General features: G+C 45.5%; 36 protein-coding genes and 1 pseudogene. 22 read left to right on the top strand and 15 right to left on the bottom strand.

The window, feature by feature from the left end; all coding sequences use genetic code 11:
- Positions 1 to 78: 78 nt before the first annotated feature.
- Entirely contained in the window at positions 79 to 966 is an 888-nt protein-coding gene (gene sucD, locus K9J17_10005) for a succinate--CoA ligase subunit alpha (protein MCF8277058.1), read from the bottom strand.
- A 133-nt stretch (positions 967 to 1,099) separates the two neighbouring features.
- On the opposite strand from sucD, the gene mnmE reads away from it, so the two are divergent.
- A complete protein-coding gene (gene mnmE / locus K9J17_10000) occupies positions 1,100 to 2,497 on the top strand; it encodes a tRNA uridine-5-carboxymethylaminomethyl(34) synthesis GTPase MnmE (GenBank protein MCF8277057.1) in 1,398 nt (465 codons plus the stop codon).
- A gap of 121 nt (positions 2,498 to 2,618) precedes the next feature.
- Here mnmE and K9J17_09995 read toward each other — a convergent pair.
- Positions 2,619 to 3,281: pseudogene (locus K9J17_09995) on the bottom strand (IS6 family transposase).
- Between the two features lie 100 nt (positions 3,282 to 3,381).
- Positions 3,382 to 4,086, bottom strand: coding sequence for a Crp/Fnr family transcriptional regulator (locus tag K9J17_09990; GenBank protein MCF8277056.1), 705 nt, complete (start codon positions 4,084 to 4,086; stop codon positions 3,382 to 3,384).
- A gap of 272 nt (positions 4,087 to 4,358) precedes the next feature.
- On the opposite strand from K9J17_09990, the gene K9J17_09985 reads away from it, so the two are divergent.
- From K9J17_09985 to K9J17_09950, 8 genes are all read left to right on the top strand, one after another.
- Positions 4,359 to 4,937, top strand: a complete 579-nt coding sequence (locus tag K9J17_09985) for a fasciclin domain-containing protein (protein ID MCF8277055.1) — start codon at positions 4,359 to 4,361, stop codon at positions 4,935 to 4,937.
- Between the two features lie 31 nt (positions 4,938 to 4,968).
- A complete protein-coding gene (locus K9J17_09980; GenBank protein ID MCF8277054.1) occupies positions 4,969 to 5,430 on the top strand; it encodes a c-type cytochrome in 462 nt (153 codons plus the stop codon).
- A gap of 28 nt (positions 5,431 to 5,458) precedes the next feature.
- Positions 5,459 to 7,414, top strand: a complete 1,956-nt coding sequence (gene nosZ / locus K9J17_09975; protein MCF8277053.1) for a Sec-dependent nitrous-oxide reductase — start codon at positions 5,459 to 5,461, stop codon at positions 7,412 to 7,414.
- Positions 7,415 to 7,500: 86 nt separating this feature from the next.
- The gene (locus K9J17_09970; protein MCF8277052.1) at positions 7,501 to 8,103 is read left to right on the top strand and encodes a hypothetical protein; all 603 of its coding nucleotides are present in this window, start codon (positions 7,501 to 7,503) and stop codon (positions 8,101 to 8,103) included.
- A 59-nt stretch (positions 8,104 to 8,162) separates the two neighbouring features.
- A complete protein-coding gene (locus K9J17_09965; protein MCF8277051.1) occupies positions 8,163 to 8,597 on the top strand; it encodes a nitrous oxide reductase accessory protein NosL in 435 nt (144 codons plus the stop codon).
- A 10-nt stretch (positions 8,598 to 8,607) separates the two neighbouring features.
- Positions 8,608 to 9,831, top strand: coding sequence for a nitrous oxide reductase family maturation protein NosD (locus tag K9J17_09960; GenBank protein MCF8277050.1), 1,224 nt, complete (start codon positions 8,608 to 8,610; stop codon positions 9,829 to 9,831).
- On the top strand, positions 9,828 to 10,535 hold the full coding sequence (locus K9J17_09955; GenBank protein ID MCF8277049.1) for an ABC transporter ATP-binding protein: 708 nt from the start codon (positions 9,828 to 9,830) through the stop codon (positions 10,533 to 10,535). Before K9J17_09960 ends, K9J17_09955 begins: the two co-directional genes overlap by 4 nt.
- Entirely contained in the window at positions 10,528 to 11,310 is a 783-nt protein-coding gene (locus K9J17_09950) for an ABC transporter permease (protein ID MCF8277048.1), read from the top strand. Before K9J17_09955 ends, K9J17_09950 begins: the two co-directional genes overlap by 8 nt.
- Here the strand turns inward: K9J17_09950 and K9J17_09945 are convergent.
- Positions 11,307 to 12,761 (bottom strand): aminotransferase class V-fold PLP-dependent enzyme, encoded by a 1,455-nt coding sequence (locus K9J17_09945; GenBank protein MCF8277047.1) that lies wholly within the window; start codon positions 12,759 to 12,761, stop codon positions 11,307 to 11,309. The genes K9J17_09950 and K9J17_09945 overlap by 4 nt on opposite strands.
- Positions 12,762 to 12,966: 205 nt before the next feature.
- On the opposite strand from K9J17_09945, the gene ric reads away from it, so the two are divergent.
- Positions 12,967 to 13,707 (top strand): iron-sulfur cluster repair di-iron protein, encoded by a 741-nt coding sequence (gene ric / locus K9J17_09940; protein ID MCF8277046.1) that lies wholly within the window; start codon positions 12,967 to 12,969, stop codon positions 13,705 to 13,707.
- A 253-nt stretch (positions 13,708 to 13,960) separates the two neighbouring features.
- The gene (locus K9J17_09935; protein ID MCF8277045.1) at positions 13,961 to 16,543 is read left to right on the top strand and encodes an adenosylcobalamin-dependent ribonucleoside-diphosphate reductase; all 2,583 of its coding nucleotides are present in this window, start codon (positions 13,961 to 13,963) and stop codon (positions 16,541 to 16,543) included.
- A 203-nt stretch (positions 16,544 to 16,746) separates the two neighbouring features.
- Here K9J17_09935 and K9J17_09930 read toward each other — a convergent pair whose 3' ends face one another.
- Both K9J17_09930 and K9J17_09925 read right to left on the bottom strand, forming a co-directional pair.
- Positions 16,747 to 17,622, bottom strand: coding sequence for an endonuclease/exonuclease/phosphatase family protein (locus K9J17_09930; GenBank protein MCF8277044.1), 876 nt, complete (start codon positions 17,620 to 17,622; stop codon positions 16,747 to 16,749).
- A gap of 31 nt (positions 17,623 to 17,653) precedes the next feature.
- Positions 17,654 to 17,869, bottom strand: coding sequence for a hypothetical protein (locus K9J17_09925; GenBank protein MCF8277043.1), 216 nt, complete (start codon positions 17,867 to 17,869; stop codon positions 17,654 to 17,656).
- 148 nt (positions 17,870 to 18,017) lie between these two features.
- Between K9J17_09925 and K9J17_09920 the strand changes: the two genes are divergently transcribed.
- From K9J17_09920 to K9J17_09905, 4 genes are read left to right on the top strand one after another with little or no spacing between them, the layout of a single operon-like run.
- Complete coding sequence (locus K9J17_09920) at positions 18,018 to 20,438, top strand: TonB-dependent receptor (GenBank protein ID MCF8277042.1); 2,421 nt, start codon at positions 18,018 to 18,020, stop codon at positions 20,436 to 20,438.
- A gap of 9 nt (positions 20,439 to 20,447) precedes the next feature.
- On the top strand, positions 20,448 to 22,352 hold the full coding sequence (locus K9J17_09915; protein MCF8277041.1) for a metallophosphoesterase: 1,905 nt from the start codon (positions 20,448 to 20,450) through the stop codon (positions 22,350 to 22,352).
- A complete protein-coding gene (locus K9J17_09910) occupies positions 22,352 to 23,116 on the top strand; it encodes a glycerophosphodiester phosphodiesterase family protein (GenBank protein ID MCF8277040.1) in 765 nt (254 codons plus the stop codon). Before K9J17_09915 ends, K9J17_09910 begins: the two co-directional genes overlap by 1 nt.
- Before the next feature lie 11 nt (positions 23,117 to 23,127).
- A complete protein-coding gene (locus K9J17_09905) occupies positions 23,128 to 23,706 on the top strand; it encodes an NAD(P)H-dependent oxidoreductase (protein MCF8277039.1) in 579 nt (192 codons plus the stop codon).
- A gap of 80 nt (positions 23,707 to 23,786) precedes the next feature.
- On the opposite strand, the gene K9J17_09900 is transcribed toward K9J17_09905, so the two are convergent.
- The 4 genes from K9J17_09900 to K9J17_09885 form a co-directional block, all read right to left on the bottom strand.
- Positions 23,787 to 25,403: a T9SS type A sorting domain-containing protein gene (locus tag K9J17_09900; GenBank protein MCF8277038.1), complete on the bottom strand. Its 1,617-nt coding sequence runs from the start codon at positions 25,401 to 25,403 to the stop codon at positions 23,787 to 23,789.
- 118 nt (positions 25,404 to 25,521) lie between these two features.
- Positions 25,522 to 26,766, bottom strand: a complete 1,245-nt coding sequence (locus tag K9J17_09895; protein ID MCF8277037.1) for an alkaline phosphatase family protein — start codon at positions 26,764 to 26,766, stop codon at positions 25,522 to 25,524.
- Between the two features lie 103 nt (positions 26,767 to 26,869).
- On the bottom strand, positions 26,870 to 29,878 hold the full coding sequence (locus tag K9J17_09890) for a TonB-dependent receptor (protein MCF8277036.1): 3,009 nt from the start codon (positions 29,876 to 29,878) through the stop codon (positions 26,870 to 26,872).
- Positions 29,878 to 30,339 (bottom strand): hypothetical protein, encoded by a 462-nt coding sequence (locus K9J17_09885; protein ID MCF8277035.1) that lies wholly within the window; start codon positions 30,337 to 30,339, stop codon positions 29,878 to 29,880. Before K9J17_09885 ends, K9J17_09890 begins: the two co-directional genes overlap by 1 nt.
- A gap of 271 nt (positions 30,340 to 30,610) precedes the next feature.
- Here K9J17_09885 and K9J17_09880 point away from each other — a divergent pair, with 271 nt between their 5' ends.
- Both K9J17_09880 and K9J17_09875 read left to right on the top strand, forming a co-directional pair.
- The gene (locus K9J17_09880; protein ID MCF8277034.1) at positions 30,611 to 32,251 is read left to right on the top strand and encodes a lysophospholipid acyltransferase family protein; all 1,641 of its coding nucleotides are present in this window, start codon (positions 30,611 to 30,613) and stop codon (positions 32,249 to 32,251) included.
- A gap of 1 nt (position 32,252) precedes the next feature.
- The gene (locus tag K9J17_09875) at positions 32,253 to 33,011 is read left to right on the top strand and encodes a 1-acyl-sn-glycerol-3-phosphate acyltransferase (GenBank protein MCF8277033.1); all 759 of its coding nucleotides are present in this window, start codon (positions 32,253 to 32,255) and stop codon (positions 33,009 to 33,011) included.
- On the opposite strand, the gene K9J17_09870 is transcribed toward K9J17_09875, so the two are convergent.
- Together K9J17_09870 and K9J17_09865 are read right to left on the bottom strand one after the other, a co-directional pair.
- The gene (locus K9J17_09870) at positions 32,995 to 34,284 is read right to left on the bottom strand and encodes a metallophosphoesterase family protein (GenBank protein ID MCF8277032.1); all 1,290 of its coding nucleotides are present in this window, start codon (positions 34,282 to 34,284) and stop codon (positions 32,995 to 32,997) included. The genes K9J17_09875 and K9J17_09870 overlap by 17 nt on opposite strands.
- The gene (locus K9J17_09865; protein ID MCF8277031.1) at positions 34,281 to 35,078 is read right to left on the bottom strand and encodes a hypothetical protein; all 798 of its coding nucleotides are present in this window, start codon (positions 35,076 to 35,078) and stop codon (positions 34,281 to 34,283) included. The genes K9J17_09870 and K9J17_09865 overlap by 4 nt, the downstream gene beginning before the upstream one ends.
- A 116-nt stretch (positions 35,079 to 35,194) precedes the next feature.
- On the opposite strand from K9J17_09865, the gene K9J17_09860 reads away from it, so the two are divergent.
- From K9J17_09860 to K9J17_09840, 5 genes are all read left to right on the top strand, one after another.
- A complete protein-coding gene (locus K9J17_09860) occupies positions 35,195 to 36,793 on the top strand; it encodes a metallophosphoesterase (protein ID MCF8277030.1) in 1,599 nt (532 codons plus the stop codon).
- Between the two features lie 128 nt (positions 36,794 to 36,921).
- Positions 36,922 to 39,252 carry a choice-of-anchor I family protein gene (locus tag K9J17_09855; GenBank protein MCF8277029.1) on the top strand — a complete coding sequence of 777 codons (2,331 nt, stop codon included), beginning with the start codon at positions 36,922 to 36,924 and terminating at the stop codon, positions 39,250 to 39,252.
- Positions 39,253 to 39,560: 308 nt separating this feature from the next.
- On the top strand, positions 39,561 to 44,393 hold the full coding sequence (locus K9J17_09850; protein MCF8277028.1) for a fibronectin type III domain-containing protein: 4,833 nt from the start codon (positions 39,561 to 39,563) through the stop codon (positions 44,391 to 44,393).
- A gap of 467 nt (positions 44,394 to 44,860) precedes the next feature.
- The gene (locus K9J17_09845; GenBank protein ID MCF8277027.1) at positions 44,861 to 46,342 is read left to right on the top strand and encodes a PhoX family protein; all 1,482 of its coding nucleotides are present in this window, start codon (positions 44,861 to 44,863) and stop codon (positions 46,340 to 46,342) included.
- Positions 46,343 to 46,581: 239 nt separating this feature from the next.
- Complete coding sequence (locus tag K9J17_09840; GenBank protein ID MCF8277026.1) at positions 46,582 to 46,812, top strand: hypothetical protein; 231 nt, start codon at positions 46,582 to 46,584, stop codon at positions 46,810 to 46,812.
- A gap of 214 nt (positions 46,813 to 47,026) precedes the next feature.
- Here the strand turns inward: K9J17_09840 and K9J17_09835 are convergent, their stop codons facing one another.
- Genes K9J17_09835 through K9J17_09825 form a run of 3 tightly spaced genes read right to left on the bottom strand, consistent with a single transcriptional unit; the run spans position 47,027 to position 49,066 of the window.
- Positions 47,027 to 47,902 (bottom strand): alpha/beta fold hydrolase, encoded by an 876-nt coding sequence (locus K9J17_09835; GenBank protein ID MCF8277025.1) that lies wholly within the window; start codon positions 47,900 to 47,902, stop codon positions 47,027 to 47,029.
- Positions 47,899 to 48,069 (bottom strand): hypothetical protein, encoded by a 171-nt coding sequence (locus tag K9J17_09830; GenBank protein ID MCF8277024.1) that lies wholly within the window; start codon positions 48,067 to 48,069, stop codon positions 47,899 to 47,901. The genes K9J17_09835 and K9J17_09830 overlap by 4 nt, the downstream gene beginning before the upstream one ends.
- A gap of 19 nt (positions 48,070 to 48,088) precedes the next feature.
- Positions 48,089 to 49,066 carry an NAD(P)-dependent alcohol dehydrogenase gene (locus tag K9J17_09825; protein ID MCF8277023.1) on the bottom strand — a complete coding sequence of 326 codons (978 nt, stop codon included), beginning with the start codon at positions 49,064 to 49,066 and terminating at the stop codon, positions 48,089 to 48,091.
- Between the last annotated feature and the right edge of the window lie 53 nt (positions 49,067 to 49,119).

Genomic DNA, 49,119 nt, shown 5'->3' with positions numbered 1-49,119 from the left:
CTCCGACTTACTGCAATTGAAAAGGGCGTTCCGATAATCGGAACGCCCTTTTTTCAATCTTCTATTTTGACTGAATGCTTACATCCCTGCAGTCACGCCCATCGCCTTCGCCATGGTCTCGCCAATATCGCCAGGCGAAGCAACTACATGAATTCCGCACTCGGCCATGATCTTCATTTTAGCTTCTGCGGTGTCTTCCGCTCCACCAACAATGGCACCCGCGTGTCCCATTGTTCTTCCTTTCGGAGCTGTTTGACCAGCGATGAAACCAACAACCGGTTTCTTGTTTCCAGTAGATTTAATGTAAGCTGAAGCTTCAGCCTCTAGCGTACCACCGATCTCACCGATCATTACGATCGCATCTGTGTCTGGGTCGTTCATGAACAATTCAACTGCTTCTTTAGTGGTTGTACCAATGATCGGGTCACCACCGATTCCGATAGCTGTTGAGATTCCCATACCAGCTTTCACTACTTGATCAGCAGCTTCATAGGTCAACGTTCCAGACTTTGAAACGATACCGATACGTCCTTTCTTGAATACGAATCCTGGCATGATACCGACTTTCGCTCCTTCTGGCGTAATGATTCCTGGACAGTTTGGACCGATCAATCGTGTCTTGGTTCCTTTCAGGTAAGCCGCAGCTTTCGCCATATCGGCAACAGGAGTTCCTTCCGTGATGGCAACTACCAATGCAATTCCTGCTTCCGCAGCTTCCATGATCGCGTCAGCCGCAAATGCTGGCGGAACAAAAATGATGGAAACATTGGCTCCAGTTTCTTTCACAGCATCTGCAACCGTGTTGAATACTGGTCTATCTAGGTGAGTTTGACCACCTTTACCAGGAGTTACTCCACCTACTACATTGGTTCCGTATTCAATCATCTGCGAAGCGTGGAAAGTTCCTTCGCTACCGGTGAATCCTTGAACAATAACCTTCGAATTCTTATCTACTAATACACTCATGGTGTTTGTCTATGTGTTTTTTGAACGCGGCCAAAAGTAGCTTATTACGAACGGATACCCAACATTAAGGTCTACTTTTGCGCCCTCAACTTTTCCACAATCAAATTAGCTTGAAATGGCTGCTCTGAATGCAATGGATGATACAATTATGGCATTGGCCACTCCTTCGGGAGCAGGCGCCATCGCTATTATCCGAATGAGCGGAAAAGATGCCTTCGCCATTACCGACAATATCTTTCGGGCGAAAGGGAAAAAGACGATTGCCGAAGCAGCATCGCACACCATCATTTTCGGAGATATATTGGACCCTTCCGCAGGCTCAGGGCAAGTGCCCGAAATTGTGGATGAAGTGCTTGTGAGCGTTTTCCGCAATCCAAAATCGTTTACTGGAGAAGATTCTGTTGAAATCTCTTGCCATGGTTCAACCTTTATTCAGAAACGAATCCTGAATCTACTGAGCAAGAACGGCTGCCGAATGGCCAAACCAGGCGAGTATTCGATGCGGGCTTTTCTGAACCGCAAGATGGATCTATCGCAAGCTGAAGCTGTGGCAGATCTGATCGCTTCCTCTTCAGAAGCAGCACACCAAGTGGCTATGCATCAGATGCGTGGTGGATTTGGCAACGATCTCCGAGTGCTGCGCGAAGAACTCGTCCATTTCGCTTCGCTGATCGAGTTGGAACTCGACTTTTCCGAAGAAGACGTGGAATTTGCCGACCGTTCGCAATTGGCGCAACTGATCAATCGTATCATCATAAAAATTGAACAACTCATCGGTTCATTCGAATTAGGAAATGTGATCAAAGAAGGTGTTCAGGTAGCCATTATTGGCGAACCGAACGCAGGAAAATCGACCTTACTGAATGCCCTTTTGAATGAAGAGCGCGCCATCGTTTCCGACATTGCTGGAACTACTCGCGATACCGTGGAAGACGAACTGGTGATTGAAGGAATCCGCTACCGTTTTATTGATACAGCTGGCATCCGACAAACCTCTGATACCATTGAAAGTCTTGGGATTGAACGCACCATGCAAAAGGCCGAACAGGCCGATGTGGTCATGTTTCTTTTTGATGCCTCCACCTACACACCCGAAAGACTTCATTCCGAGATAAACGAACTGAAAACACGTAAATCCGACCTCGAAGAACGATTAATCCTTGTTGCCAACAAAACCGACAAGACTTCAGAATCCGTGGCCCAAAAGTTTGTTGATTTCAATACCGCTTCCATCTCAGCCAAAGAGAAAACGGGGATTGAAGAATTGAAACTGCGCTTGACCGAATTTGTCAATCTTTCAGCTCTAAAAGAAGACCAGACCATTGTGACCAACACGCGTCACATCGAAGCATTGAATGGTGCCAAAAATTCACTTCAAGACGTGTTAGCGGGATTCCAAAACCAAGTTCCTGGCGATCTGGTTGCCATCGATATCCGTAGGTCTCTCTTTTATCTCGGGGCAATAACAGGCGAGATCACAACAGATGACCTATTGGGCAACATCTTTTCAAAGTTCTGTATCGGTAAATAGTTAATAATCAGCTATTTAGTTATTTTTCAACTCATATCTGACCAATAAATCACAGAAACGATTAAGTGGGTTCTGTCGCATTAACTCCGTTGGCGTCTTAAAAATTAAGGATTTGAAGTGTCTATGCTGCCAATGATCTGAATGTTGCAAAACAAGAGGAGTTCGGGCCATCTATCTGCCCCTTCCGTATGATGTTCACCACCTCAATTCCCGCTAAGGTCCTTTGTGCAGACTCGAACTCTTTGAACCCCGCACTTATGCACATCCTTCGTTTGATATTCCTGTGGTCTTGCTCCACTATATTGTTCAAATACTTGCAGCCTCTGCGTCTATTCCGGCTAAAACTCCTCGCGTTTACAGTTCTGATTGCCGCTGAGTTGGCTCCACTTTTATCAATATTGATCTCTCGTGGTCTTCCGTTATTTCCGATGGCTTTGTTCATAAACTTCTGGGCAGAACCTTTCATTCTCCGTTTGGTCAGCAGAAAATCAACTGTGTAACCATATTTGTCCACTGCTCGATATAGTTACATGTCCTTCCCTCCTACCTTAATGTAGGTCTCTTCCATTCACCAACTATCGCAGACACTGCGCTTTCTCTTATGCATGTTCGCCTCAATCAGAGGTGAGAACTTGAACACCCAGCGTTGTAGAGTAGAATGATCAACCTTTACCCCTCTGATTCTGAGAAATTCTTCAACGTCTCCATAGCTCAAAGTGAACCTCAGTTTGAAATACACTGCCTGAAGAATGATGGCTTTTGGAAATCTGTGATCCTTGTACATTCTAGTGGACTTTGGTTTTAATCAAAACTAAACCAATACCTTTTCAACCTTGGTAATGCGACAGAACCCAATTCTAATCCAAGTCTGATTTTACTTGGCTCTATGACGTCAAATCTTTTGAACAATAAGTCATTTCACAAAGCTTCTTATTGTCCACAATTCTCAGTTTTTTCCCTTCTATCTTGATGATTTTTTCCGTTTGCAATTCTGCCAGACTTCTGATAACAGACTCATATGTGGTGCTGGCCATTGAAGCAAGGTCTTTTCGTGTGACGGTAAAAGCAAGAAGCGAACCGTCCTCAGAGTCGAAACCAAAGCTCTCCATATTCATTCTAATCGCTTGAGCGACACGCTGCTTCACAGTCATATTCAGTTGATTTTTGCCCATTCGTTCAGAACGTCTTAATTCTTCAGCAAAAAACATCATGAAGTAGTAACAGAACAGGTTATTCGCCTTCAATAAACTCTGAAAAACGGACATCGGCAGGCAATAAATAGTACTTGGAGACAGTGCTACAGCTGAAACGGCAAAGGTGAAGTCCTCCCCAAATCCTCTGTGCCCGATTATCTGACCATCGGTAGCAAATCGTGCAATGACCTCTATATTCTCTGTATAAGCAGAGTAAACCTTTACACGACCATGTTTGACCATGTAAATGTTGTCGGCCTTATCGCCTTCATTAATAATTACATCACCTGTTTTGAAATCAAGCGTTGTGGTGTTCGCCCACGCCAATTTCCTCCACTCTGGAGTGCAGTAATTCTCGATGAGCTTGTCAAGTTGTTTTAATTCTCCTGAATTCATGGCGTTTTCTCAGCCCTCAAAATAAACACGAAAAATATTCTCAAGTGCACTGCAATGTAGTAGCAAATCGAATAGCGGAATCCGTGAATATCTGTGTCGCACTTTTACTACGTTACTTGACCCAATAAAATGATATGTAACAGTTATTAATGATTTCAAATGGTGTTAATGTGCCATTAAACAGACAATTATATGATGTGCATCAGTTTTTAATGATGTATTCATTTAGTCCTTCGTGGTAAGAAAAAGAGTATCAACCAATCTCTCATATCATGAAAACAAAATTCAATTCAATTTTAGCAGCTATCGCCCTTTTGGGGCTGGTTTCTTGCGGTGGAACCGAAAATGACACTAAAACATCAGCAACAGGAGAAAGTGCAGCAGAGCAGAACACACCGCTAGGGCAGGCTTCCGTTGTTGATGCGGACTCTGACCCAAATATTCTTCAGGTTGCCATTGGCTCTGCAGACCATAGTACATTGGTTGCAGCGGTTCAAGCGGCCCAGATAGAGCATGTATTGGTAAATGCAGGGCCACTTACGGTTTTTGCGCCAGTAAATGACGCGTTTGCCGCGCTTCCTGAAGGAACGGTGGAGAACCTGCTGAAACCAGAAAACAAGGCAACGCTTGCTGGCATCCTTACAGGTCATGCTGCTCCGGGTTCTTACAATCTGGAGGCTCTAAAAAAAGAGGCTAGCAAAGGACGAAAGCTTTACATGGCAGACGGTTCTTACCTAGAAGTGACGGTAGAAGGTGAAGACGTGTTTGTTGGAGGAGCTAAGGTGATTGGCACCATTCAAACAGCAAACGGAATTATAAACGTGGTAGACAAAGTGATTCTACCAGGATAACCAATAGTAAAACCATCTAAAAGCAATCAAGATGAAAACAATCAATTCAATCGTAATGGCAGCCTTGGTAATGATGTTTACCAGCTGCGGTGGCGGTGAGCCAAAACAACAAGGACCAGCTGTTAAAGCTGAATCAATGGTGAAGAAAGAAGCGCCAGGACCAGATAAAGGCGTTGGACCTATTAAATCAGTAGATGTTTCTGCACCAGTAGACGCTGCATTAGCTGCAACGGGCATGGAAACCTTTGAGGCAAAATGCACGGCTTGTCATAAAATGGGAAAACGATTCGTTGGACCTGATTTGACAGAAGTAACGAGCCGAAGAGAGCCAGAATGGATCATGAATATGATTCTTAACCCTGAAGGAATGGTGGCTGAGAACGAAACTGCAAAAGCACTTTTGGCAGAGTATCTCTCTCCAATGGCTAACCAAAGTCTTACCGAAGATGAGGCTCGAAGCATTCTTGAATATTTCCGATCACTCAAAAAATAAATTGACCAACCAGTAAATCATAAATAAGATGAAAAAGACAATTTTCTCAATAGCGGCAATCGCAACATTTTCGATCGGAATGATCGGGTGCGGTGGCTCTAAAGACGGTGGCGGTGCCATGTCTGGTAGCAATGCCGAAAAAGTGTACGTGGCTCCAGGTGAGCACGATGAGTTCTACGCTTTCATTTCGGGCGGATTCAGTGGTCAGTTGGCCGTTTATGGTCTTCCATCCGGTCGCCTTTTCAAAGTGATACCAGTGTTCTCTCAAGATCCTGAGAAAGGATATGGCTACAGCGAAGAAACGAAACCAATGTTGGAGACCTCACATGGTTTCGTTCCATGGGATGATGCGCATCACCCTGATCTTTCGCAAACCAATGGCGTAATTGATGGAAGATGGTGTTTCATTAATGGAAACAACACGCCTCGAATTGCACGTATCGACCTGAAGACATTTGAAACAGTTGAGACGATTGAAATTCCAAACTCAGCGGGAAATCACAGTTCTTCCTACCTGACCGACAATACGGAATATGTGGTTGCAGGAACTCGTTTTTCAATTCCAGTTCCTCAACGGGATATGCCGATCAGCGAATACAAAGGCAACTTCAAAGGAGCGCTTTCATTCCTTTCGGTGGATAAAAGCTCAGGAGAAATGGATATCGCTTTCCAGATCCTCATGCCTGGCTTCGATTACGACAAGGCACATCCTGGTCGTGGAAAATCACACGGTTGGTTCTTCTTTACGACCTATAATACCGAAGAAGCGAACTCGCTCTTGGAAGTAAATGCTTCTCAGAACGACAAGGATTTCATCGCTGCTGTAAACTGGAAAAAAGCGGAAGAATACATGGCCGCAGGCAAGTTCAAGACGATGCCAGCTAATTATGCGCACAACGTTTATGACGAGAATTCGCATACAGCTTCAACAACATGGGGGAAAGAGGTAAAAGTTCTTGATCCTGCAGAATGTCCAGGATTGGTTTACTTTCTGCCGACACCAAAGTCTCCTCACGGTTGCGATGTGGATCCAACAGGAGAATATATCGTGGGTAGCGGAAAGCTTTCTGCAAACGTTACGGTTCACTCCTTCACCAAAATGTTGGCCGCCATTGAAGGCAAAAAATATGACGGTGAGGCCTACGGGATTCCGATCTTGAATTTCGAAGATGTGTTGGGTGGACAAGTGGTTCAGCCAGGTCTTGGACCGTTGCACACCGAGTTTGACGACAAAGGCAATGCTTACACCACTTTCTTCATCTCTTCTGAGGTTGTGAAATGGAAATTGGGAACTTGGGAAGTGTTGGATAGAAAGCCAACTTACTACTCTGTTGGTCACTTGATGATTCCTGGTGGAAACTCTCAGAAGCCTTGGGGCAAGTACTTGGTGGCCATGAACAAGATCACCAAGGACCGATACCTGCCAACAGGACCAGAACTGTGTCAGTCAGCTCAGCTATATGACATCTCAGGAGACAAAATGGAACTCTTGAGCGACTTCCCAACCATTGGCGAACCGCACTACGCAGCCGGTTGTCCAGCCGATCTGATCAAGCCCAACTCTACGAAGATCTACAAGCTTGAAGTGAATACGCATCCTTGGGTTGCCAAGAGCGAGAAAGAAGCAAAAGTGACACGAAAAGGAAACGAGGTTCACGTTCAAATGACAATGATCCGTAGCCACTTTGCACCAGACAATATCGAAGGAGTGAAAGTTGGCGATAAGGTTTTCTTCCACGTGACCAACTTGGAGCAGGATTTCGATGTGCCACACGGATTTGCGATGATCGGAGCCAATACTTCGGAGTTGTTGATCATGCCTGGTCAGACCGAAACCATCATTTGGGAACCTAAAAGAGTTGGTGTTTGGCCGATGTACTGTACTGACTTCTGTTCGGCATTACATCAGGAGATGCAAGGATATGTGCGCGTTTCGCCCGCAGGCGCAAATGTGCCGCTATCCTGGTCGCTTGATGGAGAATAGTCCGAATGGTTTATGAGAGGGAACGGGCAGCCTAACAACTGCCCGTTCTTATTCAAATTAATTGAAAAACAACAAAAAGTAAGACAATGAAAGCTTCTAAGATTCTGATGATCATTGCTGCGCTACTTCCAGCCTCCTTGTTCTTCGTGCCCATGTGGACGATTGAATTAGGCGCACCTCAGTATCCAGAGCCATTGGGAATGGAGATCTGGATAACCAAGATCGCTGACATCAAACCAGGTGATCTTCAGAACATCAACCTCATGAACCACTACGTAGGCATGAAACCCATTCCAGAACACATTCCTGAATTCGATGTGTTTCCGTGGGTGGTTGGCGGAATGGTCGTTCTTGGGGTCGTTCTCGGCTTTATCGGAAATCGTTTGTTATTTCTTGCTTGGTTCTGGCTGGCCGCCATTTTCGGCTCTATCGGCATGTACGATTTCTATCAGTGGGAATACGATTATGGACACAGCCTCGACCCAAAAGCAGCCATCAAATTCATGGACGAAACGGGGCATTTGCTAACGTATCAACCACCGTTAATTGGAACACAGACCATCCTAAACTTTGAGGCGACCTCCATGCCAGCCATTGGCGCCTATCTGCTTTTCGCTGGAATGGTTCTTAGCATAGTGGCCTATTGGGTTGGCCGATACGAAGCTGGACATAAATTCCCGCCACTTTAATGATTGAATCCACAAATCTTGCAGGTTAATTGAACCTGTGAGGTCTTAAAATAAACGTCATGAAAAACCACCATCCAATTTTCCTGATTCTCATTTTGTTCCTCAGTGCTTGTGCAGTAGAACCACAGCCGATAAACTACGGTCAGGACGCCTGTCACTTCTGCAAAATGAATATAGTTGACAGTCAGCACGCAGCTGAGTTCGTAACAACCAAAGGCAAGTGCTATAAGTTTGATGCCGTTGAGTGCATGCTCAATCAGATGAAAACATTTGACGAAGCACCGCTTGAACTCCACTTGGTTTGCGATTACGCCAAACCTGGAGAATTTACCGATGCCAACTTGGCCACATACCTCATTTCTGATGCTATTCCGAGTCCGATGGGTGCTTTTCTGAGCGCATTTAGTTCGGAAGATCAGGCCATATCAACCCAACAAGAAAGCGGTGGCGAAGTGCTCACTTGGGAGCAGATAAGACTGAAATACGGACTGTAATTTCAACTCCATGTTCAGGCTTACCATCCTTTTCTTGTTCATGCCCATTTTGGTATTCTCCAAGCAATTGGAAGTGTGCTCAAAATGCAGCTTCAAAACGGTACAGAGCGCCATTGCTGCTGCCGATAGCGGTGATGTGGTTTTGGTAAAGGCCGGAACCTACAAGGAGCACAACATTTCGGTAAACAAGCCGCTTTCTATCAAGGGCGAAAAAGGCAGCATAATTGATGGCGAAAAGAAAGCCTACATCATCAAAATTGAAGCGAACCACGTTTCCATTTCAGGATTACATCTCAAAAATGTCGGCATCAGTTTCACCAAAGATTATGCAGCCATTTATCTGCATAAGGTGAAACATTTTCTGATTGAAAACTGCGTGATGGAGGCGGTTTACTTTGGCGCTTTGATTGAGAAATCGAGCCACGGAACGGTGCGAAAAAACCAAGTGAGCAGCCAAGGGACCGAAGAAGTAACCGCTGGAAACGGAATTCATCTTTGGCACAGCGATCATGTTCTTGTGGAAGGCAATTACCTGCACAAGCTTCGCGATGGTATTTACTTCGAGTTTGCAACCGATTGCAAGGTTATGAACAACCTCAGCGAGCACAATTTCCGCTACGGATTGCATTTTATGTTTAGCAATCAGAATGAATACACCTACAACACTTTTCGTGAGAACGGAGCCGGAGTAGCCGTCATGTTCTCAAAATTCATTCGCATGGAACGCAATGTGTTTCAAAAAAACTGGGGAACGGCTTCGTACGGACTCCTTCTGAAAGAAATTTACGATGCAGAAATCATCGATAACCGCTTTGAAGGCAACACAATCGCCATCAATATCGAAGGCTCCACACGGGTCAACTATTTCAACAACATTTTGAAAGGAAATGGTTGGGGCGTAAAGGTGGCCGGTGCCTGCTACAAGAATGTTTTTGAGCACAATAATTTCAGTTCAAACGCTTTTGATGTGTCGTACAACAGCAAGATGAACGATAACAGTTTCAACGAGAATTATTGGGGAGATTATACGGGCTACGACCTGAATAAGGACGGCATTGGCGATGTGCCACATCGGCCCGTCAAACTGTTCTCGTATATCGTTAATCGAACTCCCGAGACCATTGTGCTGCTGCGAAGCCTGTTCGTTGACATCATCAACTTTTCGGAGAAGGTTTCTCCCGTTTTTACGCCAGATGATCTGGTAGATGAAAAACCATTAATGAGTTTCAAATGATACGTGTAGAAGGACTGAAAAAATCGTTCGGGAAACTCACCGTTCTCGACAACCTCGACCTCCAAATCGCTAGGGGTGGCATTTTCGTCATTCTTGGTCCGAATGGATCAGGAAAGACCACGCTGATCAAAAGTGTGTTGGGAATGGTGGTTCCGGATGCAGGAAAGATCAGCATCGATGGCAAATCCGTCATCAGGGAATGGGAATACCGCGGAAACATCGATTACCTGCCGCAGATTGCCAATTTCCCTTCAAACCTGAGTGTTTCGGAACTTTTGAAATTGGTGAAAGAGCTTCGCGATAAGCCAACGCGAGACCAAGAATTGATCGCGCATTTCGGCCTCGAGCCCTTTCTCGACAAGAAATTGGGAAACCTATCGGGTGGAACAAAACAGAAGGTCAATCTCATGCTCACCTTCATGTTCAACAGTCCGTTGGTCATTTTGGACGAACCGACCTCTGGTCTCGACCCAATCGCCATGTTGCACTTGAAGGAGCTTATCAGAGCCGAAAAACAGAACGGAAAAACGGTGCTGATAACCACCCACATCATGAGTTTTGTGGAGGAAATTGCCGATGAGATTGTTTTTCTTTTGGACGGCAAGATCTATTTCAAAGGTTCGGTTCAAGAGTTGCAGCAGAAAACTGGACAGAAGGATTTTGAACACGCCATTGCGGCCATATTAAGGAGAGAGCATGCTTAAGATCATGAAATACAGCTTTTTCGATCTTATTCGAAGCCGATGGAGCTTCGTCTATTTCGGATTTTACTTCCTGCTTGGCATGACGCTTCTGTTCTTGAACAACGATGTGTCGAAGGCAATCATCACCATGATGAACATCATCGTGGTGCTCACGCCATTGATCGGAACCATTTTCGGAGTGATGTACTACTACAATTCGAAGGAATTCACTGAATTATTGATGGCACAACCGTTGAAACGAAGCACTATTTTCCTCGGTCAGTATTTTGGATTGGCGCTTTCTTTGGCGGGCAGTCTAGTACTTGGTTTGGGTATTCCATTCGCTATTTATGGCGTTGTGGGTTCAACTGCGTTGGTCAGTTTCGCACTATTGCTGGCGGTCGGTGCGCTGCTCACTTTCATTTTTGTGGCGTTGGCCTACAACATAGGTTTGGCCAACGACAATAAGATCAAAGGCTTCGGTATCGCCATCTTGATGTGGCTATTCTTAGCCGTTGTTTACGATGGCATTTTCCTCATATCGCTCTTCATTTTTGATGATTACCCGATTGACAAGTTCTCGCTCTTGGCCAGCATGTTCAATCCGATTGATCTATCTCGAATTCTCATCATTCTCGAATTGGACATTTCCGTGCTGCTTGGCTACACCGGTGCCGTTTTTCAGCAATTCTTCGGCACTTCGCTGGGCATGATCACCAGTTTCGGTTTGCTTTTCGCTTGGGCAGCTGTGCCGATTGCACTAATAGTGAGACAGGCGAAGAAGAAGGATTTCTAAACGTTGTTTTCCTTCATGTGAATTTGGAGAAAGTAGAGTAACTCATCCACTTCTTGTAAATGTGTTCGGAAAGAAAGGATGGCTACACGCATCCAATACACATTATTGATTGTGGTGGAAGAAATGAAAACCCGACAATTGGCATGGATGTCTGCTACAATCTGTTTGTTCAGTTCATTTGTGCTTTCATCGGCCCCGAGCCGAAAAAGAACCACACTCAGGTCAGGCTCTGGGCCAGTTTCAAATCCCATCTCGGTAATTGTTTGATAGAAATAATCGGCCAGCAATAGTTTCTCATCCAGCGCATCGGCAAATTTCTGCACACCATGCATTTTGAGGGGAAGCCACATTCGCATTCCTCTGAAATGTTTGCTGAGTTCGGGCGATAGATCCGCTGGTGAAACCTCTGCTCCAGATAATTTACTGTCTTGCATGTAATTGGCCTCCTGACTAAACGTCTCCTCGAGTAGGTTCCCGTCTTTGATCAAAACCATTCCAGAACCATATGGCAAGAACAACCCTTTGTGCGGGTCGAGAATAACCGAGTCGGCCAAGTCGATGCCATCCAGTTTCTTCTTTCCGTATTCGGTCAATAGGAAAAAACCGCCATACGCAGCATCCACATGGTGCCAGAGTTCAAACTCCCGCGCAATTGTTGCCACTTTCCGCAATGGATCCACCGCCCCAACATCCGTAGACCCGGCATTCGAAATAATGAGAAATGGAAGCAGGCCATTTTCCTTGTCCTTATTTATGGCTTTTTCCAGTGCTTGTATATTCATTCTGTAATGAACATCGGCAGGAATTACCCGTAACACACATTCGTGTAAGCCATTTATCCGCAGCGCTTTAAGCAGACTGTGATGCGTTTGTCTGGTGGTATAAACCACCGCTTTCTCCACATCCCTAGCCCGAATATTCTTTGATTTTCGCGCAGTGGCAATAGCAATCAGATTGGCCATGCTACCACCGGAAGTGAGATTTCCAGCAAAACCTTCTTTATAACCAACAAGTTCGCCAGCCCATTTTATCAGGCTATTCTCCATTCGAACTGCTCCTGGCGATGCATAAAACACCCCAGCATACTGATTACCAACCGCAGCAATAAAATCTCCAACAGCTGCCTCAAAAATCCCACCGCCTGGTATGTAGCCTAGGTGACCGCCAGAGGCTGCATTCAAACCCTTCGTATCAATCCGATCTCTTACATACTCGAGAATTGTGTCAAGCTCGGTCGGGTCCGAAAGTTCCAAAAATTCATCCTCGGACGATATAGCATAGTCGGCATGATACGTCTTATGATTCGGGAGACATTCGTAAAACTCGCTGACATATTTGCCCACCACTTCCATCGTCCGTTGTTTTCGATCTTGTGGCGTTTCCAGATCATCTGAAAACCGTGAAAGCCTCAGACGTAACTCTTCTATTTCTTTAGATTGTTTGTCAATCATATTCTCTAACTAAACACGTATTGGGCTCGAAAGCTACAGAGTATTGATCGGTAAAAACTGATGGTTCTCACGTCAGTTAAAGTTTGTTGTGGCTAAATCGCATTCAATCATTTTTATGATACATATCATATATTTAAACTGATGACTCTCAGATTACGATGTAAATCGCCATCTACCTTCGTTTTACATCATAAAAACAACATTAATGGAAGCAACAGTAGCACCGACAATTGGCGAAATGGTAGCCGAGAATTACAGAACCGCACCAGTTTTCAAAAAATACAGCATTGACTTCTGCTGCAAGGGCGGAAGAACTATTGAAGATGCTTGCGCGGCAAAAGGAATTGACCCACAGCCGCTGCTTGCTGATCTGGAAGCAGCAATAAGCGTGAATGACGACAGCAACGTGGATTACACCACTTGGAAGTTGGATAGATTGGTCAATCACATTGAGGATATTCATCACAGCTATGTGGTTGAAGCCACGTATCAGCTAAAACCATTTCTCGATAAAGTGGCAAAGGTGCACGGAGAAGGTCACCCATATTTGATTGACCTCAGAAACATGTTCTTCAAAAGCGCTGGGAATTTGGCGCAGCACATGAAAAAGGAAGAACTGATTCTCTTTCCATTCATCAAGAAAATGCAAATGGCAAAAGATGCCGGGGAAGCAATGCAGCAGCCATCATTCAATACTGTAGAAAATCCAATCGCCATGATGAAGGCCGAGCATGAAGAGGAAGGAGAACGATTTGAAGCAATGAGCATGTTGAGCGATGGTTTCAATCCACCAGAATATGCCTGCAACACGTGGCGAGTAACTTATAGCTTGCTAAAAGAATTTCAGGATGATCTGTTCCAGCACATTCATTTAGAAAACAACATCCTTTTTCCGAAAGCACTGGTAATGGAAGCGGGATTTGGAACAGTTTTACGGAATTATTGAACATGATGATGATGTGAGAGAATGGATGAGAACCGACCCGCTTACGGGCCGTTTTCTTTTTCTGAATAATGATAAGGACTACCTCATTGACGGTATTCAATGCTGATTTAAATCAGATTCGAGTAATCTCATTGCTGATTACCAACTACTTAGAGTTATCAACAGCCATATTTTTAACAACCATATCTGCCCATCATCGAGAGCCATTTTTTGGTCGATAATTTCATGGACGAGAACATCTAATGAAGAAAACATGACAGCCAAAAAGACACCGCAAGCCATCGTAAAAACCCTAATCTCAACACCAATATTCAGTCACGAGGAAGTGTTGAAGGAGTGCTTGAAATACTTTGATGGAGATGAGTTGGCTGCCACCACATGGATAAACAAATACGCCATGACCGACCTGGATGGCAAGTATGTGGAGAAGTCTCCAGATGACATGCACAGACGGATGGCCAAACAGTTTGCCCGCATCGAATTAAAGAATGGTTCGTCTGCCAATCTTGGAGCGAAAACCGCACTGCTATCGGAGTATGGTCAGCAGCGGCATCCAATGACAGAAGATGAGATCTACAATCTTTTCAGCGACTTCAAATATGTGATCCCACAGGGAAGCGTGATGGCCTCATTAGGCAATCCCTACATCTTGGCATCCTTAAGTAACTGCGTGGTCATACCCGAAATTCACGACAGTTATGGTGGCATCATGTACACCGACCAACAACTTGTTCAGCTCTTTAAAAGACGCTGTGGAGTTGGAATTGACATGAGCACCATTCGTCCTGCGGGATTGCGCGTGAACAACGCGGCAGGAAGTACTTCTGGAGCAGTTTCGTTCATGGAACGCTTCTCAAACACGACCCGTGAAGTTTCTCAGAACGGAAGACGTGGAGCGCTAATGATCACGATGGATATTGCCCATCCAGATGTCGAGGATTTTATAACTATCAAACAAGACCTTTCTAAGGTAACTGGCGCCAATATTTCAGTTCGAATTTCGGACGAATTCATGAAGGCCGTTCGCCATAATAAAGACTACACCCAACGCTGGCCGATTGAAAGTGAAGAACCGCAGATCACTAAAAAGGTGAACGCCCGCGAGTTGTGGAATACCATCATTAAATGCGCGCACAACACAGCCGAACCTGGCCTCATTTTTTGGGACCGTCAGCATTACTATTCCACGTCATCCGTGTACCCAGGATTTAAGAATACAAGTACCAATCCGTGTTCTGAAATTGCCATGCAGGGCGGAGATAGCTGCCGTTTGATCGCCATCAATCTGTATTCATTTGTGGATAATCCGTTTACACCGGAAGCTTCGTTCAACCACAAGAAATTCTGGAAAACGACCTACGAAGCGCAACGCTTGATGGATGACCTCGTTGACCTCGAATTGGAGGCTATCGAGTGCATTCTGAATAAGGTAAAAAGCGACCCAGAGCCCGAGAGGATAAAGCAAGTGGAACTTGAAACATGGGAGCTTCTTTATAATGCAGGGAAGAATGGAAGAAGAACGGGCCTTGGATTTACCGCCTTGGCCGACACGGCTGCTGCCTTGGGCTTGAAATTCGATAGTGATGAGGCTTTGGTGGAAATGGAGAAAATGATGCGAACCAAGTGCGATGCAGAATTTCAGTGCTCCATCGACATGGCGATTGAACGTGGCAAATTCAAAGACTTTGACCCGAAAATTGAGAACACCTCTGAGTTTGTGCAGATGTTGCAAAAGGAATTTCCGAACGTTTATGACCGCATGATGCAGCACGGGCGCAGAAACATTTCTATCAGTACAGTGGCGCCAACTGGAACCCTTAGTATGCTTGGTCAGACTTCGTCAGGTATCGAACCTGTGTTCATGACCAGCTACAAGCGAAGGAGAAAAGTGATGGAGCACACGCCTGATGCGAAGGTTTCATTCGTGGATGAAATGGGCGACCGCTGGGAGGAATTCACGGTTTATCACCCGAAACTTAAAAAGTGGATGGAGATTACTGGAAACACGGATGACTCGGTCAACCCCTATTCTGGTTCAACCGCTCCTGAAATTGACTGGATGCAGCGCGTAAAGTTGCAGGCGATGGTGCAGAAATATGTGACCCATTCCATCAGCTCAACTATCAATTTACCTGAAGATGTAAGTCAAGAAAAAGTAGGCGAAATCTACTTGACCGCTTGGCAGCAAGGCGTGAAAGGAATTACGGTTTACCGCGATGGTTCTCGTTCGGGCGTTTTGATTTCCAATGACGAAAAGAAAGACACTCCAACATTGGAAACGATCATGGAAACACGTCCTCCGCGCAGACCTAAAAAGCTGGAAGCCGAGATTGTCCGTTTCCAAAACGAAAAGGAAAAGTGGATTGCTGTGGTCGGACTTTTGGACGGAAAACCATACGAGATCTTCACTGGAAAAACGGAAGAAGCATTTCATCTTCCTGCTTGGGCAGAAAAGGGGTGGATTATTAAAGACCGTGACGAAAACGGAAATGCTCGTTACGATTTCCAATATGTTGACAAAGACGGTTACCGCGTAACCATCGAAGGTCTCTCGCGAAGCTTTGATAAAGAATTCTGGAACTACGCGAAACTCATTTCAGGTGTGCTGCGTCACGGAATGCCGTTGCCTTACGTAGTGAACCTGGTTTCTCGTTTAAACCTCTTCGATGAGAACATCAATACTTGGAAAAATGGAGTGGAACGCACGCTTAAGCGCTACATTCCAGATGGAACGAAAGCCGATCATCAATGTCCTTCATGCAATGATCCTGACGGATTGATCTATGAAGAAGGCTGCCTGAAGTGCAAAAGTTGCGGGCATAGTAAATGTGGATAGTGAAACAAAAAAGCCCCGCAACTGCGGGGCGTTGCTGTGGAGCCAACCGGACAAATGTCGAACCGAATTTGGAAGGATATTGAATCTTTGAATTAACCTTGCGGACTCCGAATCGCGGCTACGGAAAAATGCGTTAATAATGCAGCAGTAATATTTACGCTGTATAAAATTTAGCAGTGACTTACAGCCTCTATTCACCAGAGTTATGGCCGTTTTATCAAACTCAAAATGGCGACAACTGGAAGATGGTCTGAAGGATAGTATATGCCATCATTGTCATCGAGAATTCGATAGTTCGTGCATTCGAAAGATTCGCAATGAAAAATATGGTCTATTCGAGCGCCCTGTTTTCCTTCGACCTGAAAGCCAACACCAGTTGTAGTTGGCCCGTTATTCCGGCATGAGAATGAATCTAGAAACCGTTCATTGATTATTCTGTAGGGTTCAGATTCAGGAATGAAATTGAAATCACCCATCAAAATGATGCTCGAAGAGCCAGCCATTTCCTTTGCTTTTTCGATGATCAGCGCTGCACTTTCTTTCCGCGCTTCAACCCCTTTGTGATCAAAGTGCGTGTTGAATACCCAAATGCTAGAATTCGTCTGTTTATCAATCAATTCTGCCCATGTAACGATTCTCGGAATGTTGGCGTCCCAGCCTTTAGTTCCTACCCTTTCTGGAGTTTCACTCAACCAAAATGTTCCATTGTCGTGAAGCTGAAACCTATCTTGGAGGTAGAACAATGGACTAAATTCTCCCTTTGTCATACCATCATCTCGCCCAACTCCAATTCTCCCATATTTGGAAAGGTTCTCGTCCAGAAACAACACTTGCGTTTCAAGTGCCTCTTGAAATCCGAGGATGTCAGCTTCTTGTGACAACACCAGTCTGACCACCTTCTCTTTTCGCTTGGGCCAGACGTTTTCTCCATCCTGTGGATTATCATATCGAATGTTGTAGGTCATTACCTTCAGGCTTTCCTGCGCAAACACATTTTGATTTAGGCCTATAAGCAACAGCATTGAAATCGCTACAATTTCGATGAAAGCATTCGAACTAAGATTTAAGATTGATTTCATGAAAACCTAAAATGGAAATGCACAAACAGGTTCAATTCAAATGTTTGAACCCTTTCGTACCGTCCGTTTCTCCATTATCTTTCAGCATGGCGCCAAGTTCATTGCATTTCGGGCAGATCATATGATTTGCCATCGGTCCTTTCGGAGCGTCTTCCACAAAATCCTTGAGAGGCCATTTCGGACATAGTGGATTTGTATGCCAAGTAAGGCGATCAATTCTACGTCTGAAATATGACCCTATTTCCATGACTCCAATATATAACTAGCTAATGATCAGTTGTTTCATTGAATGCTAATTATCTGTTACTGATTAGCTCCAACTAGTTGCTCGATTTAACATTTGGCTAAACACAGGGCAATACTCGGAAGATATTTTGGACGCTTCGAAAAAAAACATGAAGCATTTTCTAAGTATATCCATCAGCATTCTATTCTCTACCCTCATTTGGGCTCAGGAAGGAACAATCATTGGGAAAATAACTGATGCAGAAACAGGTGAGTCACTGATCGGTGCCACAGTGGTGTTTGAATCAGCAGGAGTTAGCACTGATGTTGAAGGTAAATACAGATTGAATCTCCCTTCGGGAAAGCACAAGATCAAATTCTCATTCATTGGCTACGAGGCTAAGTTCAAGGAAGTAGATGTAGAAGACGGCCTCACGATTAAATTGGACATGAGTCTCAGCTCAGAATCACATCAACATCAGACTGTGATCATTTCGGCAAGCCAGTATGAAACAAAAATTGAGGAGGAAACAGTTTCGGCAGGTGTGGTCAGTGGAGATAATCTTAGAGATCGAAATGCTACGGATGTCGGACAGGCCATTAGCAAAACGTCAGGTGTGCTGGTTCAGGACGGCCAGGTCAGTATTCGGGGAGGTAGTTCCTACTCTTATGGCGTTGGATCTAGAACGGCAGTTCTGGTGGATGGAATGAGCGTGATGAGCGCTGATCTTGGAGATGCCAAACTAAAGTTTGCTCCGACCGAGAATACCGAACAGATTGAGGTGATCAAAGGCTCGGCAAGCGTGGTTTACGGGTCTTCAGCACTAAATGGGGTGGTGAACGTTCTAACGGCTTGGCCAAAATCAGAGAAAGCATCGCACGAGATTGTGACGTTCGGAACCGTTTATGACCGCACTCCCATCAAAAGTCAACAGTGGTGGACAAAGTTTTCTACCCGCGGAGCCATGGGTCTGAGTTACCTCTACGATCAAAAGGTGGGTAGAGCTGATGTGGTGGTTGGCACGAACATCTATCGTCACCAGAGCTATTTGGAGGAAAACGATGAATTACGCGGACGGGTCAGTATTAAAACCCGTATTCATCATAAAAAGAAAAAAGGGCTTAACTATGGGCTCAATTATACGCTCATGTTCGAACAGAACGAACGGTTTTTTCTAGCGCAGGATTTGGACACGAATGCTTTCCGTGTTGCAGATGGCTCTGATGACCGCTATATGACGATGAACCTTGACCCGCATCTTCACTTGGTCGATTCGCTAGGAAACAGGCACAGTGCTGATTTCCGCTGGTTATACATCCATCGCTTCGGGAACGATGACGACCCTGATGCCATTTCCAACCAATTCATAGAGAATTACCAATATCAAAAGAACTGGGGTTGGAATAAGAACCGATTGATGGTAAAACGACCTGAGCACCGCGTAATTCTTACAACAGGAGCACCTGCAACCTTCGGCATTTCGTCCAGTAACCTTTATCCTGGATTGAGGGAAACGTATTCGGCAGCAGCATACCTTCAAGGAGAGTATAAACTCATCTGGGCCGATGGTGGGGCAGTTAGAAGGGCTGATAGAACAAAATCTGGCAACTCAGACACGCTGAGAGCATTGTCGCTTATTGGTGGTGTGAGGTATGAGGTTCTTGGGGTGGAAGATATTTTCGAATCGGGGTTACCTGTGTTCCGAACAGGTTTAAATCTCAAGTTTGGTCGAGCAAGTTTTTTCAGAACCTCTTTCGGTCAATCGTACAGATTGCCGAGTGTGGGTGAACGGTACATCACAAACGACCTATTCAACACGCTTCGCATCATAGCCAATCCACAACTTCAACCAGAAAAAGGTTGGAACCTGGAATTTGGTATTACCCAAGGGTTTCAGATATTGAATTTCAAAGCTGGGATTGATGCCGCATTCTTCTGGCAACAATATAAACAGTTCGTTGAGTATCGTTTCGTCAGTTCAGCCACCAATCCAGAGCTATTTCAGAATGATTCCTTGTTCATTGGGCTGTACCCTAGCAATGTAGAAAACGCACGAGTTGGAGGCTTTGAAGTGGGGCTGAATGGAAGCGGGAAGATCGGTGATTTCGAGATCGTTCCATCTTTAGGATATACCTATACCTATCCGGTGAACGTTGATTCGTTTGGAACCAGTGTGGGAAAATACCTCGAAATGATGTTCGCTGATCTGGGCCGAAGGGTTCCTGATGAACGTAAAGGTCAGATTCTACAATTCCGATCACGGCATTTGTTTGTAGGAGATCTTGCCATTAATTGGAAGAACATCACCACAGGGTTCTCTTTCTATTATGGAAGTTACCCAGAAGTCATTCCGCAAACCTTCGGACTTGCTGTGGGCTTCCTTTCGGGAGATTTTGCTTCATTTGATCGCTACGGAGAGCAACACCAAAAAGGCGATTGGGTGTTTGATGTACGATTTGGCTACAAGATCAGCAGCAAATTGAAAGCAGGGTTCATTATTAAAAACGTTGCCAACCGATACTACTCAACCCGACCAAGCATGCCTGAGCCGAATCGTAATTTCACGTTGCAACTGCAGGTTAGAATCTAATTCCAAATAATGAAAAACTCCCTTTTTTCTCTCATTCTCTGCCTATTCTTCCTGCCTATAATGGCACAGCAAAAGACTGCCGTAGATAGTTTTTTAATCAATCCTTATCTGCAATGGTCAACTAAGAACAGCATGACTGTGCTGTGGGAAACTACCTCTGAAGCAACAACGATTGTAGAGTATGGCGAAGCACTTCCAAAGGCGAAAGAGCCAAATCTCTCACAGAAAATTGAACTCACAGATGAAAGGTTGATGCACGAAGTGGTGCTAGATAATTTGAAAGTGGAGACGAAATATGTGTATCGTGTCAAATCGAGGTTTAAGTCAGGGAAGGAAATTGTGAGTCCGGTTTCCACGTTCAAGACCACGGTGAATGACGATAGCGCGTTCATGTTCGCCTTTATTGGCGATACGCAACAGAACCGCGATACGCCCTGGGCCTGGAAAAAGGTGGCCGAACGCGTGTTCTCGGAGCGCCCCAGCTTTGTGGTGAATGCGGGCGATATTGTGGATGTGGGTTCCATCAAGGACCAATGGGTGAACGAGTTCTTCGCTCCGGGAAACATCGTGATGAGCCGCTACCCGATGTTCACCGTTATCGGCAACCACGAGCAGGATGACGACTACTACTACCAGTACATGGCCAACCCTGCACCAGAATACTATTACAAGTTCCGTTATGGCAACACCGATTTCTTCATGATCGATAGCAACAAAGACGTTTCGGAAGGCTCAGAACAATACGATTGGTTGGAGTGGCAATTGGCCAAGAGCGATGCTACTTGGAAGATCGTGGTACATCATCATCCGCCTTATTCTTCGGAAGAAAACGATCAAGGTGACACCTACATTGGTGCTTCCACTTACACCACAAAGACCATTAATCTGGTGCCTTTGTATGAGAAATATGGTGTGGATTTCTGCCTCTTCGGACACACACACGTTTATGAGCGTTCGTGGCCGTTGTTTGAAAATCGGGTCAATATGAAGAATGGAGTTGTTTATATCAACTCGGGTGGTGCAGGTGGTGGCTTGGAGGATTTCGACCCGAACCGTTCGTGGTTCTCGCACAAGGTATTTGCTGATCATCACTACACTACGTTCGCCATTTTCGATAGAACCTTGGTGTTCAAAGCCATCGACCACGAAGGCCATTTGTTTGACACTTTTCAGCTAGAAAAACCGGAAGAGAAAGGAATCACAAATCGCATGTTGCAACCGCCTCCGCCCATGATCGATGTCGATAAAATGGTTTTTGGTGATGAAGCGAACGTGAGTATGCAAGCGTTGGAAAAGGATTACGCAATTTATTACACCTTGGATGGAAACGAACCGACACAGAAGTCAACGGAATATGTCGGCCCGTTCAAACTGAAAAAGACGACCGAATTGAAAGCGCGAGCTTACACGGCTGACAATCGCGCCAGCCGAATTGTTACACGCAGCCTGAAGCAGATGGATCCGCTTCCAGCGATAACCACTAAGACTGAACGTGGATTGAATTTCAGCTACTACGAATTTGCTGATGACCTCGAAAAACTGCCCGATTTCAGCAAACTAAAAGCCAAGAAAACGGGCGTTCAGCAGACCGTAAATGAAACCGAATGCAATAACTCGAAGGAAGATCTGTGGGGCTTGGTTTTGGATGGTTTGGTGGAACTGGACGAAAGCCGAACGTATCGCTTCTTCACCCGTTCGGATGACGGTTCCAAACTCTACATCGATGGGCAATTGGTTGTAGACAATGATGGTGACCACGGAGCCTTTTGGCAATACGGAGATATCATTCTCGATAAGGGAAAACACGCTTTGAAAATCGAGTATTTCGACCATCATCACGGACAAATGCTCCGCGCGGGCTATCTAGTGGATGGCGACCGTAGGCCATTCACACCATTTCAACTTTCGCATTGATGAGAATACCTTTTTCGTTTTTCCCTTTTCTCTTTGTAACGCTTTCCGCAACAGCCCAGATCGAGGTCGTGGTCCATCGCGGAGCCAACCATTTGGCGCCTGAGAATACGAAGGCCTCTGCCGAAGCGGCCATCAAATTGGGCGCACATTATGTGGAAATTGACGTGCGAACCAGTAACGATGGCGTGTTGTATATCATGCATGACCCAACGGTAAATCGCACCACCGATGGTTCAGGACTTTTAGGCTCCATGACAAGTGCTGAGATTGATAAATTGGATGCTGGAAGTTGGTTCGGGAAGGAATTCAAAGGAGAACCAGTTCCCAAATTGCGCGAATACTTGAACTGGATAAAAGGCAAGGCCAAGGTATATTTCGATGTGAAGGATGCCAACCCAGCCCAGCTCATTGCGCTTGTGAAGGAAACAGGTATGGAAAACGACTGTTTCTTCTGGTCGGGCAGCAAAAAGTGGATGAAAATGTTTCGAAAGCTATCGGCCGAACTACCGCTGAAGGTGAATGCGGGTTCTGTGGAGGAAGTGGAGGCCGCTGTGAAAACGTATCATCCGCAGATCATCGAATGCGGTATTGGAAATGTGACTGCCGAATTCATAGCGGCCTGTAAAAAACACAATCTTCGAATAATGCTTTACGGCAGCAAGGAAGACGAAACTTATTTCGGGCAGGTGCTGAGAACAGATGGCGTGGAGCTGATCAACATTGATCGGCCAGAAATTTACTTTGAGGTTCTTCGCGCGAACTAGGACAGACCACCATGAAAATCTATTTGCTTTTAGGACATCCAGATTCTGCTTCCTATAACGGAGCGATTGCGCACGCTTACTGCCAAAAGGCTCAGGAATTAGGGCACGAAGTGCGGTTTCAAAAGGTTGGAGATTTGAAATTTGACCCGATTCTGCATAAGGGGTACAAGGAAATACAAGCATTAGAACCAGACCTGGCCCAGGCGCAAGAAAACCTGTTATGGTGTGATCATTGGGTTGTGGTTTATCCGATGTGGTGGGGCTCTGTTCCTGCCTTATTCAAGGGATTTTTAGATCGAACATTGGTTCCGGGGTTTGCTTTTAAGTATCACAAGAACGACCCGATGTGGGACAAACTTCTGAAGGGAAGATCGGGAGAGATAATCCGCACTTCAGATGCTCCCACGATTTGGATCTGTCTGATGTATGGCAATAGCGATCTCGGTATGATAAAGAATGCTACGATGAATTTTTGCGGCATTAAACCAGTAAGGGTGCACCGTATTGACCGCGTTAAGGATAGAAGTATGGAAGAGTTGGAAAAGAAGATCCAGAAAGTCATCCATTCAATTCCCAAGCTTAGGAACTGATGTTCATGTGACAAATTCCTTGTTTCTGCAACCAGGAAAGCTTGGAAAGAAGCGTGGTGGTTTGCTGGTGCGCTGAGGGTTCACCTTACAAATTTGAATTGAAACTGATCATCTCCAATTCCGAGATCTGCCACGTAAATCCCAGCAGGAAGCCATGAGAGATCGGTCAGTTCACTGACATCTTTAACAGTTTCAACTTTCTGACCGAGCGTATCATAGATTTGAAGATCGGACATTTGGCTTTGGCCAATCGATGCGTGCATCATTCCAGTTTCGTCCACCCAAACATGGCGGTGAAAAGCTTCCTCTGAAACCCCAGAACTAATGGTGACACAGCCGCCATCATTCTCAGAGATCATCGTGTAATTTGCTGAATTAAGGACGTCTTCCATCATAAGTCCCGGTCGTTGATCGGCATTTTGCCATCTGAAACAGACATCAGACATTTCGATGGCATCCACATGCCTGATGTATAACCCATAGGACGGCAGCAGATCACCAAAAATGGAGCTTTCAGGTTTTTCACCTTCGTTTTCAGGAACCACATAACCCGTCCCAAGGTCGCTTTGACCTCCTGGGAATTCGATGTCGATGTTTTCGAGCGTGATATTCTCAGCATAATGACCTGGTATGCCAGTGATGCTAGACGTAGTGTTGCTTTCCTGAACAGCCGTTATGTTCCGTAAGACTACATTTCTCAAATAGCCTACAGGTGGTGCGGGAAGCCCATCTTCCCAAACATGCCCTCGGTTTCCAAGTCGGATAAAAAGGGCCGTGTTTACTCCTTCCATCGTGATGTTTTCAACAGTAACGTCTTCCATGAAGCCTCCATCTACAATGGCCAGATTGATGCCGCAAGAGGCCACACCAATGCCGAACAGAGGAATTGCCAACGAACTCCAAACCACGGCAATATCGTGGATGTGAATATTCCGAAAGCCTGAATGTGTTTCGGTTCCGATCTTGATGGCGCGCGACCAGGTGGCCACAGTACAATTTCGGATCTCAATATTTTCACATTCAGCTGGACTTGTGGTCTTCAGAACTATCGGGTCGTTGTTGCTATCAACCGTGCAATCTTCGATGAGTACGTTTCTACAACCATCCAAACTCAAGCCATCGTTGTTGCTATTTCCATGATTGAAAATCTCCATGTTCCGAATGACCAAGGTGTCTACATCCAACAGATTCATCATCCAAAAACCAGAATTCCTGAGTTCAGATATTTCCAAAGTCACATTCTGACAGGAAACAAACCGAATTCCGAACGGGCGTTCATCTATTCCGATGAAAGAGCTTCCTTGTCCATCAATCCTTCCTTCACCTGAAATTCCAATATGCGACTGACCTTCGGCATAGATGAGCGCTTTCCGAGTGTAGTTGTTCACGTACGTTGGAATCTGTGGGGTGATGTCGGGATAATCGGAAATGGAGTTACTTCCACGCAATTCAGCCCCTGCATCAACGCGCAAATTCACCCCATCTTTCAACCAGATGGTTCCGCTCAGAAAATTGCCCCCAGCGATGACCACTTCGCCACCACCATTTGCGTTGCAATCGTCAATAGCTGCCTGAATAGACGCTGTATTGATGGTTGATCCATCTCCAATGGCACCGTAGTCTGACACAAGATATGTTTGACCGACAAGGCTGGATGAAAGTAGGATGGACATAAAGGAGAGAGGAATTAACTTCATCTTTGAAATAATTTCGGTTTCTAGGATAGGTTAAATATAGAAAGCGCAGGAAGCTCCCCAATGCTACCTGCGCCAATTACAACGACTTTTCTACGACCGAAAAATTACCGTTTGTAATCTATTTCTTTATGATTCTACGAGTTGAAACCTTTGAGTTATCGGATATTCTTAGCGAATAAATACCGGAGTTTAGGCCTGTAATATCCATTGGCAGCAGATTCTGCATTCCTACCGAACGTTTTTCAGCACCTGTACGAATCACTTTTCCAGAGACATCGATAATTGACCAATTGAAATCTCCCAGGTCAACTTCATTGCCGACAAGCAACGTGAACAGACCTTCGTTAGGGTTTGGGTAAATTCCGAAATCGAAATCAGCATTTTCAGTTTCCTCAACATATGTGCTGTAACCCAACCAAGATTGCCCATCAAGATCCCATTCAGTTACCGTTTCGGGATCAACTCCTTCTGGTCCAAGTAAGTGATCTAGAGCTGTTACACCTATATCCACCAAAAGTGGAGCATCTCTGTAATCAGCAGGGTCTGGGTTTAAATCTATTGTGTACTCACCAAGTACGGATGTCGGAAGGTCAACGGTTATTTGTGCATGCGGGACACTCGGTCCTGCAGCTACCCACCATATTTCGCGCTCTGCACGTGTAGGTCCACCATGACCTGTTCCAATTCCACCATGATCTGTGGTCATTAGCACCAACCAATCTTCATTGGCATAATTGGACCGGTTTTTCAATCCATTCAAAATTCTTCTGATCTGCCCATCGATGTATTCAATTTGGGCCATGTAAGGAGCAACTGTTGGGCTGAATCCATTTCCATGTCCCTGTGCGTCCACGTCATCAATATGGATGAAGAGTACATCTAGATCCGGGTCGAGCAATTGTGTCAAGGCCACCGCTTCCACGGCATCATCCGTTGGAGGATTGATCGAAGCATCCCATCCGTTGTTGTACACAGCACCTCCAATAGAAACATCACACATGGGTGTCCAACTCGAAATCTCAACGGCTTTCAACGTTGGAATATGTTCTTTAGCACGTGTAACGAAGTATGGATAATCGTTGAAATGACTTCCTGTGTAGCTGTTGTTTGTCACGCCATGCTTGTCGCTCCAAACACCCGTCAACATATTAGACCAAGAAGGTCCGCTGACCGTTATGTCCACGTGCCAAGATGTGTAAGTGTAAAGTCCAACAGAAGTGAGGCTGTCCCACGTTGGTGTGTTGGCCTGCTGCAATGCGTCAGAACGTACGCCATCAACTCCGATGAACAGTACTTTTTTCTCCTGTGCCTGAAGGCTGGAAATCAGGGTTATCGATAAAATTGTAAGTAGAAATTGCTTCATTGATCTATGATTGTCTGTGGTTTCAGTTGTGCGAAACTATGCTCGCAGTATGTCCTTGTTCTATACTCAACGTTAAATTTTTGATTTTGCAAAAACCTTAACATCAGAGGCTGAATTTCACCCCTACCAGTGCCCGAACATCATAGTATTCCACTTGCACGGGGCGATCCCTATTTCCACGATAGAGACGGTAAGGCCAGTTGAGTAGGTTGTTCGCTTCGCCAAAGACTGTCCAATGCTTTTTGAAGTTGTAGGAAAGTGAAAAATCCATGCTCAGGAAATCGTCCATGAATACATCAAAATCCGTGTTGTCGTGGAGGAGAATTGGATTCCCTTCGGCATCCGCAACAGCGGCCAAGTTCATTTCGTAGAGGTAAGCGCCTTTGTAGTTCAGCGCCAGCCTTGCATTCACCCCATGTTTCTCGTAGAAAAGAGCCGCGTTGAAAAGATGTTCAGCCTGACGTGGAAGCGGCTGTGCTTTGGTTCTTCCTGGCACGCGCATCTCGGAATGGATGTAAGTATAATTTCCATTGAAGCCGAAACCGCTCAGAAATCCTGGAAGGAAATCGAACCTACGATTGAACGAAGCTTCCACCCCAACCACGTAGGAATTGTCTGCATTTCTGAAACTCTTGTAAATGATGCCCGTGCGCTGATCCACATCGGCTGTGATGGTGGCAAAAATGTGGTCGGTCACGTATTTATAAAACACACCAGCGGATATCATTCCGATGTTTCCGAAATAGTATTCGCCCATCAGGTCGAAGTTCCAACTGTAGCTTGGTTTCAGGTTCCGATTACCGATGTTGTACTCCAAATTGGTGTAATCCTTCACGGGAGAACCCGGTTTGGTTTCGTTGAAGTTCGGCCTGCGTAACGACCGTGTGGCCGCCAATCGAATGTTGGCCTTGTCTCCCAATCGATACGTAAAATGCAGCATCGGCAAGACCGAAAGGTATTTGGTGGTCGATGTGGTCTCAATCACAGGAACGTGATACACGGCTATGGCATCGCGATACGAAAGGAAGTTTGCAGCCAACGTATCGTTGTAAACAGAGATGTAAACCTCATTTTCCATTCCTGGAATACCGATATAACGATTGGCCACAAAACCCATGTACGCGGTATCGGCAGTCATGCTGAGATAGGTCTGCTCCAAGCGCAACCCACCCGTTATCTGCAACTTATTCTTGAACACGTTCCAGTCAGCCATGGCATATCCAGCAACCACCTGTTCATCATATCTGTACTTGCTGCCGATCCATTCCTCGTATTGCGGATGGTTGGAATTCATCTCAATCCCGCGGATTGAATCATCCATCACCGAATAGAAATCCGCCAATTGACCATTGGTCAGAAATGGAAAGAAATTGTCCTCGTAGTTGGAACCGAGTTCCTGCAAGAAGCCACCATTGGTGTTCAACGCTTCGTTGTCGAACTGCGTCAAGCGAATGGCGTTTGTGGTAACTAGAAAGTTCTGGTCCCATTCGTAGAGACTGAGTTCGCGGAAACCCTGTTTCCAGCGGTATTTTCCGCCCGCTTTCAGTGTCAGATTTCCGCGCACATTCCACGTAAGATCGAGCTGTCCCACAATCGGGTCGCGCTCCCAAGTGGTATTCAATTCACTATACGCATCATTGAAAATGAATTGGTCAGCCGTGATGCTGTCAGTGTATTGAGGCTGGATATTATTCGGGTCATCACCTCCGCCACCCGGATAGTCATCTCCAATTAGTTTGATACGCCACGCTCCAGGCGTATTTGGCGAAACCTGCTCGCCTGTTTCTGGATCAATGAATATCTGATCGGTGAAATTGACCTGAAAGCGCTTGAATTCCACCACGTTGTATCCATTGCGGCTGTCGCCACGCTCAAATGGAACAGGGCCGTAGCCGAAGCGATTGTGATAGCTCGAAACCTTGTATTCGAGGTTCCATTTGGGATGCAATTTGTAATTCCCACCTACCTCACCTCCGAAAAGCGTGGACTCCATGATGTCGTGGATGTTCTGAAATGAAATGGTCTGACCCGCGCCTTCGGCCCAATTGTAGCGCGTTTTGCGATGGTGTTCGTTATCGGTCATCCGCCCGAAGACCCCTTTCACAAAGATTTTTGATTGATCGTTGAGATTGTATTCTGCCGAAGCATTTGCCCCAATTGTTTGCCGCGTTCCGATGTAATCGCGCAGCTCCAAACGGTTGACACCGTGGTTGTAATTACTTCCATAAACCACCTCGTAATTATCCGTTCCGTAACTACGGTTGTAATACATCCCATTGATTATGTAGCCAAACCGCTTGTTCTTGGAGCGGTCGCCCCACAGCACCGAAGCGTTCACAGCAGGTCCCATCGACTGGAAATTCATCCCGCCCGAAAGACTTGCCGTCAGGGTTCTTTGGCGAGGGGCGGTACGCGAGATGAAATTGAGGCTACCACCGATCGCATCACCTTCCTGATCGGGTGTCAATGCTTTTGAAAGAATGATGTATTCGATGAGGTCGGTCGGGATGACATCGAAAGACAGTGTACGCGAATTGGCATTCTCATCTGCCACGGGCAATCGGTTTCCGTTGATAAGTGAGGCGCTCCAATCGGTAGGCGTACCACGGATTGACACGTAGCGGCCTTCGCCTTGGTCGCGCTCAATTGCAACTGCGGGTACGCGCTGAATTGCTTCAGCAACATTTCGGTCTGGAAGTTTTCCAACTCCGTCCGAAGCAATCACATTCACAATTCGTGGGGAGGTTTTGGTCATGTTGAAAGCCTTTGCCTCAGTTCCTCTAAAATCGCCCTCGATCACTACCTCACCGAGTTGCTTACCCTGACTCAACTTTAGTTCACCAACGTTATTCTCACCTTCGGTTACTTCAATCTTCTTTTCAAACTTTTCGTAGCCAATGAACGAGACCAGCAATGTTTGGCTTCCCTTCGGAGAATTGTTGATGGTAAAACGTCCTTCCATATCCGTGGTCGCTCCAGTAGAAGTTCCCTGAATGATAATGTTTGCACCTGGCAGTGGGCCAGTTTCGTCCACAATTTTCCCTTTGATGGAGTTTTGAGCGAACACGTCATTTCCCCAAATAAATAGGAAAATAGAAAGGATGTTTTTCATTAATGCTTGCAGTTGAGGTCTGAGCGGTAGATTCCGCGAGGATGAATGCGTTTTGCTTCGTCAATAAATCGAAGAGAAATTTCCGGTCTCCGATTACGTGAGGCTTGCAGTACAACACGGTGAAGGAATTCATCTCCAATTACGAAGGATTCCATTTCAGGATGGTCTTTCATTCGCTGACCAAGCTGAGTATATTGGTCTAAAAACAAATTCCAAAGACTGTCGCTGTTCGTCTTCCTGATTATCTGAAGGGTTTCTGAAAGTTCATCCACATCAGCCTGATAGACGTTGATCAACGAACTGTCAACTACCGCGGTCCAAGCAGGTTGAAACGATGCGATTTTCTTGATATACCAAGGACCAAATGCCAATGTAGGCTTCTCTTCAATATTCTCCTGCTGCGCAATGGTGTCCATTGCCATAAAAGCCATCATCAATAAGAATAAAAAGCCGCTTTTCATCAGGAACGCGAAGAACGTGACGTGATCTCACAAGGAGTTTAAGGAATCATTAAACGGATATTAATTGAACGGTTGGGGTGAAAGCAACGTGGACAGGACTAACAATTGACTGACATTCGCTTCGAATAGTTTGGAACAGGACGTTTTAATGGTCGGTTTAGAATTTTTTCCATTCAAATAATGATATCAGCATGAGAACCTAAGGATAATGTTCCGTTCAAATTCATGAGAACGGGAAAGACGAGATTTGTTCTAATACCAAACTCCGTAGATGGCCTTTCCTGCTCAGCAAGCACTTTCAGAACATGACTTGGACATGACTGAATTCGTCCGTTCGTTCTTAGATGTTTCGCGGATATCGTTGAAAATAGAAGAGAAAGATCTCTCTCGGATTCCGACCGTTGGCCCCGGTATTTTGGTGGTGAATTGTCTCTTCGGTCCAGTTGACCCGATATTATTGCTAGATGCAATTTCTTCCGTCAGACATGACGTCAAGGTCTTGAGTTCCTACGACTTTTCCTCCTATGGAGAGTTAAAAGATCATATCGTACCATTTGATATGGATAAAAGCGAAGATGCGTTGATCGATTCGATTCAGAAATTGATCGAAATGAATCAATTGGTTGTCGTATTCCCGGCAAAGCAAGGGACGATCAGTCGAATAACGGCCAACATGGCCATAGATAAGCGTTGGCATCCAAAACTGATGCGTGTTCTATTTCGAATCGATCAATCAATTCAGCCGATACATGTAGGTACAGAATCGCTTATAGGTCTGATTCATTCTAAGACATTTTCGTTCGATAGGATGACAGCTTTTTTTCAGGATCTGAACTCGAAAGAGAAGCACGTGCGCTTGAGGGTTGGAAATCCGATCGGAACTAAGCTGAAAGCACGTTTTACTCGCCCCGAAGACTATGCCCGATTCGTTAGAGCAAAACTGTACAGTCTTGGAAGTAAGATCGATGTGAATTCGTTCTTCAGTTTTACGAGTGCTGATTTCGGGACGGCTCTTCAAGAACCTTTAGCGGAAGCCATCGACCCGAATTTTATTGAACTGGAGTTGAATGCGCTGAATCCGTCCAATTGCCTGATCAAGCAGGCTCAATTCAAGGTTTTTCTTGCATCCGCAAGCCAGATTCCCAAGTCGCTGAAAGAAATTGGTCGGCTTCGCGAAATCACCTTCAGGACGGTTGGTGAAGGATCCGGAGACTCTTTAGACCTTGATGAATACGATATGTATTATCATCAATTGATCTTATGGGATCAAGAAAACAAGAAGATTGCTGGAGGATACCGGATCGGATTCGGTCACGAGATAATGGAGCTTTACGGCAAACGCGGATTCTATCTTCATTCGTTGTTCAAATTCCGAAAGCCTCTGAATAAAGTGTTGGAGCAATCAATCGAGCTTGGACGTTCTTACGTTACGCCAGAATATCAAAAAGCCAGGCTGCCATTGTTCCTTCTTTGGAAAGGAATTTTGGTCGTGCTTTTACAGAATCTGGGTTATCGATATTTGATCGGCCCAGTAAGTATCAGCAACGAATATTCTAGTTTTTCAAGGCAGTTGATCGTTGAGTTTATCAAGAAACATTACTGGAATGAAAAGTTGGCGAAACACGTGAAACCAAGAAAGGTCTTTGCCCCGCCATGCCGAGATCTGGATATTGATGCCATCATCAATATTATGAGCCCAGAAGTAAGTGAACTGGACAAGATCATTGAAGAAGTGGAACCGAAAAACTTCAAACTTCCCGTTCTTGTTAAGAAATACATCAAACAGGAAGCGAAGATCATCGGGTTCAACCTCGACCCGAAATTTTCGAATGTGCTGGACGGGCTAATTGTGCTTGATATGATGGACATCCCAGCTGAAACCTTGGAGAATTTGAACCGAGAACTCCATTGATTTGAACACAATAAGAGGATTTTATCGGTTTTTTGGATTTCTTTTTCTCACCTCCACCTGCATAGCGGAAATCCTGTTCAGAGGTCTTGTTCAAGGTAAGGACATTGAGCGCGCCATTGGCCTCAGAAGGCAGCTTTCCATTAGACTTGTACACTTTTTGAACGTGAAGTGCGATGTGAGCGGGCAAGTTCCGCAAAAAGGAACACTCGGTGTGACTAACCATCGTTCATACCTCGATTCCATCTCTATATTTCAGCATTTGGATGCTTGTCCAGTGGTGAAAGCTGAAGTGAAAAAATGGCCTATCATGGGTTTTGGACTCGTGCATTCAGGAACGGTTTTCGTGGATCGAAAAAGTAAGGAAAGTCGCATGGAAACTAGGAAACAGATCGCTGAATTCGTGAGAAGTGGAATCTCCACCATCGTTTTCGTAGAAGGCACCACCTACGTTGGGCCTGAGACAGGCGAATTCCGTCCCGGAACCTTTATGACAGCCGTGGAAGGTGGGTTTGAGGTCGTTCCAATCGCCATTGAGTTTGAACATCAGGATGTGGCTTGGGTGGGATCAGACACCTTCCTTCCACATTTCCTGAAGATATTCGGAAAGTATGCAGAAATAAAAGTGAAAGTAGCATTTGGCCCAGCACAGAAATACGATGAATGGGAGCCACTTCGCGATGAATGCCACACATGGATCAACACGAAATTGCTGGAAATGCGGGCGGAGTTTGATCTAGCGACAACTACTTTACAATCGTAAAGTAGTCGTCCACTTTCCCTTCATTATTGATGAATTTGAGTTCGAAGCGGTTCTCCGTGATCTCGAATGCGCAGGAACCCAATTCGTTCAGCGAAAAGATCATCGCTTCGTGAAGTTCCTTCTCAAAACCCGAAATCTTTCCTGACGAACCAGCCGTCATGTAAACCATTCCTTTTCCTTCGAGGTCGGCTGTTTTGAGGTATGCTCCATCGCCATCTTCTCTGCCGTTGCCGCTTCCGTTCGAAACGGTGTGCTTCTGCTTATCAAAGGAATCGGAATCTCCGTAATGTCCATTCAACATGTACGAACGCTCATAGGTATGGCTGTGTCCAGAGAAGATGGCATCCACGCCATGTTGTTCCAGCAGCGGCAGAAAATTCTCCCGCATTTCTATCAAGCGGTCTTCCTTATCTGAATTGTGCGATCCCATTGAATAAGCAGGGTGGTGCCAGAACACGATGAGCCACTTGGCCGTGTTGTTCGCTAGATCACTTTCTAGCCACTTGTACATCGTTCCACCAACCGCACGGTCAGACTGATGCGAATCAAGCGAAATGAAATGCGCATTGCCGTAATTGAACGAATAATAGGCTTCCGTTCCAGAGGCAACGCCACCGCATTCGGCCTGTGTCGGAAAATGGAAGATGTCATAGTACGGCCCTGATTGTGTGGCTGACTTGGCGGACGCCCCATCGTGATTTCCAATGCACGACCACGCGATGGTGTTCTTCAATCTGTTCTCATACATATTCTCAAAAATGGCCTTCTGATATTCCTTGTCGGTTCCGATGTTGTACGCATTATCACCCAAAAACAAGATCATGTCTGTTGGCTCGTTGCCGATGAAGCTGTAGTACGCATCGCGCACGGCACGTTGATCGTCATTGGCCGTCCCACAATCGCCCAAAACCCAACCGTTGATGGTTTCTGAAGTTCCTGTTTCAGGATGTGTTCGGAAATAGAGATCCTCACTTCGGGTAAAAAGGACTTCTTCGCCTGTAACCACTTCGTAATAATATCTGGTATTGGGCTGCAGGTTTGTGATGGTGATTTCGTGGTTGGTGTCAGCTTTTTCTGTTCTTGACTTCTGATCGAGCTCATTGGGACTTACCCCATATTTGACCAAGGCCGCGACCGCAGCATCCGTTCTAAAACAGACAGTCACCTTATCTGTATAGCCACTTTGTAGATAAGGTCCACGGATGATCTTTGCTGATTGCGCGAACACATTCAGTGAAATACCGAGACAGAGGATCAGGTTGAAAATTCTCATAATCGTTGTTTGAGTTGGTTTATGCGTTCTGTGAGTTTGGCGATGGCACCGAGGTTATGAAACCGGATGGGAAGCGAAGCAATGGCGTTCTCGGCATCTACCAAGGCCTGAACAGCCTCTAAGGACTTTTGTTCTAACAGAAACAATTCCGCCCTTTCCACCATCAATCGTTCTTTTCTGGAAAGTGGTTCCATCATTCGGTTCAAGATGAGGTGTGCGGCTTCGAAATTGCCTCTGCCTTTTTCAATATCATAGAGTTTCATCTCCAGAGAAACGATATTACCGAGTTTTTCCCTACCACGGTTCAAAACGTCAATTGCATTCTTAAAATCTGAAGAATCCAGTTTCAAGTAGAGGTCGCTCAATTCCACATAATCCTGTGGCCGGGCGTTTTCAGATCTTCGGATCACATATTCGAAATCTTCAATGGCTTTATCCAACTCATTTTTGGCCTCAAAAAGCTGTGCGCGCACGTGAATTCCCTTTAAGTGGTCGGGCTCCATTTTCAAAAACTGGGAAACGGATCTCAGTCCAGCATCAACTTGGTTCAACGTCAAATGGGCCTCAGCTTTCAGAACGAAAACAGTTGAGCTATCGAAGCCATTCTCAATTGCGAAGTGATAGTCCAGCAACGCACTGTCTGGTTGTTCGTGTTGTGCGTAGAGTTCGCCACGCTGCATGTAAAGAAGCCAATTGGTCGGCTCCGCTTTGATGGCCGCGGTTTTCTCTGCAATGCGAACACTCAGATCGCCATGTGGCAAAAGAAGGAGTGCGTTGAGGAGAATTGCGAGCATGGTGGCAAAGATAGATGCAGGTGAAGTTGCCCTAAGGTTAATTTGTAATTAAGGATTGCCCGAGCTTATCCGTTTTGCGTTGAGTCTGCTAATATTTGCTGCTTCAATTCCATTCCATGAGAAAGCTGTTGTTTGTTTTTTGCGCTACCATTATCGGTGTTTCCGCCTTTGCCCAATCGACTTTGGTGCGTGGACCTTACTTGAATATTGGAACTCCGGAAAGCATGGTTGTGCGTTGGAGAACCACTGGTTCTGAAGTAGGTCAGGTTATTTACGGAACGGATATGAATAACCTTTCGGATACGATCAATGAGCCAAGCGGAACTACGGAACACGAGGTGAACATCATAGGTTTGGCGGCAGACACCAAGTATTTCTATTCCATTGGAGTGGATGGTGCAGCTTATACAACATCAACCCCTGATTTTTATTTCAAGACATCACCGGAACATGGAACGGATCAGCCGATTCGTATTTGGGCCATCGGTGATTTCGGAAACGGAAGTCAAGCACAGTTCGATGTGAAAACAGGATATACCGAGCATTTCGGAAACACACACACGGATGTTTGGATGTGGCTTGGAGACAACGCTTACGGAGACGGGACCGATCAGGAGTATCAGGAAAAAGTGTTTGAAGTTTATCCTGAAGTGTTGCGAAATTCGGTGGTCTGGCCCTGCCCGGGAAACCATGATTACGGCAGCGTTGACGTATTCAATAATGGGCCGTATTACGATATTCTCACGCTTCCGACCAACGGTGAGGCAGGCGGTGTGCCAAGTGGTGAAGAGGGTTATTTTTCGTTCGATTACGGGAACATCCACTTTCTGTCGTTGAACACAGAGTATTTGCTTTACATCGCCACATCCGGAACGTCTTTCCAAGATTGGTTGGAGCAGGACCTACAGAACACCACGGCCGATTGGATCATCGCCTTCTTTCACCAGCCTGCCTACTCCAAGGGAACACATGATTCTGATGATGCGTTCAGTCGGCCATACTTCATGCGCCAGAATGTGACACCGATTCTGGAAGAGTATGGAGTTGATATGATTTTGAACGGACACAGCCACAGTTACGAGCGCTCTTACCTGATCCATGGTCATTACGGAACTTCGGATACTTGGGATCCATCTACCATGCTGATCGATGGGACAAACGGCAATCCGAACGATGGAAACGGTTATCAGAAATATTATGATGGCGATGACCCGAATCTGGGAGCTGTGTATGCGGTGGTCGGTTGTAGCGGTCAGAAAGGAAGCGGCAACAGCGATCTGGACCACCCTGTCATGTACATGTCAACAGAGGATTATCATGGTTCAATGGTAATTGATGTGAATGGCTGGGAACTCAACGCCAAGTTCATTGACACGACAGGAACGGTATTGGATGAATTCGTGATCCTGAAATCGGCAAGCCCTTCCGGAGTTCATGGGTATGATGACACAGACCGCGCACAGATGAAGGTTTTCCCGAATCCGTTCAAAGAAGACTTCACCATTGAGTTTGAGTTGCAAAAGCCTGAGGAGGTTGGTCTTCGCATTATGGATGTGAAAGGAAACGTGATTCAAGAATTCACCTCAAAAGCATACACTTCAGGCAAACACCAGTTCAACTATTCGCCAGAGGTGATTCCGGCCAATGGAATCTACATCGTAGAGCTTCAGACCGCCAATAATTTGAGTGTGAAACGTCTTGTACGGATGGAGTGATCAACATGGATTCACTTTCGGTTTACACAATCTTCACACATCAACACCTTCCTTAATCCAACCTTAAAGAAGAAGTAGGTTTAAGGGTTTCTTGTCGAGATATGTTTGCGCAAAACATATCCTACAACATGAAAAAACCTTTACTACTCTTATCTGCTATTGTCGCGTCAACTGCAACGTGGGCACAGGTGACGCTGACTCCGATCGGCAGCTACCACACAGGAATCTTTGGTGAATCTGCCACCGAGATCATGGCCTATAACGCTGAAGATGAGCGTGTCTATTCCACCAATGGGTCAACCAACGCCATTGATATTATCGACCTTTCGGATCCGACCAACCCGACCTTGGATTTCTCCATCGATATGAGTAGTTATGGTTCTGGTGTGAACAGCGTTTATTTTAAGAACGGTTACTTGGTGGGAGCAGTCGAAGCTAACGACCCTCAGGCAAATGGCTCGGCTGTATTCTTCGAAGCAGATGGAACTTTCGTAGTAGCGTTGACTGTTGGCGCCATGCCCGATATGGTCATGTTCTCTCCTGATGGAACCAAAGTTCTAACAGCCAACGAAGGTGAGCCGAATGATGCTTACACGGTTGATCCGCTAGGGTCGGTAAGTATCATCGATGTATCTGGCGGTGTTGCCAACCTGCAACAATCGGATGTGACCACGTTGGATTTCACTGCATTCAATGCACCGGCTATCATCGACCCTAACATTCGCATTTTCGGTAACGATGGGCTTTCATCGGTTGCGCAGGATCTTGAGCCGGAATACATCACTGTTCTGCCTGATGGACAAACGGCCATTGTTGTGCTTCAAGAAAACAACGCGGTTGCAGCAATTGATCTCACAAACAATACCATCATCGGCCTCAAAGGACTTGGTTTTAAGGATTACAATGCGGCAGGAAATTCAATTGATGCCAGTAATCAGGATGCTGGCGTGAACATCCAGAACTGGCCCGTTTACGGAATGTATCAGCCTGATGCGATTGACTCATATACATACAACGGTTTGCCGTTTATTGTAAGTGCCAACGAAGGCGATTCGAGAGATTATAGCGGTTATTCAGAAGAAGAGCGCGTAGCTGGCTTGACGCTCGATGCAACTGCATTTCCAGATGCAGCCACGCTTCAACAGAACACCAATCTTGGTCGTTTGAATGTTACAACCAGTTTAGGAGATGACGGAAACGATGGAGATCACGAAGCTCTTTATTCTTACGGTGCACGTTCGTTCTCGATTTGGGATGGAACAGGAAACCTTGTTTACGATAGCGGAAACGATTTCGAGACCTTCATTTCGAATTATGATGCAGCTAATTTCAACTCAAACAACGATGATAATACATCATTCGATTCGCGAAGCGATGATAAAGGTCCAGAGCCTGAAGCATTGAAAGTGGTAAGCATGATGGGAAAAACCTACGCATTCATCGGTCTAGAAAGACAAGGTGGAGTAATGGTTTATGACATCACCGACCCGAATAACGTGTCATTCGAGTCATATGGAACCGATCGTAATTTCGCAGAAACGGAAGGAACACCAGCTGCTGGTGGTCTTGGGCCAGAGGATATCGATTTCATCCCTGCGGGAGAAAGCCCAACAGGTTTTCCATTGCTTCTTGTATCAAACGAAGTGAGCGGAAGCATTTCGGTTTATAGCGTAGGCGGATTGCCAGAAGCTGCTCCATTGGTCATCACAGAGATCATGTACAATTCTCCTGAAATTGACACGGATAGCTTGGAGTTTGTAGAGATCTTTAACCCAATGCCAAACGATGTAGATCTATCGGGCTACTTTTTCCGTCAAGGTTTTGACTTCCGTTTCCCTCAGGGTGCTAGCATTTCTGCTAATGGATTTATGCTTGTCGCAGTGGACACTGTCGCCTTCCAGAACGCGTTCGGATTGAGTGCTTATGCGTGGTCTTCCAACGATGCGTTATCTAATGGTGGTGAAGACATCGTTCTTGCTGCACCATCAGGTGCCGTTGCCGATTCGGTAGATTATAATGACGCTGCTCCTTGGCCAACTGAACCAGATGGCGATGGTTATTCGCTCGTTCTATGTGATCCACTTGTGGACAACAACGATGGAGCGAATTGGAGCATTCCAACTACAAGTCCAACGGGAATAATAATCGAAGGGAACGAGGTATTTGCCAACCCAGGGGCGGCCGAAACGTGTGTCACGGTTGATATCAAAGAAGAGATCATTACAACCATTGCGAAGCTTTATCCAAATCCGAACAATGGAGATTTCGTTTTGGAGTTTACTGAATTGGATGGCACGGCAAAAGCTTCCATTTATAGTGCAACGGGGCAGTTGATCAAGACTTTTCAAGTGACCAATGCGGGTCAATTCGCGGTTTCCGAGACCCTTTCAGCAGGTATTTACCTAGTGAAAATTGAAATGGGCGATAATATTTCTTCGCAACGTTTTGTGGTGAAATAAGCCACGTTAGGATTGCAACTCTGGTTGGTGGGGGGAGGGAAACCTTCCCCCACTTTTTTTTCAGTTCAAACATTAGAGATTTTTACTTTTCAGTTTAATGTTAATTGTATCTATTGATGTAGTTAAATTTCCTGTTTAGAAACCTGTTTTTCACAAGGTTTCAATGATGATTTCCAAGCTGCAGAGTTCCATTTTAAGACAAGTTTGAACAAGGATCTGAGATAAAATTTCAGATGGTATGTTAAGCTTTTTGAGCTAACATATCGGTTACGATAAGGAAATATGGGAAGCTTCTATTTGCTGTCCCAATGAACACCCGAAAAAAAAGCCAATTTCAAGACACTTGTAGCGCAGCACCAAATGTGTGTGAGTTTACTATGGGCAACGTTTGGAGTACAGGGTTGCAAAATGCACGTTGGTGGTATGCTGCATACATCGCCATCCTAATGCTATTCGCTTCCCAGGTGCTTTTAGCACAGACCACAGACCTTCTTATTTCAGAGTATGGAGAAGGCAACTCGGGCAATAGCAAGTACATTGAGCTTTACAACGGTACAGGTGCGTCCGTAAATCTTGCCAACTATCGCATTTGGACGATAAGCAATGGAGGTAACTGGCCTGAGGCCACCATAACTTTAACTGGGACATTAGCAACGGGCAACACTTTTGTAATAGCCAACAATTCTACGGATGTTCCAAGTGCTAATTTATATTCAGGTTCTGCTTCGTGGAACGGAGATGATGCTGTTGGACTTGCAAAAAACATCTCATCGGTTTGGACTTTGCTTGACGCTGTTGGAGAATCAGGTGCAGATCCTGGGTCGGGTTGGGCAGTAGCAGGCAGTTCTAATGGGACGGTGGACAAAAGACTTACACGCAAGTCAACGATCTGTTCCCCAAATACGAATTGGACTGCCTCGAGAGGAACGAATTCAACTAATTCGGAATGGGTTATTACAACTCCCTATACCACGGGGGCTGCGAATGCTGGACATACTGCAAGTTGTGTTTCCTTCTCTCCACCTACGGTTACTTCACCAACTGTCACATCCGTTGCCACTACATCTGCTGAGCTAGGCGCCAACGTAACAGACGATGGCGGAGCAGCAATTACGGCACGCGGAACGGTTTATGGCACTTCCGTAAACCCAACGGTTAATGGTGCAGCAGAAGGAGGAACTACGACAGGTATTTACACGCATTCTCGCACCGGACTGACACCTAACACACTTTATCATTTTCGCGGCTATGCCATCAACAGCCAAGGAACCTCCTACTCAGCAGATGCTACGTTTACCAACCTGCACAATGCTCCTAACATAGGAACATGCTCTGGACAAACGACATCTTCCATACAGACCAACTGGACAGCACCTAGCGGTTCTGCAGGAAGCGCAGCATTCACGTATGAAGTTCAGATTTCAATCAGCTCCAGCTTTGCTTCCGTGCTGGCAACGCAATCCGGTATTGCATCCACCATAACGAACCATACATTCTCAGGCCTAAATGCATCAACAACTTATTACTATCGAGTACGTGCCAACAACGCAGGTGGTTCTTCTGCGTGGTCGTCCATCTCTGCGGGCTGCAACACCAACGCAGCCTCTACACCAACCATCAGTGCAACCGCACTTGCAGGTTTCGGAAGTCAGTGCGAAGACGGAAGCTATGGCCCATATTCATTCATCATCAACGGAAGTTCGCTGACTACCGCAGATGTCACCGTGGCAGCGCTTTCTGGTTTCGAGTATGCCACTACCGCAGTCGGACCGTATAACAGTTCACTGACATTGGCACAGTCAGGCGGAACGTTTTCGCAGACCATTTTTGTGCAATTCGTTCCAACAGCCGCTGCAAATTACAGCGGCAACATTGTGGTAGGTGGTGGTGGAGCTTCCAATTACAATGTCGCTGCTAGCGGAATCGGATTGCTCAGTTACACACCAACTGTCAGCATTGCCATCACTTCTGGCACCAATCCTAATTGCACCGGTGATGCATTGACATTTACTGCCACTCCAGCCAACACAGGTGGAGGAACAGTAAGCTACCAATGGAAGAACAATACAGTGAATATCTCAAGTGAAACAAATAGTACTTACACTACTTCTGCACTGACAAACGGAAATAGTATTACTTGCGAGATTACGGTTACTGGTGTCTGCGTTACCGCTTCCACCGCGTTGTCCAGTCCTATTACCATCACGGTGAACAGTATTCCAGCCGCCCCTGTGGCAAATGGGAATGTTTCTCCACAGACCACCAACGTAAATTCTACAGATTTCACTGCCAACTGGAACACCGTACCGGGAGCAAATGGGTATGAGCTCGATGTTTTCTTTCTAGGCACACAGACCATTTATGAGGAGGATTTCACAGGTTTCGGAGGAACAGGTTTTAAATCCGCACCAACCAGCTCACAACTCGATTCGGACGACTGGATATTGACAGGTATGAGTGATGGAAATGGGACCTTTGCAGGTACATACACAACTGGAGACTTCGCTCGTGGCTCAAGCACAGGTGGTGAATCAACTGGTGGTGTATACAGTTTTGATGTGGGCAGTGGCAATACATCGTTGGGCTTTCAGCCAGCAGGATCCGACTTCACCCCAGGTACCGCGGTTCTGCGCATCAAAAACACTACAGGAAGCACTATCACATCATTAGATATCTCTTACACTGTTTGGGTGTTGAATAATGAAGACCGAAGTAACTCGTTCAATTTTGCACATTCCAGCAACGGAAGCAGTTTCACATCAATACCTTCTTTGGATTATACTTCCCCAGCTGCGGCCAGCGGCTCGCCTACTTGGGTGTCAGTCAACCGATCAACTAGTCTTACGGGGTTGAACATTTTAAACAATGCTTATTACTACGTTAGATGGGAAAGTGATGATGTTGGCGGTTCCGGCAATCGAGATGAATTTGCACTAGATGATGTGTTGATTACGTCCACAGGCTACGAGTACGTTAGTGGCTTTCAAAACCTTTCCGTGGCAGGGACTTCGCAATTGGTTTCTGGCCTTACATCTGGAGAAACGTATACGTATCATGTCCGCGCTACGAGTGCCACCTGCGGCACAAGCGGAAACTCCAATGATGTTGAAGCAACCACTGGTTGCTCTGCCCCCGATGCTCATGCTTCCAGTGTTTCCGCGTCATTAGTTTCAGGAACGACTGCTACGGTATCTTGGACCAATGGAAATGGCCCGAGACGGATTGTCGTGCTCAGCGAAGGAAGTGCAGTAAGTGCCAATCCTTCTGATAATGCTACATATTCTGGCAGTCCCGTGTTCGGTGCAGGAAGTCAAATTGGCACTGGCAACTACGTCATTTACAGCGGCACTGGCAGTACGGTTAATATTACGGGGCTCACTCCAGGTACGCACTATTTTGCGGAAGTTTTTGAATATGATTGCGGAGTTGGTGCAGAGAAGTATTTCACTACGGGAATTTCAGGAAATGTTGATTTTGTCACTATTCCAGAAGTGCCAACTGTATTCACAGATTTATGTGTTTCTACTACAGGGGTAGAGCTTTCGTGGACAACTCCAGCAATTGGCAATGTTGATGGATACTTGCTTGTAGCGAGAGAGGTCACTGGTGCACATAGCGTTAATGGTCTGGACCCTTCCTCCCAAACTTGGAATTTGAATTACTCGTTGGCCCCAACTTTCGGAACAACAACTCCCAACTCGCGTGTGCTGTACATTGGTTCTGGTACTACCGCCTCTGTCACAGGCCTAACATTCGGGAATTCGTACACCTTTCGCTTATATGCATATTCCTTGGGTTCGGGCAGTGATTACGAGTACTCAACCAGTACTTCGCTAACGCGAATTGCAGAGTTGGGCGATGTGACTCTTGCCAACGCGGTCGGAAACGACCAATCAGCACTGGTTTCATGGACCAACCCGAATGTGGCCTGCTTCGATGAGGTATTGGTTGTAGCTAACGAAACGCCAGGTATCGGTTTCAGTCCTTCGGGCGATGGTTCCGCATATGCACCCGATGCCGTTTATGCAGCTCCTAATCAGGTGGTTTATTTTGCTGATTTTAACACCAATACGGTGGATGTCAGTGGACTGACCAATGGAACTACCTATTACTTCGAGATTTTTGTTCGTAAAGGAATGGATTGGAGCTCAGGTGTTGAGGTCTCGGTAATCCCAAATGACATTACCAATTTCGGTGCAGGAGACATGGCCATCGTTTCTGTTAATACGCAATATCTTGGTAGTGGAAGCGATGATGAGGTGTGTTTCTTCTCATTTCAAGATATAACTGTTGGTGCTTCCATCGAATTCAACGACAATGGTTTCGAGCGTATTTCATCAGGGCTTTGGGGAGATACGGAGGGTGTGATACGTATCACTCGCACATCGGGTGGAACTATTCCTGCGGGAACGACCTTGTGTTTGCAAGGAGCAGGTAATTCAGCGTCAGACTTCTCAGTCATTAATTGCGGAGCTAATGATAATGCAAACTGGAGCATTACTTCTCTAAATGGTAACCTCTTCGATTTCGACCTGAACCAGAACGACCAGATCTGGCTTTTCCAGAACGGGGCGTGGTCAAATCCAGCTGGAAGTCATAATGCAACTTACACAGGAGATGTTGTATGGGGATGGACGGCCACTGGTTGGAAATCGGCTCCAGGTTATGCCAGTACAGCAGGATCTACCCGACCCGAGGATACGGAGTGTTTTACAATCGACCTTGAAGGAATTTCGAATAACGACAAGGTGAAATATACTGGTTCGATGGCTGCGACCGATCAAATTGGTTGGATTCGGAGAATCAACGATCCCAGCAACTGGATAGGTTACAGCAATAACAGCAACTACAACAACGGTGGACAGGATTATTCAGGCAGTTGCGTCACATTTTCATTCACCACTACTGGTTTTCAGGCAGGACTTTGGGATGGTGTTAAAAACATCGACTGGCACGACTGTAACAACTGGAATGATCTGAAAGTACCCAACCAAAACACTGATGTGCTCATTCCATCTACACCTCACAATCCACATATTCTACCCACAAACGTTGGGGTATGCCATACCATTAGTATTGAGTCTGATAATGGAGCTAAAGTCTACATTGAAGACACTGGTAAGTTGAATATCGGACCGTAGCAACTGCGTACTTTGGTGGGCATGGAGAATAAATCAATCATCTTAGCGCATTACGTTAACGCAACATTGGATTCCTGAGTACATCTTGCTTATAGACTAGTGTAAACACCATTGCGTAAAATAACGATGTAATAACCTTCTGAACTCCTTTAGATTGGTTTCAAACTAGACATTAGGCTCGTCAAACTCTTGGTCGAGTTATATGCTAAAATGTCTACAATAAACTTGCAAAGACCGCTACCACTTTGATCAAATCATTGATTTGTGCAGCACGATTGGCTTACAATTTTGTTTTTTTTATAATTAAATATGTATTGTATTTGCGTTTTCGAAAAGGCAACCGAAAGTTCATTCAGATTGAACCAACAACATCATTTCGACACTTTGAGCGTGACCAGAAAACCACGAACTGCCCACGTCTGGTCTACAGGTCGTAATCTTTCAGTTTTATTCAAATAACTCGTATTGTGAATAGATCCACCTACTTATTTTTAGCTTCAGCTTTATTGATTTTCGGGTGCTCCGAAAAACCTAGTTCAACTGTTTATGAAGTGACCAATGAAGGATTACAGTTCATTTCTGTTGTCAATAACTACAACAACAAAACACTAATTGTACCGGATGGGGCAGTTGTAGATATACTGTATAGAAGTGTTTATGACAGTGCCGTTTACTCAGATGGCACATTACTTCCTGCTAAGCGAGGGATTGATTTTCTGAGCTATCTACCTATCGATGGTTCGAGCGAACATGGTTTGCTATTCATGAACCACGAATTACGGAATGATAATCCTGCCTTGGGCAACGGAGGCGGAATGGCTTGGATTGAAGTGAAACGGGAAAACGGAAACTGGAAGCGGGTCGGAAACGGAAACAACATCGATTTTTCCGCATTAGGAGGCACTTGGCATAACTGTGGTGGAACGGTCACACCCAACGGAACCATTCTTACTGCTGAGGAATATCCTCCGGCCACAAACATGGAATTGTACAATAGCGAATTTGACCATGCTGATACGGCCGACATTGATGGCTTAAAGCGCAATGAGAACCTCGGATGGATGGTAGAAGTGGATATGTCAACCCGAAAACCGCTTCGAAAAGTTTATGGAATGGGGCGTTACTCTCACGAGGATGCCTTTTGCATGCCCGACAATCGTACGGTTTTTCTTACGGATGATGCTCAGCCTGGTGTTTTCTTCAAGTTCGTAGCTGAAAGTGCTGGTGATTATGCTAAAGGTCAGTTGTTTGCCTACCGTCAGAGTGATGATGCTGAAAGTGGATCATGGTTCGCGCTTCCGATGGAACGGGACTCATTGATCCATATCCACGACATCGCAGTGCGCAAAGGAGCAACGCTACTTACATCGAACGAATGGATCGATGGAATCAATGGAAAGATCTACATAAGTGAGTCGGGCGGAAGTGTCGATTATTCCGATGCTATTTCGAAGGGAGGCAAAATGGCCCATCATTTAACAAAAGCGCCTGTCAGCACAGGAATCAACAAGACGCATGATCCATTTGGAAGAATTCTTGTTTTTGAACCTGAGACAGGTCGATTGGATGTTTTTTTGGAAGGTGGGAAATTGCCCGATGGGGGCTATCTGACAGCTCCTGACGGGTTGATCGCAGTCAATCAATTCGGCAAGGATTATCTGATCGTTTGTGAGGATGCTAGCGTGGGGATGATCATAAATGAAAAGATCGAATCTTGGGAACAGGGAAAAATTTACATGGAAACCTACCTAATTCCTATTGATGGTCCGAAGGCGGATCCGAAAAAGGTGAAACGACTTACCGTTGGTCCTGAAGGTTGCGAGCAGACAGGACTTGCCATGACTCCTGATGGTTCAACCTTGTTTTTGACAGTTCAGCATCCTGCCTCAACAAATCCTGCGCCCTATAACGAGACGACCATCGTGGCGATAACTGCCGTTTTCCAGTGACCTGGTTTAGCAAGTCTGGATTCTTCATGGAGTCATATCATTTGCTTTTCTGAACACAATAACCCAAATAGCTTTCATCACTGTAATTTAAGCGCATTTTCAGATCTGTCGTGACCCGCGGAATAAGTTCATGGAAATAATTGATTTACGGGTTCAAAACGTAACCCCAGTAATCCCCATTACTTACCTTATTGTTTCGTTGACGCTGGTCTGTCTAGAATCGATTTTTAGATGGGGTATTGCCCAAAAAAGCCTTCTCAATTGAGAAGGCTTTTTGCTGTGGAGTAGTCGGACTTACAACCTATCAAGTAGTTCTGAATCTGAATTGTAGCACTGGAACTGTGACCATGGATCCGATTACCAACATCGGTTCTTACATGACTGCCGATGGAACCATTCAAGGGTCAGTCATTCATTTGAACTTTTATAGCGATGGAGCCCAACATGCGATGGCTCAGATCAGCATGTGAAATTCGAGTGTTCTCAGATTTCTCCGAAGATTTCACCCCTTACTCTACAACAATCCCAGCTACTTCTCTAAAGCCCTCCAAACCTGATTATCGAAAAGTGGTTCGATAATCCGGTTGGCTTTGAACTTGGTGGAGCCAACCGGACAAATGTCGAACCGTTGGAATGATTTTTTACTGATTTGCAAGCTAAAAGGAATGGTTTAACCACACTAAATTAAGCTTGGTTCATAAATCTGTCGATCTCTTCAATCGTTTCACTGGGCTTTTCTTCTTGTACGAAGTGACCACACTCGTATTCTTTCACTACTGCTGCTGGCAATCGTTTCTTCCATTTCTGAAGATACTGTGGAGTAATAAAACCATCTTTTGTTCCCCAGAGGATAAGCCACGGTTTGTCAGCTAAGGCATCCAACTTCTCCCACTGTTCTTGATACCAATCTGACGAACCAACCAATGACTTTCCAAGGTTTAAGAGAGAAACCCGCGAGGTCTTATCTGGGAACGGTTTGATGTACTGATTATGAATTTTCTTCGTGAGCTTGTTCTTATCCGAAAACCCTTGTTTCAGCAACAACTTTGGCGATAAATTCAATCGGAGATAAAGGAATTTGCCGATTGCACTATTCAATATTTTATCCACCTTTTGCGCTTCTGGATTGTTTTTCGTTTCCCAAAGCCAAGTGTTGAACATAATCAGTTGCTTGATTCTGTGATGATGCTTAATTGCGGAAGAAAGACCAATCGGTCCACCAAAATCATGCACAACGAGTGTAATATTCTTCAAATCCAGCTTTTCGATGAACTCCGTTAGATTTTGTGAATGAGACTGTGGCGTTCCATCAAAATCATCAGGTTTTTCCGACAACCCAAAACCAATATGATCAATGGCAATGCATCTGTAGTTCGTTGATAATGACCGAATATGTTCTCGATAAAGGAAAGACCAAGCCGGTGTGCCATGCACGAAAAGAATGGCATCTCCTTCTCCTTCGTCTATATAATGCATCTTTCCAGCATTAAGCTGTATGTATCGATTATCGAATGGATATTGCGGTCTATTAAGCCAGCTGGGTTCTAATGTGTTTTTCATGATTTCTTATTCTTCTTTTCCTGAATGGCGTATCCGAACGCAGCTCCAATGGCCGTGCCCATTGAAACTCCCAGCGCAATATTGTCAAAGACCACTCCCATTGCTGCACCAATGGCCGTTCCGAGGGCTATGCCTGCTCCTATGTATTTCGTTTCTTTCTTTTCCATTTGTTGTTGTGTTAATGGGTTAAGCCTCAGGTTTCAAAACTACGTTTCCTCTTTTGTGGCCTTTGTCAATGTATTCGTGGGCATCCACCACTTTATCCAATGGATAACTGCGGTCCACAATTCCTTTTAAATGACCTGCCTCGATGATGTCAATCAGCAGAGCCAACAAGCGCTTGATCTCTTTGTGAGGTAAAGCACCCGTGGCAGAGAACTTGGCTCTCTTCGTTCCGATTATGGAACTCGCCAACATGTGACCTAACAATGGCATTCCTAGAACGGGAGATGCATAGACACCGTTTTCTTTCAATGTGTCACAACATTCGGAGAATGCGCGCATGCCCACCGTATCATAAATTAGGTCGTAACTGTTCTTGTTTTCGGTGAAATCCTCTTTGGTGTAGTCGATGACGTGGTCGGCACCCAACTCCCACACAAGCGAAACATTCTGCGTGCTACAAACGCCTGTTACCTCCGCGCCAAAATGCTTTGCAATTTGAACCGCTGCCGTTCCCAAAGCGCCCGAAGCGCCATTGATAAGCACTTTATCTCCTGGTTTTACATTTCCCAAGTTGCACAGAAAATTGAGTGAAGTGATGCCGCCATCGCCCATACCTGCCGCCTCTTCAAAAGGTAAGTTTTCGGGAAGATGTGCCACAATTCCATCTTCAGCAACCGTTACGTATTCGGCATAGGTTCCGAAGGTTTCGATGTTTTCTCCGAATACCTTATCGCCCACTTTGAATTGGGTGACTTCCGAACCGACTGCCTCTATTACGCCTGCAAAACCTGTTCCCCAGATCGGGTTTTTCGGTTTCATGAGGCCGAGCATCAAACGCCCGATGTAAGGTTTCCCAGTACGCATCATGGTGTCTGCTTTCGTTACAGAAGACGCGTGAATTTTGATCAAGAGTTCATTTGGCTTTGCTGTTGGTTTGGCCACGTTATCCATTTTAAAGATTTCTGGTGAGCCGTAGCCCGTTGTGATAATTGCTTTCATGATGTATGTGTTTTTGGTTTTGATTACGAGGACAAAGGTGCTGGCGGCATATT

Source organism: Flavobacteriales bacterium, assembly GCA_021739695.1.
Lineage (GTDB): Bacteria > Bacteroidota > Bacteroidia > UBA10329 > UBA10329 > UBA10329.
The sequence above is the reverse complement of the archived record's forward strand: the minus strand, read 5'-3'. Positions and strand labels throughout refer to the sequence as shown.

Excerpts from the sequence above, each read along its gene's own strand:
- K9J17_09980 (MCF8277054.1), top strand. The coding sequence starts at position 4,969 with ATGAAAACAATCAATTCAATCGTAATGGCAGCCTTGGTAATGATGTTT.
- nosZ (MCF8277053.1), top strand. The coding sequence starts at position 5,459 with ATGAAAAAGACAATTTTCTCAATAGCGGCAATCGCAACATTTTCGATC.
- K9J17_09955 (MCF8277049.1), top strand. The coding sequence starts at position 9,828 with ATGATACGTGTAGAAGGACTGAAAAAATCGTTCGGGAAACTCACCGTT.
- K9J17_09835 (MCF8277025.1), bottom strand. The coding sequence starts at position 47,902 with ATGAAAAACACATTAGAACCCAGCTGGCTTAATAGACCGCAATATCCA.
- K9J17_09895 (MCF8277037.1), bottom strand. The coding sequence starts at position 26,766 with ATGAAGCAATTTCTACTTACAATTTTATCGATAACCCTGATTTCCAGC.
- K9J17_09915 (MCF8277041.1), top strand. The coding sequence starts at position 20,448 with ATGAAAAACTCCCTTTTTTCTCTCATTCTCTGCCTATTCTTCCTGCCT.
- K9J17_09860 (MCF8277030.1), top strand. The coding sequence starts at position 35,195 with ATGAGAAAGCTGTTGTTTGTTTTTTGCGCTACCATTATCGGTGTTTCC.
- K9J17_09880 (MCF8277034.1), top strand. The coding sequence starts at position 30,611 with ATGGCCTTTCCTGCTCAGCAAGCACTTTCAGAACATGACTTGGACATG.
- K9J17_09850 (MCF8277028.1), top strand. The coding sequence starts at position 39,561 with ATGAACACCCGAAAAAAAAGCCAATTTCAAGACACTTGTAGCGCAGCA.
- K9J17_09965 (MCF8277051.1), top strand. The coding sequence starts at position 8,163 with ATGAAAAACCACCATCCAATTTTCCTGATTCTCATTTTGTTCCTCAGT.
- K9J17_09925 (MCF8277043.1), bottom strand. The coding sequence starts at position 17,869 with ATGGAAATAGGGTCATATTTCAGACGTAGAATTGATCGCCTTACTTGG.
- K9J17_09890 (MCF8277036.1), bottom strand. The coding sequence starts at position 29,878 with ATGAAAAACATCCTTTCTATTTTCCTATTTATTTGGGGAAATGACGTG.
- K9J17_09960 (MCF8277050.1), top strand. The coding sequence starts at position 8,608 with ATGTTCAGGCTTACCATCCTTTTCTTGTTCATGCCCATTTTGGTATTC.
- K9J17_09990 (MCF8277056.1), bottom strand. The coding sequence starts at position 4,086 with ATGAATTCAGGAGAATTAAAACAACTTGACAAGCTCATCGAGAATTAC.
- K9J17_09950 (MCF8277048.1), top strand. The coding sequence starts at position 10,528 with ATGCTTAAGATCATGAAATACAGCTTTTTCGATCTTATTCGAAGCCGA.
- K9J17_09935 (MCF8277045.1), top strand. The coding sequence starts at position 13,961 with ATGACAGCCAAAAAGACACCGCAAGCCATCGTAAAAACCCTAATCTCA.
- mnmE (MCF8277057.1), top strand. The coding sequence starts at position 1,100 with ATGGATGATACAATTATGGCATTGGCCACTCCTTCGGGAGCAGGCGCC.
- K9J17_09945 (MCF8277047.1), bottom strand. The coding sequence starts at position 12,761 with ATGATTGACAAACAATCTAAAGAAATAGAAGAGTTACGTCTGAGGCTT.
- K9J17_09830 (MCF8277024.1), bottom strand. The coding sequence starts at position 48,069 with ATGGAAAAGAAAGAAACGAAATACATAGGAGCAGGCATAGCCCTCGGA.
- K9J17_09970 (MCF8277052.1), top strand. The coding sequence starts at position 7,501 with ATGAAAGCTTCTAAGATTCTGATGATCATTGCTGCGCTACTTCCAGCC.
- K9J17_09905 (MCF8277039.1), top strand. The coding sequence starts at position 23,128 with ATGAAAATCTATTTGCTTTTAGGACATCCAGATTCTGCTTCCTATAAC.
- K9J17_09920 (MCF8277042.1), top strand. The coding sequence starts at position 18,018 with ATGAAGCATTTTCTAAGTATATCCATCAGCATTCTATTCTCTACCCTC.
- K9J17_09870 (MCF8277032.1), bottom strand. The coding sequence starts at position 34,284 with ATGAGAATTTTCAACCTGATCCTCTGTCTCGGTATTTCACTGAATGTG.
- ric (MCF8277046.1), top strand. The coding sequence starts at position 12,967 with ATGGAAGCAACAGTAGCACCGACAATTGGCGAAATGGTAGCCGAGAAT.
- K9J17_09825 (MCF8277023.1), bottom strand. The coding sequence starts at position 49,066 with ATGAAAGCAATTATCACAACGGGCTACGGCTCACCAGAAATCTTTAAA.
- K9J17_09910 (MCF8277040.1), top strand. The coding sequence starts at position 22,352 with ATGAGAATACCTTTTTCGTTTTTCCCTTTTCTCTTTGTAACGCTTTCC.
- K9J17_09985 (MCF8277055.1), top strand. The coding sequence starts at position 4,359 with ATGAAAACAAAATTCAATTCAATTTTAGCAGCTATCGCCCTTTTGGGG.
- K9J17_09865 (MCF8277031.1), bottom strand. The coding sequence starts at position 35,078 with ATGCTCGCAATTCTCCTCAACGCACTCCTTCTTTTGCCACATGGCGAT.
- K9J17_09900 (MCF8277038.1), bottom strand. The coding sequence starts at position 25,403 with ATGAAGTTAATTCCTCTCTCCTTTATGTCCATCCTACTTTCATCCAGC.
- K9J17_09855 (MCF8277029.1), top strand. The coding sequence starts at position 36,922 with ATGAAAAAACCTTTACTACTCTTATCTGCTATTGTCGCGTCAACTGCA.
- sucD (MCF8277058.1), bottom strand. The coding sequence starts at position 966 with ATGAGTGTATTAGTAGATAAGAATTCGAAGGTTATTGTTCAAGGATTC.
- K9J17_09885 (MCF8277035.1), bottom strand. The coding sequence starts at position 30,339 with ATGAAAAGCGGCTTTTTATTCTTATTGATGATGGCTTTTATGGCAATG.
- K9J17_09930 (MCF8277044.1), bottom strand. The coding sequence starts at position 17,622 with ATGAAATCAATCTTAAATCTTAGTTCGAATGCTTTCATCGAAATTGTA.